This is a genomic window from Veillonella criceti (assembly GCF_900460315.1).
GTDB lineage: Bacteria > Bacillota > Negativicutes > Veillonellales > Veillonellaceae > Veillonella_A > Veillonella_A criceti.
In genome coordinates, this window is sequence record NZ_UHIO01000001.1 from 115,344 (window position 1) to 173,014 (window position 57,671).

A 57,671-nucleotide genomic window follows, 5' to 3' on the forward strand; every position below is an offset into this window, starting at 1 on the left:
TATGAAATTGTTCGCGGTGCCATTGATGCAGCAAAAGCATTTCCTAAGATAACAATAGTTTTAGTTGGCGATGAAGTGCGAATTCGCCAAGTATTAGAAGAATTTGGACAAGAGAATAACCCTCAGTTGATTATTCATCACGCTAGTGAAGTCATTGAAATGAGTGAGCATCCTGGCACAGCTGTGCGTAAGAAGAAAGATGCCTCTGTTATTGTAGCTACGCGTTTGGTGAAACAGAAAGTGTGTGACGCCGTTATTGCACCTGGCAGTACCGGTGCTGCTGTAGCAGCGGCCTTGTTTGGCCTTGGACGCATCAAAGGTATTGATCGACCAATGATTGCTACGCCAATTCCTACACCACAAGGGGTGACGGTCATGTTAGACTCTGGTGCTAATGCAAATTGTAAACCTAAGCATTTGGTACAAGGGGCTATTATGGGGTCGGAATATGCACGCCTTATGTTTGGTAAGGAGAATCCGACGGTAGGTTTACTAAATATTGGTGAGGAATCAACTAAGGGTAATGATTTATGTCTAACTACCTATCCTTTGTTAGAACAGCTTCAAACAATTCCTTTTAAAGGGAATGTAGAAGGCCGTGATATTCCTAAGGGGACGGTAGATGTAGTGGTGTGTGATGGCTTCACTGGCAATGTAGTGTTAAAGTTTGCTGAAGGCATGGTAGGCGTTATGACACAGCTTGTCAAAGAAGGTATCAAAAATGGTGGCATTTTTGCAAAAATTGGAGCTGCGTTAATTTATCCTGTATTTAAAAAGATACGAAAACGTCTTGATCATACAGAGAATGGCGGCGCTCCACTATTGGGTGTTAATGGTGTATTTTTAATTTCCCACGGCAGTTCTAAAGCTAAAGAAATTTTAACGGCGATTAAAATTGCTGGCGATTTAGTGGATCGTAAAATTATTCAAAACATTCAACATAGTATAGAAGAAGAAGGAGCTATCAAATATGACGATGTGGACTAAGCCAGTCGGTATTATTGGTACAGGCAGTTTTGTGCCAGATAATATTGTGACTAACGCTGATCTAGAAAAAATCGTAGACACGAATGATCAATGGATTCGTGAGCGCACCGGCATTGAAGAACGACGTATTGCGCCAGAAGGAATGAATGCGTCTGATATGGCTACGGAAGCAGCCCGTCGAGCTATGGCAAGTGCAGGCTTGACGGCCGAAGATATTGATTGTATTATTGTAGCGACTTTAACTGGCGATATGAGTATTCCTTCCACGGCTTGTTTGGTGCAGGCTAACTTGGGAGCGACGAATGCAGCGGCTTTTGATTTAGGTGCTGCTTGCTCTGGATTTGTATATGGCTTAATTACAGCGGGGAGCTATGTAAGTAACCAGTTGTTTAAACATGTACTTGTTATCGGCGTTGAAGTAATGTCCCGCGTTATTAATTGGCAAGACAGAGGTACCTGCGTCCTATTCGGTGATGGCGCTGGAGCTGCTGTGGTATCAACCGTTCCTGAAGGATATGGTATGCTAGGCATGGATATGGGCGCCAGTGGCGCTGGTGGTATGTCCTTATGTATTCCGTCCAGTGGTACGGCAATGATTCAAAATGATAAACGGATTGAAGAAGGGCTAACCTATATTCATATGGATGGCGCTGAAGTATATAAATTTGCGGTAAAAACTATGGGGCGTACAGCTCTTAAAGCATTAGAACGAGCTGGTCTAAAGTTAGAAGATTTGGATCGCTTCATTCCACACCAAGCAAATAAACGAATTATTGACTCGGCTGCTCATCGCTTAAAAATGCCAGAAGAAAAAGTATTTATTAATTTACCAAAATATGGTAATACATCGGCGGCGTCCATTGGTATTGCTTTGGATGAAGCGGTGCGGTCTGGCTTTATACAACGAGATCATACAGTCGCCTTTGCTGGCTTTGGGGCTGGCTTGACTTGGGCAGGCTTGGTAATGAAATGGTACTAAGGAGGAACAACCATCATGATTAAGACTGATATTTGTGATTTATTAGGGATTGAGTATCCTATATTCCAAGGTGGTATGGCTTGGCTTGGTACCGCTGAACTTGCTGCGGCTGTATCTGAAGGTGGCGGCCTCGGTATTATTGGGGCTGGTCATATGCCACCAGATGTATTTCGTAATGAAATTCATAAATTAAAAGAACGTACAAGTAAACCATTTGGTTGTAATATTATGTTAATGTCCCCATTTGTAAAAGAAGTTATGCAAGTGGTATTGGAAGAACGAGTACCGGTTATTACAACTGGGGCTGGTAATCCAAGTACATATGTGCCGGCTTTGAAAGAAATTGGTACTAAAGTTATTCCGGTAGTAGCCTCTGTTTTATTAGCGAAACGTTTGCTTCGTGGCGGTATTGATGCTGTGGTAGCTGAAGGTACTGAATCTGGCGGACATGTAGGGGAAATTACTACTATGTGTTTAATCCCTCAGATTGCTGATGCTGTTAATGTACCGGTTATTGCGGCTGGTGGTATTGCTGATGGCCGTGGGGCAGCCGCTGCTTTTGCTTTAGGTGCTAGTGCGGTACAGATGGGTAGTCGCTTTGTATTATCTGAAGAATGTATTGCTCATCCTAACTATAAGGAAGCGGTTCTTAAAGCAAAAGATCGTTCCACAGTAATGACTGGCCTTACAACAGGTCACCCAGTTCGTATTTTAGAAAATTTATTATCCCATCAATACCAAGAATTAGAATTTAGTGGGGCACCAAAAGAAAAATTAGAAGAACTTGGTGCAGGTGCACTTCGTAAAGCAGCTATTGAAGGGGACGTTAAAAATGGCTCTGTTATGATTGGTCAGATTTCTGGTATGTTACAAGATGTAAAACCATGTGCCCAAATCATTAAAGATATTATGAGCGAAACTGAAACCGTAATCGGTGGCTTACAGAAAATCATTAAATAATACAGGAGGCGTTACTAGTGAAAACAGCATTTGTATTTCCTGGCCAGGGTTCTCAAAAAGTAGGTATGCTTCAAGACTTATACAATGAATATGATATTGTAAAACAACGCTTTGCTGAAGCTGATGAAGCATTAGGCTATTCTATTTCTAAATTATGTTTTGAAGGTCCTGATACTGAATTAGTTAAGACAGCTAATACACAACCAGCTATTTTGACAGCTAGTGTAGCATGTTATGAAGTACTTAAAGAAAAAGGCTTTACTCCTGATATTGTAGGTGGTCATAGCCTAGGTGAATATAGTGCTTTAGTGGCAGCCGGTGTGCTTGATTTTAAAGATGCCGTATATGTAGTTCATAAACGTGGTGAATTTATGCAAGACGCTGTGCCATTAGGCGAAGGTGCTATGGCGGCTATTTTGGCATTACCTCGTGAAGAAGTAGTGGCTATTTGTGAAAAAGTAAATAATGAAGTAGGTTCTGTACAGGCGGTTAACTTTAACTGCCCAGGACAAATCGTTATTGCTGGGGCTACCGCAGCTGTAGAAAAAGCAGCGGAAGAAATGAAAGCCGCTGGCGCTAAACGAGCTGTTATGTTGCCAGTGAGTGCGCCTTTCCATAGTCGTTTGATGGAACCAGCAGCAGCTCGTTTAAAAGACGAATTAGATAAAATTACTGTTAAGAACGCAGAAATTCCAGTTGTTGTTAATGTAACTGGTAAAATTTTAACGGATGCTACTGCCATTAAAGAATCTTTAGTAGTGCAAGCAGCCCATCCAGTACTTTGGGAAGATTGTGTGGCCACTATGATTAATGAAGGCGTTGGGGCTTTTGTTGAAGTGGGTCCAGGCAAAGTATTGACAGGCTTTACGAAGAAAATTAATAAGGAAATGCAATTAGCGAATGTAGAAGATGTAGATTCCTTAGCAAAAACGCTTGAATTTTTACAGGGGGTTCGATAAAATGCATTTAACAGATAAAGTTGCGTTAGTAACTGGTGCATCCCGTGGTATTGGCCGTGCCATTGCTATTCTTATGGCTAAACAGGGGGCAGATGTAATTGTTAACTATAGTGGTAGCGAAGGCGCTGCTCAAGAAACGGTAGATGCCATTTTAGCACTTGGCCGCAAAGCAATTAAAGTAAAAGCTAATGTAGGCAATGCTGAAGAAGTGGCCGCTATGGTAGACGAAGCCCATACTGCATTTGGTCGTATCGATATTTTGGTTAATAATGCAGGTATCACTCGTGATGGTTTGCTTATGCGTATGAAAGATAGCGACTGGGATGATGTGATGAACATCAATCTAAAAGGCGTGTATTTAGTTACTAAAGCTGTTTCTAAAATCATGATGAAACAGCGGAGTGGCAAAATTGTTAATATGACATCTGTTGTTGGTGTAACTGGCAATGCTGGTCAAGCTAACTATAGCGCTTCTAAAGCAGGCGTAATTGGCTTTACTAAAACTTGTGCTAAAGAATTAGCTTCCCGTGGTATTACGGTGAATGCTATTGCACCAGGTTTTATTCACACCGATATGACCGATGTTTTACCTGATAAAGTGAAAGAAGCTATGGTTCACAATATTCCAGTAGGACGTATGGCTGAACCAGAAGAAGTAGCCGTTGTAGCTACCTTCTTGGCAAGTGATATGGCAAGCTATATTACTGGACAAGTCATTAATGTTGATGGCGGCATGGTAATGTAGGTACATATATAGCAAACAATAGTGAAAGGAGGTGAAATCACAATGACCACGTTTGATAAAGTAAAAGCGATCGTTGTGGAACAGTTAGGCGTTGACGAAGCTGAAGTTAAGATTGATTCTACATTCATTGACGACTTAGGAGCTGACTCCTTAGACATCGTTGAATTGATCATGGCTTTCGAAGAAGAATTCAATGTTGAAATTCCTGATGATGTAGCTGAAAAAATTAAAACAGTGAAAGATACGGTAGAATACATCGATTCTATCAAAGAAGCGTAAGACTTGTGCACCGTTAGGGGGCTTGGCGCCCCCTAGTCGGTATACGTAACAGGAGGAATTTATAGTGAAGCTCCCTGAACTTCGCATCGGAAATCTGGTGGCAAAGGTGCCCATTATTCAAGGTGGCATGGCAATCAGATTGTCTACAGCACGTCTTGCAGCGGCTGTAGCTAATGAAGGTGGCATTGGTCTCATTGCGGCCTCCGGTATGCCATTTGATGAATTACGTTATGAAATTAAATTAGCTCGAAAATTATCACCTACGGGTATTATTGGTATAAATGCAATGGTAGCAGCCTCTGGTTTTGCTGGCCTCGTGCGAACTGCTATTGAAGAAGGTATTGACCTTGTTGTGGCAGGCGCCGGTTTTTCTCGTGATATGTTTGGTATGGGGAAAGAATCAGGTACGCCCATTGTACCGATTGTGTCCTCTGGAAAACTCGCTCGTATTTCCGAAGGATTAGGTGCGGCAGCTGTCATCGTTGAAGGCAGTGAAGCTGGCGGTCATTTAGGTACGAATCGCTCATCTCGTGAAATTGTACCTGAAGTTGTAAAAGCCGTTAAAAATATTCCTGTAATTGGCGCGGGCGGCGTGTTAGACGGGAAAGATATTGTAGAAATGATTAAATTAGGGGCAAATGGTGTTCAAATGGGCAGTCGATTTGCAGCTAGTGTAGAATGCAATGCATCAGACGAATTGAAGAAAATGTACGTACGTACAACTAAAGCGGAAGATGTAGTGTTGATAGAAAGTCCAGTGGGTCTACCAGGACAGGCAATCCGTAATAAATTTGCCACCACTGTATTGGATGGTACTGTACCACCACCAACGGAATGTGATCGTTGTTTAAAACATTGCTCTCATAGATTTTGTCTAATTAAAGCATTGGAACGAGCACAGCAAGGAGATGTGGAAACTGGTTTAGTATTCTCCGGCAATAATATGCGCAAAGTAGATGAGATTTTGCCAGTTAAAGAAATTTTCAGTCGATTATTGAATGAAGTTTCTACTATTGATTAATGTATTTCAATGCATAGTTTACATGTGAGGTGAAATAATTGGAAAAACGTGTTGTTATTACTGGTTTAGGGGCTATAACGCCTGTAGGCACTGGTAAAGAGGCTTTTTATGAAGCGTTATTAGCAGGTAAATCTGGTATCGGTCCGATTACGCATTTTGATGCTTCTGAATATGCTACCCGCATTGCTGGTGAAGTGAAGGATTTTGATATTACTGAATATGGTGTAGAGAAGAAAGAGTCCCGTCGTATGGACCGTTCCTCTCAATTTGCAATCGCAGCAGCAGTTCTTGCTTTACGCGATTCTAAACTTGATTTGGATGAAGAAGATCGTGACCGTTGCGGTACTGTAGTAGGTACTGGTATCGGAGGGATTGATTCTATCCACGATGTATATGTAACGTTATTTGATAAAGGACCTAATCGTGTAAGTCCATTTGCAGTACCTATGATGATTGCTAACATGGTATCTGGTCGTGTATCTATTGAACTTGGCCTTCGTGGTCCAGCGATTACAGATATTACAGCTTGTGCTTCTGGCACTAATTCCATCGGGGATGCGTTCCGCATTGTAGCTCGTGGTGATGCTGATATTATGTTTGCTGGCGGTACTGAAGCAGCCATTTCTCCAGCAGCTGTAGCTGGTTTTGCAGCGATGAAAGCAATGTCTACACGCAATGATGAACCTGAAAAAGCATCACGCCCATTTGATGCAGACCGTGATGGTTTTGTAATGGGTGAAGGCGCTGGTATTGTAGTTCTTGAAGAATTAGAACATGCAAAAGCTCGTGGTGCACACATTTACGCTGAAGTTATTGGTTATGGTAGCAATGGTGATGCTTATCACATTACGGCACCAGCACCAGGTGGTTTACAAGCTCGTAAATGTATGGAACTTGCAATTAAAGATGCTGGCATTGACCCTAGTGAAATTAACTATATTAATGCTCATGGTACATCGACAGGCCTTAATGATAAAAATGAAACTTTGGCTATTAAAGAATTATTTGGTGAACATGCTAATACCTTAGCTATTAACTCCACTAAATCTATGACTGGCCATTTGTTAGGTGCTGCCGGGGCTATTGAAGCCATCGTAATGGCTATGGCTATTGAAACTGGCAAAATTCACCCAACAATTAACTTAACGAACCCAGATCCAGAACTTGATTTGGATTATGTAAAAGAAGGGGCTCGTGAGTTAAAAGTTAATTGTGCTCTTTCCAATTCCTTTGGTTTTGGTGGTCACAATGCGACGTTACTTGTTCGTCGTTACGAGGACTAATTGAGCGGCCGTAAGACTCATAAGACAATCTCGCACCAAGCTCGCGAAGCAGCGCTTCGAGAGCTTGTGGCGCGTTTGCGTATTCCTTTGACAGATATTAATTTGCTCGACAGAGCGTTTACGCATACGTCTTATGCAAATGAAAATAGAGCAGCTCGCGTTAAGCATAATGAGCGTCTTGAGTTTTTAGGAGATGCTGTATTAGACTTAATCATTGGCGAGTATCTGTTTACTACATATCCTCAAATGACTGAGGGTGAACTGACAAAGATAAAGGCTGCTACTGTATGTGAAACATCTTTAGCTACATGTAGCGCTAAGCTAAATTTTGGTAACTATTTATTATTAGGCCGAGGGGAAGCTACTTCTGGTGGTCGTGAAAGAGCTTCTATTTTAGCAGATACCTTTGAAGCTGTTATTGGTGCATTATATGTCAACACTTCCTATGAAGTGGCAGCGCAGTTCGTATTGAGTCATTTGAAAGGATATCTTGAAAAAGCCAAAGCTGGTAAGCTAGGTAAAGACTATAAAACTATGTTGCAAGAATATGTGCAACAAGATGGGGAAAAGCAAATTGTTTATACCTTATTGAGTGAGTCTGGACCTGACCATGATAAAATTTTCTGTATGGAAGTACGGATTGAAGGCACAGCCTATGGATCAGGAACTGGCAAGAGCAAGAAGGAAGCAGAACAAAATGCAGCACAGGTTACGTTGGACTATTTAATAGGTAAACGAGCTTGTCAGTTATAATTAGGTGTATGTAAATAGAGGAGCGGCTAATCCGCTCCTTTTTCGTATAGAAAGTGAGTATTCCTATGGCAGTACAGGATAAATTAAAGACTGAAATAACTAATACAAAATGCACCATGCAGTGCCATAAAAAATATGGGCTTATTCCTTTTTATATTCCCCATGCAGGTTGTCCTCAGCAGTGTGTGTTTTGTAATCAACATCGCATTGCCAGTGATGGCGTCCGTGCTACTGCTGTAGATGTGAAGACCACAATTGCTGAATATGTAGGCACTCAGCGTAATGAGAAATATTGGGAAGTGGCCTTTTATGGGGGGAGTTTTTCGGCTTTGCCAAGAGAAGTTCAAATCTCTTTACTCACTCCTGCGTATGAAGCATTACAGGCTGGACAAATCGATGGCATACGTTGTTCTACACGGCCTGATGCCTTAAGTGAAGAGGCTATTGATGTATTAGTCGCTTATGGTGTTGACACCGTAGAAGTTGGTGTACAGTCGATGAATGAGGCCATATTAACTAGGGCAAAGCGTGGTCATACGGCTACAGATGTGGTAGTAGCGGTACGACGTTTACAGAAGCGTGGTCTTACCGTAGGTATACAATTACTACCTGGTTTGCCTGGTGAAACGTGGCTTACATTAGTGCATACAGCGGTAGCAGTAGGCCGTTTACAACCGGATTTTGTGCGCATTTATCCTGTGCTTGTCATTGAGGATACGGAGCTGGCTGATGATGTGGCTAGAGGTCTTTATATACCTTTGACAGTAACGCAAGCTGTTAAATATAGTGCTTTTTTAAAAACTTATTTTGAAGATCGACACATTGAAGTGATTCGTACAGGTTTGCAAAGTACACCAGAATTAGATGCGGGTAAAGGTTTGGTGGGAGGACCTTATGAACCGGCTATGGGAGAACTGGTGGTTAATTACCAGTGGCAACAAAAATTAGAATATATATTGCAGTCTCATCGAGAGGCTCAAATATCCACCAATACATGTCATAGAGTATCAGCTACAGTCATATATCCACGCACACTTACTTCAAAATTGCGTGGTGAAAAACAACGGAATATGGAATACTTTGCCGCTGCATATAGTGAATATGATTGGCATTGGTGTCAGTGGGGGTCTAGAGCGGCTAAAGAGTATGACATATTGTCTATTTGTGGTGATGGAATTACAGAGAATGTGTGTTTGATTATCGATAATATTAGGTACACTGTGATATAATAAAAGGTACGTTATTATAAGCAATTTTGGGTTCACGGAAAGGTGGTTCGCATGCAGCTCTTACGATTAGAGTTAAAGGGGTTTAAGTCCTTTGCTGATAAAACAATTGTAAAATTTTCACCAGGCATGACAGCCATTGTCGGGCCTAATGGAAGTGGTAAAAGCAACATTACTGATGCTATGCGTTGGGTCTTAGGTGAATCAAATGTACGCCAATTACGTGGGCAAAAAGCAGAAGATATTATTTTCGCGGGCACAGAAAAACGTCGCCCCATGAGTACGGCAGAAGTGACTCTAGTTTTTGATAATAGTGATAAGCGTTTGCATCCTGATTTAGCTGAAGTGGCTTTGACTCGTCGTATTTATCGCAGTGGTGAAAGCGAATTCTATATTAATAAGAAAGCTTGTCGTTTAAAAGATATACAGGCTTTGTTAGCGGATACAGGATTGGGCCGTGACTCCATGGCGATTATTGGTCAGAATCGTGTGGACGCTATTTTAAATAGTAAACCAGAAGAACGACGTTTAATTTTTGAAGAAGTAGCAGGGATTGCTCGTTTCAAAATGAATAAAGAAGAATCGTTGCGTCGTATGGGACAAACAGACCGTAATATGGAACGGGTTGCTGATTTGATGGCTAATTTGGAAGAACAAATAGGGCCTTTACAAGAAAAAGCAACAAAAACTGAAACTCATGGTAAGTTGAGTCAGCGTAAGCGCCTGTATGATGGTGCGTTGGCATTTCATGATTTTAAGGTAGCGGATCGCTTATTCACTAAGCAAGAAAATGAAAAAATAGCATTAGAGCAAGAAGATATCGAAATACAGACTGAATTAGCTAAGGTAGCTAGTTCAGAGCAACGTTTAAAACTTCATAATGATGAACAACAACTAGCACTGCGTACTGCTGAAGAAGCCGTGGCGCAGGCACAGCGTGAAGAGGAACGGTTGCAGGGCGAAACGAACTTAGTAGAAGAGCAACTTCGCTCAGCTACAAAAGAGGTGCAAGAATTACAATATCGTCTGCATGAAATGGAAGCGACGATTGCTGGTGATGGGCAGAAAGTCTTAGTTCATGAAAAGCTTGTGGCAGATAGTGAAATAGAATTAGCCAAGCAAGTTGAATTAGTGACGCAAACAGAACGGGACTATGAGTTGGCTAGGACTCAGTTGCAAGCGACACAAGCAGCCTTTCAAGCCGTGCAAAAGGAAGCGGCCAGCCGCCATGAAGAACAATTAAATTTAGTAGGTCAAGTTGAAAAACATCGTTCTGAATTACTACGTGTGGAGGATGAGTTACAGTCAGCTCGTCATTTAGTACAGACACTCACTAAAGAAGTAGCTGAAGTGGCGACGGAAGAAGAAACCGCTTTAACAAAAGTATCGCAGTTAGAGTTGAGTAAAGCAGAGCAAGAGGCAATCCGTACGGCGCAACAGACGACCTTAAGCGAGTTACGTCGTAGCCGACAAGCACTGGAAAAAGCTTGTCAGATGGCACATCGTGAAGATCAGCGGTTAGAGGGCCGGTTGCAAGTATTATCGCAATGGACTGAACAGCATGAAGGTTATACAGAAGGGACCCGTAATGCATTACAAGCTAATGAAGGTTGGCGTAGTGAATTACATGGTGCTATTGGTGATTTATTTGCGGTAGAACCAAAATTTGTAACTGCGTTAGATATTGCCTTAGGTGGTAGTATTAATCATGTCGTAGCTAGTACATCGCGAGCAGCTGCAGATTGTATTGCGTATTTGAAACGAACGCAAGGGGGTCGCGTTACATTTTTACCGCTTGAAACGGTGAAGGGGCAACCACTTCAAACGCCGGCATTAGCCGAGTCTGGCGTATTAGGCCGTGCTGTTGATTGTATTACTTTTGAGGAAACGTATAGAGGTATCTTTACTTACTTATTAGGGCGAACCTTAGTCGTAGATACTATGGATCGAGCTATTGCGTTGCAGAAGAAGTATAAGCAACAACTGCGTATTGTTACCTTAGGAGGCGAACAATTTCAACCAGGTGGTTCTTTATCTGGTGGGGTGACTAAACGACGTAAAGCCTCTGTTATGGCACGTAAGGAAGAGTTGAGTACGCTTATGACCCAGCGTCAGGCTTTACAAAGTCAACTTGCCATTAATCAACGTAATTTACAAGAGCAAGAGGGACAAATAGAAGCTTTACTGGCTACTATGGACGAACAAAAAGATAGTTGGGATGAATTACATACGTTACTATTAACGACACGGACATTGTGTCAAGCTGCAAGCGAACGAAAACAGCGTAAAGAGCACTTACTAGCTGATAATATAGTGAAAGTATCTGACTTAGAAGAGTTGCATAAAGCACTCAGTCAGGATTTAGCTCAACAAGAAGCTAGTTTAGAGTCTTTGCAGGGGCAACAGGGTGCTCATAGTGAAGGAACAGTCACTTTAGAACAATTAGAAAGGCATCAGAAAGCGCAAGAACAAGCGAATATGGCTTGGAACGAAGCCCGTTTACAGTATGAACAAAGTCGTCAACAGCAGCTGTTTCGTCAAAATCAAATTGCTGAATGGAAAGCATCTATTGAAGCGAATACCTTAAAAATGGAACCGCTTCAAATGCAGTTAACGCGTCAAATTGAGTTAGCCAATATAACATTACCACAACAATTAGCGAGCCTAAGAGATTCGTGTGTGGTGCAAACGGCTAAAGCGAAAGTTTTGCAAAAAGAACGACAAGATTTGTATGAATTGCATAATACGCAGAAACAGGATTTAGAAAACTTAGCTAGTCAGCGCAGTGCGTTGGACATACGGCAAAAGCGTATTCAACAGCGGTTGTTACAAATGGAAGGGCAGTTAGCTAAGTATGAAATGAATAGTAATCAAGCTATTGCAAAGTTAGGTGAACTCGGTTTTACTAAAGAGGAAGCACAAGATATTCATTTGGATGGAGCTGTTGCTGATTGGCGACTAGAACAAGGACACTTGCAGAGCCAAATAGAAGCGTTGGGCCCTATTAATCCGGAAGCTGTTGTTGAATATGAAGAGGCTCTTAAAAAGCAAAAGTTCTATGAAGAACAACGGTCTGATTTGGAGTTAGCTAAACAACAATTAGAGTCGGTTATTGCCGAAATTGATAAAGCCATGTCTACGCAACTGAGTGAAGTATTGGAAATTGTTGGTGATCGATTCCAGACTGTTTTCAGTCAATTATTTAGTGGTGGCACGGCGCAGATTGTATTAACTGATGCGGAGCACATTTTAACAAGTGGTATAGATTTCTATATACAGCCACCAGGGAAAAAGCGGCAACAGTTGACCCTCTTGTCTGGTGGTGAACGTGCGCTAACCGTTATTGCGTTACTTTTTTCATTCTTAGACTATAGACCGGCGCCATTTTGTGTGCTTGATGAAGTGGATGCGGCATTGGATGAAGCCAATGTAGAACGTTTTGGCAGTTATTTACAGCGTTTAGGGGCGGATACACAGTTTATTGTTGTATCTCATCGTAAACGAACTATGGAAGCGGCTTTAGTATTACAAGGTGTTACCATGGTGGAACGAGGCGTTTCACGACTCTTAACAGTGGCCTTTGATGATATAGAGGAGGATATGTAATGGGATTTTGGAATCGTACGAAGCAGATGTTGGGCATTAGTAATGCCTTAGAAAATACAAAAAAGAAATTTACGGAAGCTATTGAAACTGTAGTTATTGGCTATGCTAAGATTGATGATGATTTTTTAGATGACTTAGAAGTAGCTATGATTACGGCTGATTTAGGCAGTAAAACGACGGAGTTATTGATGAAAGAAATTCGTCGTGGCGTTACAGAAGGTAAAATCAATCATACCAATGAAGTTATGGGGTATATTGAAGAGTATGTAACTAAGATTTTAGAAGATCAAGAAGAAACCTTAGAAATGCATTCTCCAGAAGTTATTTTAGTTGTTGGCGTTAATGGTGTAGGGAAGACAACAACAATTGCTAAATTGGCTCATTATTATAAAGAGGCGGGTAAAAAAGTTGTATTAGCAGCGGCCGATACATTCCGGGCAGCCGCTTCAGAGCAGTTATCAATTTGGGCAGAGCGGGCTGATGTGCCCATTGTTAAACATCAAGAAGGGGCTGACCCAGCAGCTGTAGTGTACGATGCGTTGGCATCCGCTAAAGCTCGAAATGCAGATATTGTTATTATTGATACAGCAGGGCGTTTACATACAAAGACAAACTTGATGGAAGAATTGAAAAAAATCGGTCGTGTGGCTGATCGTCAAGTGCCAGGGGCTCCTCATCAGACATTATTAATTTTAGATGGTACGACAGGGCAAAATGCAGTGAGCCAAGCAAAATTATTTGGCCAAGCTGTGCCAATTACAGGCATTATTGTTACAAAATTAGATGGTACCGCCAAGGGGGGCGTGGTGATTTCAATTAAGGAAGAATTGGGAGTTCCTGTTCGTTGGATTGGTATTGGCGAAAAAATTGATGACTTACAACCGTTCAACGCAAAGGAATTTGCCAATGCATTGTTTGATAAAGGAATGAGTAAGCATGAAAAATGAGATGAGTAGAGAAGAATTAGTGGCGTATGCTAAAGCGGAAAACCGTGCTAATAAGTATGGGGCTCCTACAGCTGCGATTGAAACATTAGGAGATTTATTAGCCTATGTAGGCAACGAGATGTATCGACCAGTAACGCGCCTCATGTTAGCTAATTGGGCTGAATTGAATGAACGAATTGACCATTTCTCAGACGAGGAATGGGCGTTTGCTAGTGATGTAGCTTCAAAAGTAGGCTTAGATAAACGTGTGGTAGCCTTGCTGATTGAAGTCTTGGAAGGGGCGGATACGCCTAAACAAGTAGAGGATAGCCAGCGTACTGAATTAAATGAAGAAGAACGTAAAGTATTGCAACAACATATTGAACGGGTTCGTGAAGAAGAAGCGGCACAGGCGGCAGCTGAAGCGAATCGATTACTAGCTGAAGAAGGTAAATAATATGGCACATCCAAGTATTCATCGTAATTACGAAGGACCTATGAATCCTTTTAAGGTAGAAGCACCCTTTCAGCCTATGGGAGATCAACCAGCTGCCATTGCTTCTTTAGTGCAGGGTATAGACAATGGTGATTGGGCCCAAGTATTATTGGGCGCTACGGGGACTGGTAAAACATATACTATGGCAAAACTTATTGAAGGGGTACAGAAACCAACCTTAGTGATTGCGCATAATAAAACATTGGCTGCTCAGTTAGCTAGTGAGTTTAAAAGTTTCTTTCCTAATAATGCGGTAGAATATTTTGTGTCTTATTATGATTTCTATCAACCTGAGGCGTATATTGCATCCACTGATACATATATTGAAAAGGATGCGTCGATTAATGATGAAATCGATAAGTTGCGACATTCGGCTACCATGAGTTTATTTGAGCGACGTGATGTGATTATTGTAGCATCTGTCAGTTGTATTTATGGTTTAGGAGACCCTGAAGACTATAGTGATTTAGTGGTTTCTTTGCGATTAGGTCAAGAAAAAAGTCGCGATGAAATTTTGAAAAAATTAGTGGATATTCAATATACCCGCAATGATATGAATTTCACACGCGGTACCTTTCGTGTTCATGGTGATACAATTGAAGTATTTCCTGCGGCCTATAGTGAACGGGTGGTACGTATAGAGCTGTTTGGGGATGAAATTGATCGTTTGTCAGAAGTAGATGCCTTAACAGGTGAAGTCATTGTAGACCGCAAACATGTCGCTATTTATCCAGCCTCTCACTATGTAACGACGCGTGAAAAATTACAAGTAGCTATTGAGCGAATTGAAACAGAATTAGATGAACAATTAAAGTTGTTAAAATCTAAAGATCGTTTGTTGGAAGCACAGCGTTTGGAACAGCGCACTCGTTACGATATTGAAATGATGCAGGAGATGGGCTATTGTTCGGGTATTGAAAATTACTCACGCTTGCTATCAAATCGGAAGCCAGGCGAAGCGCCCTATACTTTAATTGATTATTTTCCAGATGATTTTTTGATTCTCGTTGATGAGTCTCATGTAACGATGCCACAGGTTCGGGCTATGTATAATGGTGATAGGGCGCGTAAAGAAAATTTAATAGAATACGGTTTTCGCTTGCCATCGGCTTTAGATAATCGACCTTTGAAATTTGAAGAATTTCAAGAGCGAATTAATCAGATTGTCTATGTATCGGCTACACCAGGCCCTTATGAAATGGAAGTACAAACGAATGTAGCCGAACAAATTATTCGGCCTACAGGATTATTAGATCCTGTTATTGAAGTACGTCCAATAAAAGGGCAGATGGATGATTTATTAGGCGAAATTAAGTTACGAACTGCTAATAATGAACGTGTATTAGTCACGACTTTGACTAAAAAAATGGCGGAAGATTTAACAGAATTTCTTAAAGAAGTAGGCGTTCGGGTACGTTATTTGCATTCTGATATTGCGACGATTGAACGAGCTGATATTATTCGTGATTTACGAGCAGGTGTTTTTGACGTATTAGTAGGGATTAATTTGCTTCGTGAAGGCCTTGACATGCCAGAGGTATCGCTAGTTGCGATTTTAGATGCTGATAAAGAAGGATTTTTACGCAGTGATACATCCTTAATTCAGACCATTGGGCGCGCGGCTCGTAATGAGCATGGGCGCGTTATTATGTATGCCGATCGCATTACTGGTTCTATGGAACGCGCTATTAGCGAAACGGAACGGCGTCGTGAAGTACAACAAGCGTATAATACAGCGCATAATATTACGCCAAAATCAATTCGTAAAGAAGTTAAAGAGTTGATTGAATTGACTAAATTAGAGGAGGATGTGGATAGTCGTTCTACGAGTAATCAATCAGGGGATTCTGGTAAGAAGGGAAAACAGGCTATTCATACAAGTAAGTCTTCTAAAACAGTGACTAAAGAAACTGTTAAAAAAGGGCGCCCTACTGGTAAGCTTACTTTACCAAATGTGGCTGAGGTAACGACAACTTATGGTAACGCCGATGATAAGGCTGTACCAAAGGTAACGGTAGAAGATATATTTAATGAAATTGAAGAAACGACGCGTCTTATGAAAGCCGCCGCTAAGCAATTAGAATTTGAAAAAGCGGCTACATTGCGAGATAAGCTAGGGGTCTTGCGTCAACAATTGTCTGATTTACAAGATGCTCATGAGATAAAGCCAAAGCGTCGCAGATAATAGATACAACGTTCTTTTAACCAGGAGGTTATGGTGAAAGAAGAAATCATAGTAAAAGGAGCAAGGCAACACAATTTAAAAAACATTGATGTGGCCTTGCCAAGAGATAAATTTATTGTAATTACAGGGCTAAGTGGGTCAGGTAAATCTTCGCTTGCCTTTGATACGATATATGCAGAAGGGCAACGACGTTATGTAGAGTCGTTGTCCGCTTATGCACGTCAGTTTTTAGGGCAAATGGATAAGCCAGATGTAGACTATATAGAAGGGCTATCACCAGCTATTTCCATTGATCAAAAGACGACGAGTCGTAATCCGCGCTCTACAGTGGGGACAGTGACTGAAATTTATGATTATTTACGATTATTGTTTGCTCGAGTCGGGCGAGCATATTGTCCTGAATGTGGCAAGCCCATTTCACAACAATCTGTTGAACAAATGACAGATGATGTGATGACCTTACCAGAACGGACTAAAATCTTAGTGATGGCGCCTTTATTGCGGGGAAAAAAAGGGGAACATAAACAATTATTAGAACGTTTGCGCAAAGAGGGGTTTACCCGTGTTCAGATAGATGGTGAAATTCGCACCTTAGATGAAGACATTCAATTGGCAAAAACGAAGAAGCATGATTTAGAAATTGTCATTGATCGGTTGGTAGTAAAAGACGGTATCGAGAGTCGTTTAGCCGATTCTATGGAGACGGCGGCCAAGTGGGGTGAAGGACTGGTTGTAGTGCAAGAAGTAGAGGGACCTACGCATATGTATAGTCAACATTTTGCCTGTCCTGATTGTCATATTTCACTGCCTGCTATTGAACCACGTATGTTTTCTTTTAATAGCCCTTTTGGTGCGTGTCCAGCTTGCTCTGGTATTGGTAGCACTATGGAAGTGGATGAAGATCGAGTTATTCCTGATGGTAATATATCCTTTGCTGAGGGGGCGGTAGTGCCTTTAAGTTCCAATCCGAATGCTTGGTTTATGCGTCAATTAGAAGGCTTATTAAAAGAATATGGGTATGATTTAAATGCCACCTTTAATGAACTACCTAAAAAAGTACAAGACCTAGTGATGAATGGCAGTACGGATAAGGTGACTTTTGAATATGAGAATATGCGTGGTGAAGTCAAGACCTTTCATACAGAATATGAAGGTATTTTGCCTATGGTAAAACGACGTCACAGTGAGGCGTTAAATGATACACAGCGAGAGGCGTTTGAAGAATTTATGTCCATTAAGCCTTGTAAAACCTGTGGTGGTGCTCGCTTAAAACCAGAGGCATTAGCTGTTCGTATAGGACCGAAGAATATTCACGAAGTCACTGAAATGACGATTAGTGAAGCGGTGGATTTTTTCCATACGGTACCTTTGACAGAGCGAGAACAATTTATTGGTAATCAGATCTTAAAGGAAATTAATGCGCGTTTAATGTTCCTCAATAATGTGGGGTTAGATTATTTGACGATGAGCCGTAATGCAGGTACCTTATCGGGGGGTGAAGCACAGCGTATTCGCTTGGCCACACAGATTGGTTCTGGTTTAGTGGGCGTTCTTTATATTCTTGATGAACCATCCATTGGATTACATCAACGTGATAATGATCGATTAATTGCCACCCTTAAAGGACTACGCGATTTGGGGAATACCTTATTAGTCGTAGAACATGATGAAGATACTATGTTAGCCGCTGATTATTTGGTTGATATTGGACCTGGGGCTGGTGAACATGGTGGTCAGATTATTGCGCAAGGCACTGCGCAGGAAGTAATGGCCAATGAACACTCTATTACAGGACAATATTTAAGTGGCCGTAAATTTATTGCTTTACCTGAAAAACGGCGTAAATCGAATGGCAATTATTTAGAAATTCGTGGGGCCTCGGAGAATAATTTAAAGACTATTAATGTGAAATTTCCGTTAGGTGTATTTACTGTAGTAACGGGCGTAAGTGGTTCTGGTAAATCTACATTAATTAATGAAATCCTTTATAAAGGATTAGCGAATCACTTGTATCGCACCTATCATAAAGTGGGGGCTCATAAAGAAATACGTGGTACAGAGCACGTTGACAAGATTATTAACATTGATCAAAGTCCAATTGGTCGTACACCACGATCAAATCCAGCGACCTATACAGGTGTATTTGATTCAATTCGCGAGTTGTATAGTCAAACGCCTGAAGCAAAGATGCGCGGTTATAAACAAGGCCGTTTTAGTTTCAATGTCCGTGGAGGCCGTTGTGAAGCCTGTCGTGGTGATGGCATTATTAAAATTGAAATGCACTTTTTACCAGATGTATATGTACCTTGCGAAGTTTGTAAAGGGGCACGTTATAATCGTGAAACCTTAGAAGTCAAATATAAGGGGAAGACAATTGCAGAAGTGCTGGATATGGTTGTGGATGAAGCGGTTGAATTCTTTAAAGCCATTCCTAAAATTCATCGTAAACTAGTAACCTTACAGGAAGTAGGGCTTGGCTATATTCGACTTGGTCAGCCAGCGACTACCTTATCTGGCGGGGAAGCACAGCGCGTAAAATTAGCTACAGAATTAGCACGTCGTAGTACTGGTAAAACTTTATATATTCTTGACGAACCAACTACAGGGCTTCATGCAGAAGATATACGCAAACTATTAGATGTATTACAGAAATTAGTTGATGGCGGTGACACGGTAGTTGTTATTGAACATAATTTAGATGTTATTAAGACGGCCGATCATATCATTGATTTAGGCCCTGAAGGTGGTGTTCGTGGTGGTACAATTATTGGTACCGGTACGCCTGAACAAATTTGTAAATTAGAGGCTAGTTATACAGGTAAATTTTTAGCCCCTGTATTGGCTAAGACAAAGAAATTTATGACTGCCACTAAGTTGGCTGATGGTAACACTAAGGCAGGTAACTAATGGTTACAGAAGAAGTATTGGAGAAAATTAGTCATTTACCAACAACCCCAGGGGTATATTTATGGCGTGATCAATATAAGCGTATTATTTATGTAGGTAAAGCGATTAATTTACGGAATCGTGTTCGGTCGTATGTGCGGCAAGATAGCAATCGGGCTCCTAAAGTGGCCGCTATGATGCGTCGTGCTGTAGATGTAGAAGTCATCCAGACTAAGACTGAAATGGAAGCGCTTATTTTAGAAAATACGCTGATTAAAGAGCATCATCCGAAATATAATATTATGTTGCGTGATGATAAAACGTATCCATATGTAAAAGTGACTATGCAAGAAGCTTATCCAAGAGTACTCATGGTGCGTCGTATGATCCGTGATGGGGCTAAATATTTTGGCCCTTTTACAGATGTGACAGCCGTACATCAAACGTTAAAATTGTTTCGCCGTCATTTTCCTTTGCGCACATGTCAAAATATGAAGGTGCCACGACCTTGTTTACAGTACCATATGGGCTATTGTGAAGCACCTTGCCAAGGTTGGGTTAGTCCCGAACAATATAGACGCTATATTGAACAGATTGTACAAGTATTAGAAGGTAAGCCAATTCCACTTTTAAATCAATTAAAGGCACAAATGGAGGCGGCCGCAGAGGATTTAAATTTTGAAAAAGCGGCTGAATTGCGCGATCAATTACAGGCCTTAGATAAACTTCGTGAAAAACAGCGTATGGTAACTCAACGTGGTGACATTGATGTGGTTGGTATTGCCATGGAAGGGCTTATGGCTTGTGTGCAGGTTTTCTTTATTAGACAAGGTCGTTTGTTAGGTCGGGAAAACTTCTTCATTAAAAATGAAGGGGATGATGAAGTGACGATTATGACAGACTTTGTGAAACAATATTATAGTGGGGCTTCCTTTGTACCTAAAGAAGTGTTGTTACCTTATGACACAACGGAACGTGAATTGTTTGCCACTTGGTTTTCTGAAATGAAGGGACAAGTTGTAGAAGTATCAGTGCCACAACGAGGTTATAAGCACGATTTAATTAAAATGGCCGCTGAAAATGCACAAAACTTTTTAGCTGAGCGTCGTCGTCAGTGGCAATATGATATAGATAAAAGCGGTGGTGCTGTTAAGAAATTAGCAGAAGTTTTAGATTTACCCCGATTACCTGAGCGTATGGAATGTTTTGATATTTCCCATACGCAAGGGAGTGAAACGGTGGCGTCTATGGTCGTTTTTGAAGATGGTAAGCCAGCAAAGAAAGAGTACCGTCGTTTCAAATTAAAAACGGTACAGGGAAAGCCAGATGATTTTAAGTCGATGGCTGAAATCATGGAACGACGCTATGGTAATGAAACTGATTGGCCTATGCCTGATTTGATTATTATCGATGGTGGCAAAGGGCAACTGAATGCGGCTTTACCACTGATTAGGGCTGTTGGTGTTACTGATGTGCCCGTTATTTCATTAGCTAAACGGATTGAAGAGGTATTTGTGGAAGGTCAGTCAGAAAGTATTATTTTGTCACATCATTCACCAGAACTTCAATTGTTACAACAGATTCGTGATGAAGCACATCGTTTTGCAATTACCTATCATCGAAAATTACGAGGCAAACGTAATTTAGAATCAATCTTAGACCATATTGAAGGGATTGGCCCTAAGCGACGCAAAGCATTGTGGCAAGCTTTTGGACAGTTAGAAAGGCTCAAACAGGCAACTGTTGATGAGATCGCTGCTGTGCCGGGGATGAATCAAAAAACGGCGGAAGCAGTGTATCGTTTTTTCCGATTGTCGAAAGATGAAAAGCGTGCTACTATTGAGAGAGGTGCTCTACAGAAGGTAGAGTCTTAAGTTAATAAGTGCCAGCAATGGGACTCGGTAATAGGGGAGGTATTTTATTTTGAATGGTAAGTTATCATTAAGTTCGGCGATTGTAATTGGATCTATGCTGTTTGGTATGTTTTTTGGGGCAGGGAATCTTATTTTTCCAGTCCACATGGGACAAGAAGCTGGGGCTGACGTCTGGCCAGCCACTATTGGTTTTTTGATTACAGCTATTGGTTTACCTTTTTTAGGTGTCGTCGCTATCGGTATCTCTCGCAGTAGTGGTTTATTTGATTTAGCATCCCGTATTCATCCAACCTATGCTAAATTATTTACGGTATTATTATATTTGACAATTGGCCCTGCTTTCGCATTGCCACGTACAGCTACTGTATCCTATCAAATAGGGTTAGCCCCTTATATTGGTGAGGAGTTACAAATGATGGCATTAGCAGGTTTTACATTTATATTCTTTGTATTAGGTTTATTTTTTTCTATGAATCCAGGGAAACTAATGACCTATATTGGTAAAATATTAAATCCTTTATTTTTAGTATTTTTAGCCATCTTATTAGTTGTAGCATTAATTTCACCAATGGGGGCTATTAGTTCAGCGCCTGTTAGTGGTGATTATACAACAATGCCTTTCTTTAAAGGGTTTACTGAGGGGTATAATACAATGGATGCCTTGGCGGCGTTAGCTTTTGGGATTATTGTTATTCGAGCTATGCAAGAAGTAGGTGTTAAAGAACCGAAAGATATTGCTATTGGCATGGTTAAGGCCGGCATTGTTACTGTTATTTTGATGGTTGTTATTTATGCATTCTTGGCCTATGTAGGTGCTTCTAGTTTAGGTGTGCTACCACTATCGGCTAATGGTGGTATTGCCTTAGCTCAGATTGCTCATTATTATTTTGGGTCAATTGGGGCAGTTTTGTTAGCTATTATTGTTACATTAGCTTGTTTAAAAACTGCAGTAGGTTTAATTTGTGCTTGTTCTGAAACATTTGTAGAATTATTTCCTAATTCTATTAGCTACAAGAAATATGCCTATACATTTGCTATCGTGTCATTCTTAATTGGTAATGTAGGTTTAACACAAATTATTTCGTTAGCCATTCCTATTTTAATGCTCTTATATCCATTGACTATTACGATTATTTTATTGACCTTTTTGTCACCTTTATTTAAGGGACGACAAGCAGTGTATTTAAGCACAACTGTTTTTGCATTGCTCGCTGCGATTGGTGATGCTTTAAATACATTACCTGCCTTTTTAGGTCAAAATGATTTGGTGCAAAGTGTGTTACTATTATATAAAGCCTTGCCTTTCTTTGAATTGGGGATGGGCTGGATTGTACCTTCAGGGATAGGTTTTATCTTGGGTTTAATCTATATTGCTATTAAAAAATCTGAAAGAATAGCTTAATAATATAAGTATTTGTTGGCTAATAGACGAATAGAATGGGAAACGCTTGAATTAGGAGGAATAGACGTATGAATATATGTGTAACTGGTGGGGCTGGATTTATTGGGTCTCATTTGGTCGACAAACTGATTGAACAAGGTCATACGGTATTAGTTATTGATAATTTAAGCACTGGTTGTCGTGAATTTGTTAATCCTAAGGCACAATTTGTGGAAATGGATATCCGTGACAGTGAACTGTTAACAGTATTGGCTAAATTCAAACCTGAATATGTATTTCATGAAGCAGCACAAACTATGGTACCTGTTTCTATGCATGATCCTGCATTTGATTGCGATGTTAATCTAATGGGACTTATTAATGTGTTGAATACATGTTATAAAATAAATGTGAAGAAGATTATTATGCCTTCTTCTGCTGCTGTATATGGTGATTTAGATACATTGCCTTTAACTGAAGCCATGGTAGGTCATCCATCATCGTTTTATGGATTGACTAAGTTGACTACGGAAAGTTACTTACGTCTTTACTATGAAGCGTTTGGTTTACCTTATATTTGTTTTCGGTATGCCAATGTATATGGGCCACGTCAAGGTAACGGTGGTGAAGGTGGTGTAATCAGTATTTTCTGTGAGCGTCTTCAAAAACAACAAGATATTACAATTTTTGGTGATGGTGAACAAACACGAGACTTTGTTTATGTAGATGATGTAGTAGCAGCGAATCTAAACGCATTAGAAGTACCTGATTTAGTGGGGGTAATTAATGTAAGTACAGAAGTAAGTACTTCTTTAAATGAATTAGTGGCTCAATTTAAGAATATTGTAGGTCATGACTTTGTAGTCCATTATGAAAGCGAACGTGCTGGTGATATAAAACATTCCTTGTTAAGTACAAAAAAAATGATGGCTGAGTTAAATTACTCGCCTAAAATTAATTTGACAACAGGCCTAGCAAACACGTATCATTATTTCGATAGCAAATTATAGACATTGTGTACATAATTTAAAAAAGTTCACTACAATAAAAGATGAAATAATAAGTACGAGAGTAGTTATTTTAAGGAGATTGACATGGAAACAAAGAAACAAGAAGAGAAGAAGATGCAGTATATTATTTGTCGTGTATGTGGTTACATTGAAACGGCTGATAAGGCAGACCAACCTTGCCCTGCTTGCGGTTTTCCAAAAACTGTTTGGACTGAATATACACCACGTAAATTAAATCCAACGCGTAAACGTTTATTAGACTTACATTTACATCCAATTGCTGTACACTTTCCTATTGCTGGCTCTGCTTTGACGGTAGGCTTGCCAATCTTGGGTTTATTAGTACCATATTCCTTAAGTTATCGCTTGTTTGACTTTGCTATGATGGTATGTTTAGTAATGCCTTTATTAGTTCTTGTAGGTGCTATTTCTGGATATATTGGTGGGAAACTTCGTTACAAAACAACAACAGCTCCTGTATTGAAATTTAAAATTTACTTGAGTATTGTATACTTTATACTGACAGTTATTCAGGCTTATGTAGCTTATGCTTATACGGTACATGCAGGAAATGCTTTAATCATTGCTGTATTAGGTGTATTGGCTTCCGTGTCTGCTGCTATTTTGGGTAAAAAAGGGTCTCATTTATTTGCAGGCTTATTTGGTCCTTATGTACAAGGCTAAGACTAATTTATGGTATAATAGTAGTACACTAAGGTAAGTTTTTTAACGTGTTTTTAAAGCATCTTAAGTTACTTACAGAGAAGCTATGCTAGTTTCTACTATGTCTCAAGTAATTGAGGTTGTATTATTAAGTTTCATAAGATATATTAACAACTTATTGAAGTGTCTTGTTTCTGCGTTAGGTTAATGCGAAGCAAGGCACTTTTTATCCGTTTAAGGAGTAATTATGCAAATCAATCGAGCTGTATTGCAAATATTAGATTTTTCATCATCGTTAGCTGTATATTCTGAAAATGAATTGAATATGGGGGAGGAAGCCTTACAAGATTATGTAAGTGCTCATGTAACTAAAGGTATTAAAGATCCAGGGTTACGTACAGGCTATTTAAATGAAACGAGTCAGTTAGGCCAATTAATCAAACAATATAGTGAAGGCGTAACCGATTTAGTTTCATTAGGTAAAGACTTGGGTGAACGAGTATTTAATTTTATGAAGCAGGCAACAGATCCTGTTATTATTGATATGATTATTTGTGAAGCGGCCGAGAATCACCGCTATCTCTGCCTTTTACTATGTCAGGCACATGATGCTTATACACATCAATTGTTTAATGAAGAAGATGGCACTTTGACTACTGAATTGATACCTAACCGTGCTGTTCTACCAAGTCCTACGCAAAAATTACGCTCTTTTTGTGCTATTAATTTAGATGATTTTTCAGTTCGTTTATTTGAGCCTAAAGGAGAATATGATGGTGAGGTTGTATATATTTTAGGGGATAAGGTGTTACAAATTGGCACAAATCCTTCCTCGCGTGATACTGTATCCAAAGTACGGCGCATTGTAGATAAGGTAGCGAAAGCTCATGAGGGGGATGGCGTGGAGGAATTAGTAAAAGTACGGTCTATGATTTCTAAAAATGCAGAAGTTTCAGATACGCTTAATCCTGAAACGATTGTGGAGGCTGTATTTGCTAATCAACCACAACAAAAGGAGGCGGCTAAAAAGGCGTTAGCTGAACAAGATATGTTACGACCATTACCGGTGAATCGTGAGTTTGCTAGTAAAGTAGGGGAGAAGCATAAAATTAAGACTGATACAGGGATTGAGATTAGTTTTCCTGTAGAGTATATGCAGAATAGTGAATTTATTGAAATTGTTACGAATCCAGATGGGACGTTACGTATTGAATTAAAGAATATTAACAAAATTTTAAATAAATGATTACCATTAAAATGAAGATTAATTAGGTTATCAATTAATTTTTATAATAAAATATAGTAGTTTTTGGGATAATTGTAGTAAAATATAAAAGGAACGATACGTGTGAGTAAGAAAGACCATAAAAAAACAAATGTAATGCGTATGTTGGATACGCAAAAAATCAGTTATGAAGTACTTGCTTATGAATGGGAAGAAGGTCGTGGTGCTGGTGTACATGTAGCCGAAGAGTTACATTTACCAGAAGCACAAGTGTTTAAGACATTAGTCGGTCGTGGTAATGTTACAGGACCGGTCGTCTTTTGTATTCCTGTAGCAGCTGAATTAGATTTAAAACAGGCCGCTCGTGTGAGTGGCAATAAGTCAGTAGAACTTATTGCAGTCAAAGATTTATTAGGACTCACTGGCTATTTACGAGGTGGTTGTTCACCAGTGGGAATGAAGAAATTATTTCCCACTTATTTTGATGCTACAATGGCTAATTTTAATGAAATCTATGTAAGTGCTGGTTTACGAGGGATGCAAATTAAAGTAAATCCTCAGGATTTACAAGCGGTGGTAGCCGCACATTTTGAACCATTAACTATGAAATAATTTAAACATGAAGCGCGTAGAGGGCGTTTTAATTTTTATTTTATAGTAAGGTGGTAAGGTATAGGGATAGATTATAACAGAAGTATTATACGATTATACAGGGATGTATTAAGTCGTATTATAAGGAGTTTATATGGGTAAAAAATATTATGCCGTAAAAGAGGGGAGAGTACGGGGGATCTTTGATTCATGGGCTGCTTGTGAGAGACAAGTTAAAGGATATGGTGGTGCTATTTATAAATCGTTTACTTCACGTCAAGAGGCTGAGGAGTTTATAGCTGATGAAGTAGCTCCGATTAAAGGTATGTCTATGGCTGAATATTTGGAAACGGCTAAGGCTTCACAGCGTCGCTCGACACGTCGCAAAAAGGTTGTTCCCACAACACCGGCACCAGTAGTAACGGCGGAATCAATTTTGGCTAACTTGGGACCGGACTGCATGTTGGCTTATATTGATGGGAGTTACGATAAAGTTCGCAATACTGTAGGCGCTGGTGGTGTTATGTTTTATGAAGGGCAAGAAGAAACGTTTTCTTTTGGCACTGATAAAGAGATGTATACAGCCTATTGGAATGTAGCAGGAGAATTATTAGGGGCGATGCATGTTATAAAGACTGCCATTGCAAAGCAAATGGAAGAAGTGCATATTTATTATGATTATATGGGCATAGAAATGTGGGCTACGGGCCGCTGGAAAGCAAATAATCCCTTAACGAAAGCGTATGCAGAATTTACGTTTAATAGCCGACGTCAAATTAAAACTGTATTCCATAAAGTAGCGGCGCATACAGGTGTTGTATATAATGAAAAGGCTGATGAATTAGCTAAGGCAGGAACGACAAAATTGATTGATATATGAAAATAATGTATAATTCATTACTCATTAACTATTGCGTCTCTGTTGGGAGCACGGTACAATAAGAGAAGTGAATTAAAGGAGGGGTCAGAATGAAAAAAATCATCCTGCCATCAGGTTTTACATTTGATTATACTAATTTATTTACTGCTTGGGGTGTCACTGAAGCAGATGTACATACGTATTTTGACTTAATTGCTAATGCTGTAAAAGCAGCTACCCGTGTTCGTTTAACAGGTGTTGTTGAAGGGCATTTGTCGAAAGATGGAGCACCAGAAGCTGTTTTATTTCCTCAATTACCATATATTGAAGATACTCATTTAAATAATGAAGCCGTATTGCAACGGTTAATTAATCTAGGGCAACATGCGAAAGAATCTGTAGATGCTGTAGTTAGCTTTGGCATTGGTGGATCATATTTAGGTGGTAAAGTTTTATTTGATGTTCATTGCGGTGAATTTTGGAATCAAAAAACGGTAGCAGAACGCGATGGGTATCCGCAGTTGTATTTTAGTGGTAATAATGTGGATCCTTTGCGTACTAATGAATTGATTGCTACCTTAAAACGGAGTGCGAGTCAAAAAGGCGCTGATTTTACTGTGATGCTCATTTTGATTTCTAAATCAGGATCAACCATTGAACCAATGTCTAATTTTATGGTTGTACAAGAAGCCTTATTGGCGGCAGGTATTAACGTAGAAGTTGTAGCTGTTACAGATCCTAGAGATGATGAAAAAGAAACATTGCTTCATAAATTAGCAGTGCAACAAGGGTGGCCTATTTTTGCTGTACCTGACGGTGTAGGTGGTCGTTTCTCCGTATTCACCGAAGTAGGGCTTATTATTGGCGCTGTTATTGGCTTTGATATTCGTGCCTTTTTAGAAGGGGCCCGCGATATGGACAAAGCTTGTCAAAGTGGTGATATGCTGAAAAACCCAGCCTTATTAAATGCTATTTTAAAATATATAGGCTCTGAAAAATATGGACGAATTATAGAGATTATGATGCCGTATGGAGATTCTTTGAAATCATTGGCTGAATGGTATGTTCAATTACTAGCTGAATCATTAGGGAAAAAACAAAGCAAAGGCAAAGGGCGTTATGGTCGTACACCTGTTGTTGCGGTGGGAACAACTGATATGCATGCACAAACGCAAGAGCATCAAGAAGGCCGCCTTAATAAAATTGTAACCTTTGTAAAGGTAAAGGATTGGGAAACGAAAGCTATCGTGCCACATACGTATGATGAATATAAAACACTCAAAGCATTTAGTGGTTTGGACTTAGGGGCTATTTTAAATACAGCATTAGAGGCTAATAGTGAAGCGTTAACGGGTGATGAACGTTTTAATATTACCTTTGAATTGCCAACAGTATCAGCTTACCATCTAGGTGAGTTTATGTTTATGTTGTGTTGGTCTATTTTCTATGAAGGGCAACTAGCTGGTGTAGATGCCTTTGATCAACCGGGTGTAGAAGTGTATAAAAAGCTATTGGGACCAAAATTGGCAGAACAGCAAGGTGAGTAATCGAGTTTCACTAATTTATGCAGTGGGCGTAATCAAGAACTCATCGATATTGTTGTAGGAGGCGTTGTTATGAATATTTTAGTCACTGGCGGAGCCGGCTATATTGGTAGTCATACAGTGAGAGCGTTACAAAAAGCGGGGCATACGCCTGTGGTATTAGATAATTTGTCGCGAGGACATGTAGAATCTTTACCAGCTGGCGTCGAATTTATTAATATGGATATTGCAGATCCTGCATTGGTTAATTTGTTAAAAGAAAAACAAATTGATGGAGTTATGCACTTTGCAGCTCATTCTCAAGTCGGGGAATCTATGGTTAATCCTATGATTTATTATGAGAATAATGTGGTAGGCTCTTTCCGTCTTATTGAATCGGTTCGGCAAGCGGGTGTTAAATATTTTGTATTTTCTTCTACCGCTGCTGTCTATGGTGAACCTGAAGAGGTACCGATTAAAGAAGATGCTCGATTAGCACCTACTAATGTATATGGTCGTACGAAATTAATGATAGAACAAATGCTTCAAGATTACAGTAATATTTATGGTTTACGTTATGTTGCCTTACGTTACTTTAATGCGGCTGGCGCAGATAATAGTGGTGAAATTGGTGAAGATCATACACCAGAAACACATTTAATTCCACTGATTTTAGAAGCCGCTTTAGGCAAACGACCTAATATTACTATTTTTGGTACCGATTATGACACGGCTGATGGCACTTGTGTTCGTGACTATATTCATGTCAATGATTTAGCTTCCGCTCATATATTGAGTATGGAATATTTGCGTGATGGTGGTGAGTCCAATTACTTTAATCTAGGCTCAGGTAATGGCTTTAGTGTTAAGGAAATCGTAGATACGACTAAGGCTGTAACTGGGATTGATTTTTCTGTTGCTATTGGGGAACGGCGCGCTGGCGACCCTGGAACTTTGATTGCTTCTTCTGAAAAGGCGCAAACAATACTCGGTTGGAAACCGGTGCATAGTGATGTAATGCAAGTAATTAAAGATGCTTGGCAATGGCATCAAGGTCATCCCAATGGTTATAAAGCATAAAAAGGATAGTGAATAGTATGAATAGACTGTCTCTACAAGATTTGCGAAATTTATTGATTAAGAAAGGTCGCCTCTTGTATGGGGCGGTCTTTTTATTTTGCCTCGTTTGTTTTTATGGGATTATGACATCCCAATGGCAACGGGTGTCAGAACTTAGTGAGGATACAGAAGAACCTCAGGTGGGAAATACGGCTGACATACGCACTTATGCCTATGGTGCTAATAAAGGAACTCGTGGTGGAGCTGTTACGGCCAAAGGCAATCAGGTATCAAAATCTAGCGATGTTAGTAAAGCTAAAAGCAGTAAAACTAAAGGCACTGAAGTGGCAGAGTATGTTACACCTATTGTAGGATTAACACAAGCTTTACGAGGCTATCCTTTTGATGATCCTTTTTTACATGCTTTACGCAGTGAAGATATGGCTGTTATTTCTTTAGACGAGAAGGGGGATAATACCTTGGACCGTAAGGCCTCAAGCAATGCTCTTGGTCAAGGGCGTAGGCCAACAAATGGAGTAAATTTTAATGTTAATCGCCGTAGTAGCTCGTATAATTTAACGGGTAGTGGAAATAATGGCAATCAGTATGTAAGCGCAAAAGCGACTCCGCCAAATAGGCTACAAGGGTTACATTTAACAGGAATTATAAGCGGGTCAAGTAATTTAGCGATGATACAGTCTAGTGAAGGAGAGAGTTGTTATGGTGTAGGCGAAGGGCCACAAGGTATTATTGTGCAAACGATTACAAAGGGGGCTGTGCTAGTCAATGATGGACAGAATAGTTGTTGGTTATATGTAGAATAATTTGGAAAGGGTATGGGGTGTAAATGAAACAGGGTTGTAGGGTAGTTAATAGATCGAGTCAGTATGTAACGTCAATAGTAATGAAAAAAACAAAGCTGGGATGGAGCTTTTATAAGTTAGTAAAAGCGTGCTTATTAGGCCTATGCTTTTTGCAGTTTTATCTATGCGGTGAATCAGTGTCAGCCCTATCTATGACAGTTAATAATGGAAACTTAGCTAGTCTAGTACAATCCATTGCACGTAGTGAAGGTTTGGCAATTACTGGCACTGAGACTCTCACTGGCAATGTGTCTATTCGTCTTAATGAACCTAATGGCGTAGCGGCTTTACAACGGTTAGCACGGCTGAAACATTTTACTTTATATGAAGAAGAGGGACTATGGATTGTAGATGGTCAGGGAATGGGCGATAAAGAATCTAGGGTAGCTACCGTCATTTCACCAAAACATGTATCAGCGCTTACATTGAGTGATGCCTTGAAAGCTATTGTACCGGAGAAAAATATACGAGTTGTAAAAGGTGCAAATCAAGTTATGCTATATAGTACGCCTGCGGAGCTTAGACAAGTACATGATGTATTACCTACCTTAGACGTACAGCCAAAACAAATACGATTAGAAGTAGCGGTTGTAGCTTTTGAACGTTCGTATTTAAAAGAAACAGGCATTCAATGGTCTTGGCAAAGTATAACTGGCCATGGTGAGGATACGACAAATTCTTATGGTGCCATTCGTTTTGGTAGAGCACCATCAGGGACCCCTTATACATTTTGGTTTAAACCAGAATTAAGTGCTCAGGAAACGACGGATAAAACTGTGTTGATCGCGCGACCTTCGATTATGGCCTTGAATGGTGAAGAAGCTAAAATTTTAATTGGTGATCGTATTCCCGTTTTAGAAGAAGTGAAAGATGGCACTGAAAGTAGAACGACAACTCGTTATGAAGAAGCGGGGATTCGATTAACGTGTACACCGTATGTAACAGAAGATAAAGGAATTGAAGCAACGATTCATGCGGAAGTGAGTAGCCCTGCTTTAGTGTCTGAAATGAAAGCCTACCGCATTACAACGCGTGAGGCTCATACAAAAGTGCATTTACAATCTGGGGATGTCTTGGTAATTGGTGGCTTAATGGATAATCGGGAGGGCAAGCAATTTTCTAAAATTCCAATTTTAGGTGATATTCCTTTATTAGGAAAATTATTTCAACATGCTCGACGTACTAAAGATAGTGTAGAACTATGTATTTTTGTAAAAGCGGAAGCAATAGAGGACCCAATCACGTCGTCTCTGTGATATAATAAAATTATATGTAAATGAACGGAGGCATAAGGATGGAACGAATCCGCGTAATTGGATTAGGTAAATCATTTGGTGTTCGCCAAGTTTTTACTAATGTATCCTTTGAAATAAAACATGGGGAACGAGTGGGTTTAGTAGGCCCTAATGGAGCTGGTAAATCTACGTTGATGAAATGTATGCTAGGCATTGAAGAGGCTGATGAAGGGCAAATTGTAAAAGATAGTGCTACTACGATTGGGTATTTACAACAGGATATTAATTTAGGTGACGAGAGCCTAGCTATTGAAATTCAAAAAGCCTTTGCTGATGTACAGCAGTGGGAAGCACAATTATTAGAGGTATCTAAGCAATTAGAAAATAATCCTCATGATGAAGGCTTGCTTAAACGTTTGGCTCATATTCAAGACCGTTTAGATTGGCTAGGTGGTTATGATTATGAAGCACAAAGTCGACGAATTGCTTATGGACTAGGCTTTTCAGACGAAGACTTAACAAAATCAGTGTCAGAATTTTCTGGTGGTCAAAAAACACGTATTAATTTGGCTAAAGCGCTAGTACGGCGGCCAGATTTTTTATTTTTAGATGAACCAACGAACCATTTAGACATGGACATGTTAGAATGGTTGGAAAATTATTTAAGCGCCTACGGTGGTGGCATTTTAATTATTAGTCATGACCGTTATTTTCTTGATAGGGTAACGACACGAATTGTAGAATTAGAGCATCATAAAGCAACTACGTATCGAGGTAATTATAGTCGTTATGTAGAGCAGCGGGCCGCTCAGCGTAAGGCTCAACAGTCAGCTTATGAGAAACAACAAGAATATATTCGCAAAACAGAAGAATATATTGATAAATATCGAGCTGGTATTAAATCTAAAATGGCGCGTGGCCGTCAATCTCAATTAAATCGATTAGAACGTTTAGAGGCACCAGAAAGTTCAGAACAATTAACGTTTAAGTTTCCAAAAGCTGAATTTAGTGCTGACAAAGTATTGACGGTAGAGGAATTATTTTTATCGTATGGAACTAAAGATATTGTAGACGATGTATCTTTTATGATTCGACGTGGCGAAGCGGTGGCTCTTATCGGTCCTAATGGTGCAGGGAAGTCTACTTTATTAAAAGCAATCACTGGTGAATTGACGCCTGAGGCAGGGTTTATTGATATTGGCAGTCGTGTATCGATAGGTTATTTTTCGCAGGAACATGAAGAATTACATCCGCAGTGGACGGCTGTAGAAGAAGTGATGAGTCAGTTCAATTATAGTGAAGAAAAGGCTCGTAATGTGTTAGGCATGTTTTTGTTTCGTGGTGATGATGTATTTAAACAAGTACGTGATTTATCAGGAGGTGAAAGGGCCCGCTTGAGTTTGCTTAAATTATTCTTGCAAGGTGATAATTTTTTAATTCTTGACGAACCAACAAACCATTTAGATATCCCAACTCGTGAGGTAGTAGAAGAAGCCCTTATGGGATTTACTGGCACTTTATTAGTCGTATCCCATGATCGATATTTCTTAGATAAAGTGGCTAAACGTACTCTTGTATTGCAACCAGAGGGTATTGAGGAGTTCCAAGGAAATTATACTTATTATAAAGAAAAGTTAGAAGAACAAGCACAATTAGCTGAGCAAGAAGCATTAAATAATATTCATTTGCGTGAAACTACGCAAGATGCTATGGAGTTTGCGGCGTCTAAGGCATCAAAAGAAAACAATTCTGACAATGGTGAACCTAAGAAGTTAAATGCATATATGCAAGCTAAGCAATTAGAAGAAACGGAAACGGAAATTGCCCGTTTAGAGGCTACCTTGAAGATGTATGAAGTACAACTGCAAAATCCAGTTCTTCAAGCAGATAGTGAAGCCTTGGCGGATACAGCCGCTCATATGGAAGAGGTAAATACGAAATTAGCTGTCTTATATGAAAAATGGGAGCAATTGGCACAATGAAAGGACGATTTGCACCCAGTCCAACAGGATATATTCATTTAGGCAATGTGTGGATTGCCATGCTAGCTTGGCTTGTTGTAAAGCAACAAGGTGGTACTTTTGTATTGCGCATGGAAGATATTGATACCCAGCGAGCTAAACGATCTTTAGGTGAAGCTTTGTTAGATGATTTAGAGTGGCTAGGTCTTACTTGGGATGAAGGGCCTCGTATGGGAGGACCTGCTGGTACCTACTGGCAAAGTGAGCGCTATGATAGTTATGAAAAGCAATTAAATAAATGGCAAGCGAATGGATTGATTTATCCTTGTTATTGTAATCGTGCTCGTTTACAAAGTATTGCTTCGGCTCCTCATGGGCATGAAGGAATTGCTCACTATGATGGACATTGTCGAAATTTAAGTCCTCTTATGAGGGCTGAATTAAGTCAATATAAAGAGCCTTCTTGGCGTATGAAAGTCTCAAAACGTAGTTATGAATTCATGGATCGTTGGCAAGGCGTACAGCATGAAGAATTATGGCCTGCGGAAGATGATTTTATTGTAAAACGTGCTGATGGTATGTTTGCTTATAATTTAGCTGTTGTCATGGATGATATAGCGATGGGAATAACGGATGTAGTTCGGGGCTATGATTTGTTACCAGCTGTGGCCTCTCAGTTGTGGTTATATGAATGTTTAGGTGAGTCCGCTCCTAATTATGGCCATGCCCCCTTGGTCGTGGATCAAGAAGGTCATCGTTTATCAAAAAGGCAACAAAGTATTACTTTGCGAGACCTACGAGCCATTGGCTATAGTGCCTCCATGATATTAGGTCGTTTAGCCCTAGCGGCTGGGCTTGTTTCAAGAAAACAAACGGGGCGTTTTGAAAGCCTTACTTGGTCTGATTTACTAGTTGGAAATATTGAGAATATATCTCTAAAACAGAAAGAAATCAAATTGACAAATTTCGATATTGTGATATAATATATTTCAGAGAGTTGAGGTGATGTTATGACACCTAAGGACGCACTTACTAAGAAAGTATGGGCTGTGCTGGGCGCAACAAGTCGTAAAGAAAAGTTTGGCTATAAAATTTATGCTTGTCTACGTGATCATGGTTATACCGTGTATCCAGTCAATCCGAATGTAGCTGAAATTGATGGCGCTACGTGTTATCCTTCGTTAAGTGACTTACCAGAAGTGCCAGAAGTGGTAGATTTTGTAGTACCTGAGAAAATAGGTTTAGAGGCCTTAGATGAATGTAAAACATTACACATTCCGACTGTGTGGTTGCAGCCAGGGGCTGATAAACCCACCGTGGTGGCGAAAGCTAAGGAGCTAGGATTAGATGTTATTGAAGACTGTGTTTTAGTCCAAATACGTCCGGAAAATCATTAATGTAAGTTCATAAATTTAAGATAGATATTGGTAATAAAAGAATTTTAGGAGGATATGTTAAATGGCAAATATTGCAGAATTAACAACAACAAATTTTAAAGAAACGATTACTTCCAAAGAAGTAGCGATTGTAGATTTTTGGGCACCATGGTGCGGTTATTGTGTACGCATGATGCCAGTATTTGAAGCTTTAGCTGAAGAAATGGGTGATAAGGTAGCCTTTGCTAAAGTAAATACAGATGAAGTGGTTGAGTTAGCTAAAGAATACCAAATAGAAGTATTACCTACTTTTGCTATTATTAAAAATGGTGAAGTGGTAGATCGTAAAATTGGTTATATTCCACAAAATGAATTAAAAGCAGCGATTGAAGCTCATTTATAATAAACTAAATACACTGAAAAGCCTGATTTTGGAAATACTTTCCAAAATCAGGCTTTTTTATTTTCAGCATTGTAAGGCTAATTTTTGTCCTATAACCCCTAATTTTTCTTGTTGAAATTATTCTTGTAATTCTTTTTGCCGAGCTTTTAAGGCTTTATCTAAAGATAAGGCTTTTTTACAATCTAAATAACTGCGAGCGAAGATGTGAGGAATGGATACGCCGATGGCGATACAAATAACCGTCATAAGACCTGTAATACCACTGCGTAGAGCAAAGAGTAGATTATCAGGGGTTAATGAATTAATCGTTAATAAGCCAAATAAGAAACGGTATAGTAATACACCTGGAATTAATGGGATAACTGATGGAATGGATAAAATTAGTGGTGCTGTACGTAATAATTTGTAAAACCGTAAGGCCAATAAAGCAATAATAGCCGCCGCTACAAAGCTAGCACCTACTAAGGTAAAACCAAAGTTAACAATTAATATATTTCGTGTAATTACACTGATAATACCACCAAATGCAATAATCCATAACAATCGATAGGGTGTATTAAAGATGATAGAGAAACAAACTGCACCGATAGTGGCCGCAATAGCTTGTATAGGAGAAACAACTGCTGGTGTAATACTTAAGTGGGTAAAGGTGGAGACATGGTCGAAATATAGAGCCATTGCAATTCCTACAGACATACTACTTACGATGAGTAAAGTATGCATGGCGCGTGTCATACCTGAAACGATATGATTATTAATCATATCGTCAACAGCATTAATCAGAGGAATGCCAGGGATTAAAAAGAGCGTACAACTAATCATGGCATAAATAATTTCAAAAGATCCTAAGGTAATATTTAGTAAATAGGCTGCTGACGTAGCTGAAAAGGCTGAGGCTACGATACCAAAATAAAAATTAATTTTGAAGTGGTGACAAAGATAACGCACTAAGAAGCCCACTACAGCACAAATAGAAGTTATAATTGCGGAGAAGAGGGAACCACCAAATAAAATAGTAAAAGCACCACAAGCAAGACCAGCCGCTACCGCTAAAATAGGGGTAGAATATTTTGGGGGTGCTTGGGCAATTGTTTTTAAATGATCTTCAAATTCATCTAAGGTGTAATTATGTTCAATGGCTTTCCAAGTTAGTTTTGACAATGTGGATAAAATTGTCATATTAACGCCGTGAATCGGTGTTTTACGAAAAGCTGTATAAGAATGCTTTTCATCATTAATGTTTAGCATTAATGTCATATAGGCTATGTGGATATGTACATACTCTTGAGGAATCCCCATATACGTGGCGGCGCGAATCATATCACGTTGTAAGTGATTGGTATTCGCGCCGTTTTCCATGAGTAATTGACCAAAATCTAATAAAAGATCCATTTTTCGGCGAATGGCAACAAAAGGTTCATTCATAATTTGGTAATTGGAAGGTCCGCAGTTTTCTATTTGATGATGTCGATGATGTGGGTGTCTGTGATGGTTGTGTGTAGGGGTTGCAGTAGAACCATGTACGGAGGTACCCATATGTGTTTTATCGGTTTTTCGAGTCATACAACAATCCTTTCTATAATTTGTAAGAGTTTCTTTTTCTTTAGTATAACATATGGATGGCTGAGTTTTTCATGAGGGTGGTGAAAAATGGTAAAAGGGGGGCTAAGTGGGGCGTGGTTATTGATCACTAGGTTGTCAGAGGAGATTATAACGAACATACGGTTTTTAAAAAGAAACAAAAAAACGTTTAAAATGGATGAAAAAATGAATTTAAAAATTTTTTCTGCATTTTTTATTAAATTTCGCATATTTTATTGTTATTAAGTGGGGGAATGTGGTAGAATTTACCATATAGTGGTAAATAAGATAGGGAACGTGTAAAAGGAGGTGAGACAATGATGTTCATGGGTGAGTATTCACATACGATTGATACAAAGGGACGCTTGATTATCCCTGCAAAATTGCGTGAGCAATTAGGTGATTCATGTATTATGACCAAGAGCCTCGATAATTGTCTCGCTATTTATACGTATGAAGTCTTTGAAGCCAAAGCTACTCAATTAGCGGCCCAATCTAATGGTAAAGCCAGTGTACGTGGGTTAAAACGGTCTATTTTTGCGAATGCTAATGAATTAGAATTTGACAAACAAGGACGTATTTTAGTACCTGCTACTTTACGAAATTATGCATTTTTGAAAAAAGAAGCCGTAGTTATCGGTGCTGGTGATCATGTAGAAATTTGGAGCCGTGAACACTGGGACGCTTATTCAGCCGATATGGATGCGAATATGGAAGCTTTAACGGAAAATATGGAAGGCTTAATTTTCTAGTTTTGTGTTCATGTTTTAGCGTGTATAAGCAGTAATTAATTATTTTGTAGTTAATGTAGTCAGCAGTAAGCTGTATATTAGAATTGTGAAGGGAGGCCCTATGGAATTTCATCATGTGAGCGTGTTGCTTGATGAAACTGTCAATGCGGTTATCACTGACCCTCATGGGGTCTACGTGGATTGTACGCTTGGTGGTGCTGGTCATGCACACGCATTAGGTGAGAAGCTAGCTGAGGATGGTTTACTTATTGGACTCGATCAAGATGAAGTAGCATTAGCTACGGCAACGAAACGATTACAAGATTTATCCTGTCAAGTTATGACAATTCCTACCAACTTTCGCTATTTAAAACGGGCCCTTACGGAACGAGGGATAACGGCTGTTGATGGTTTTATTTTTGATTTAGGTGTGTCTAGTTATCAATTAGATACGGCAGAACGTGGTTTTTCTTATATGCAAGATGGACCGCTTGATATGCGTATGGATCAACAAGGTGAGTTAACGGCAGCTACCGTAGTCAATACGTATAGTGAAGAGGCATTACACCAAATTATTCGTGATTATGGTGAAGAACGGTGGGCTAAGCGAATTGCACAATTTATAGTAGCCGCTCGTAGTGAGAATCCTATTAAAACAACGAGTGAGTTAACGACTATTATTAAACAAGCTATTCCGGCAGGAGCTCGTCGTGAAGGGCCTCATCCGGCTAAGCGGACGTTTCAAGCCATTCGTATAGAAGTAAATCAGGAGTTAGCTATTTTGCAAGAGAGTTTTAAAGATGCTGTTGATTTATTAAAATCCGGTGGACGTATAGGTGTCATTACCTTCCATTCATTGGAAGATCGCATTACGAAACAGACATTTAAAGAGTTAAGTACAGGTTGTATTTGTCCACCAGAATTGCCAGTGTGTGTGTGTCATCATACGGCTAGTGTCAAGGCTAAGAATAAAGCGATAGAGCCTAGTGTAGAAGAAGTCGAAGCCAATCCGAGGTCACGCAGTGCTAAATTGCGCGTGGCTCAAAAGGTATAGATAGATTGTGGGGGTTGATTGTATGTTAGCGAGAAAGACCGTTGGTGTGAGAGTGGTAGAACCAACAGCGAGACCCTATATACCAACGCAAGGGCGTAGAGCGAAGCGAGTTGGTGTATTTAGTAATGTATCGCCAGAAATGAAGCAAATTTTGCTATTGGTTGGTTTGCTTTGTGCTGTTGCTTTTTGTTTAGTGAGTGCTCAATCTGTGAAAGCAGGGGTGGGTTATCAACTAGTAGATATGCAAAGAGAAGTGGTTCAACTTTCGAGAGATAATGATGAATTGAATTTAGAAGTGGCTGAATTAAAATCGCCGACTCGAATTCAACAAATTGCGCAAGATAAATTGGGAATGGTTTTGCCCGATGCTTTTGTGTACAATAGCAAAGGTACTACTGTAGAACGCGATGTGAAGGTAACAGAACACATCATGGATTAACTACGGTATGAGGCAGCTCCGTAGGTGAGCTGCTTTCCTTGTTTGAAGTGGAGGTATTAACGTGAAAACAGTACAAGATATTATACAGGTGATTAAAGGGGTAACTGTTACGGGCCCTGCTGATGTGGCTGTTTCACATATAACAGCAGATTCGCGTGAGGTAAAAGCAGGTAGTTTATTTATTTGTTTGACCGGTGCGCATGTGAATGGCCATGACTATATAGAAAAGGCAATTGCTGGTGGCGCGGTAGCAGTATTAGTATCACAACCTGTGACTGTACCTGCTGGTATTGCTGTTTTAACAGTAGCAGATACGCGTGTAGCTATGCAGCAATGCGTACCATTTTTTTATGATTATCCTGGTTGTAAAATGCGTATGATTGGTGTAACGGGGACAAATGGTAAAACGACAACGACCCATATTATTGGTCATATTTTGCGCGCCCAAGGTCATAAGGTAGGCATTATTGGCACTGTGCATGTTATGATTGGGGATAAAACCTATCCCATTCATAATACGACCCCAGATGTGGTAGATTTACAGCATATTTTGGCTAACATGGTAGCCGAAGGCGTTACTCATTGCATTATGGAAGTATCCTCGCATGCATTAGCCTTAGGACGCGTGGCCGGTGTTGAATATGATACAGCCGTATTTACTAATTTAACCCAAGATCATTTAGATTTTCATAAGACCTTTGAAAATTATTTAGCGGCTAAATGCAAACTGTTTGAACAAGTGAGTGCCCCTAATCAACATAAAAGTAACAAGGGCGCCGTTATTAACATTGATGACCCTTATGGACATCGTGTAGAAGCTAATAATTCAGCCCCTTTAATTACTTATGGGACTAAGGGTGTTGGTACGCTTGAAGGAGAAAATTTAACAATTACTTCTAAAACGTCAGCCTATGATGTAGTTTATAAAGGTAACACATATCCGATTCATATGCGTATTACTGGATTGTTTAATGTGTATAATACATTAGCTGCTATTGGTGCTTGTTTATTTGAAGGCGTTTCAATGGAAGCGATTATTAAAGCATTAAGTGATTTTACAGCGGTGCCAGGACGTTTTGAACTCATTGAAGAAGGTCAACCATTTGCTGTAGTTGTGGATTACGCACATACACCTGATGGATTAGAAAATATTTTAGAAACAGCTCAAAAAATTGTGGAGAATAAAATTTTAGTTGTATTTGGTTGTGGCGGTGACCGTGATGCGACTAAACGTCCTATTATGGGCCGCATCGCTGCTCAGTATGGTGACAAAATATTTGTTACGTCTGATAATCCACGGACAGAGGATCCAAATCAAATTGTAGCGCAAGTCGCTGAAGGTGTGAAAGAAGGCTTACGAACTAATTCAAGTTATGAAGTGATTGTTGATCGTCGTACCGCTATTCATGCAGCAATTCAACAGGCGGCACCTGGTGATGTAGTGATTATTGCAGGCAAGGGCCATGAAGATTATCAGATTTTAAAAGATAAAACAATTCATTTTGATGATAGAGAAGTAGCGCGTGAAGCGTTGAAGGAGAGATAAGTATGGCACAATTTACGCTCCAGGAGGTGTTAACTGTTACAGGTGGTACCTATGCTGGTGAATCTACGAAACAAGTAGTGTTTACAAATGTATCGACCGATACGCGCACTATTGAAGAAGGCTCGTTATTTGTAGCCTTAACGGGGGATACCTTTGATGGTCATGATTTCTTATCACAGGCCATGTCAAAAGGAGCGTTAGGTGCTTTAGTCAGTAAGGGACGGGCTGAAGCAGGGCTGATTTGTATTGAAGTAGAGTCTCCTTTGTTGGCGTATCAACAATTAGCTAACTATCATCGTCGTCGTTTTGATATTCCTGTAGTAGCTGTAACAGGCTCATCGGGTAAGACAACAACCAAAGAGATGATTGGCGCTGTATTGAGTGCTAAGTTTAATGTGTTGAAAACAGAAAAGAATTTTAATAATGAAATCGGTTTGCCTAAAACATTGTTACAATTAACTGAAAATCATGAAGCTTGTGTAGTAGAAATGGGCATGCGTGGTCTTGGACAAATTGATGAATTAGCACGTATTGCTGAACCGACAGTAGGTGTGATTACTAATGTAGGGAATAGCCATATTGAATTATTAGGTTCGCGTGAAAATATTGGCAAAGCTAAAAGCGAATTAATACGCCATATTCCACCAGAAGGAACGGCTATTTTAAATGAAGATGATGATTTAGTGCGTCCAATGGCGAGTTTAACGGAAGGGAAAACCATTTTTTATGGCATTAAAGAAAATGTCACTGTATCGGGTTTTCAATTGCGGTATAAAAAGGATGGTATAAAATTTACTTGTCGTTGTTTTGATGAAGTATTTGATATATTTTTGCCTATGATTGGTGACCATAATGTATACGATGCCTTAGCAGCTATTGCTGTAGGACGTGCTTTAGGAGTACCATCACAGAAAATTGCAAAAGCCTTAGGGAATTTTAAAGGTATTCCTATGCGCCAAGAAATTGTTTCTTTTGGCGATATGGTAGTGCTTAATGATGCATATAATGCTAATCCTGCCTCTATGGCTGAATCCATTAAAGCGTTGGGACAACTTGATGGGAAACGTAAAATTGCTATGCTAGGTGATATGTTGGAATTAGGGGCTTATTCAGAAGCTAATCATCGTGAAATTGGTCGTTTGTTGGTCGATGAAGGGTATGATCAAGTATATACTTTTGGTGAAGCCGCCAAATATATTGCACGTGAAGCAAAAGCATCAGGTATTCGCGTAGCAAAGATTTGTGATAGCCATTTAGACATAGTCAATGCATATTGGGACGAACGTGCAAAAGGTGATGTGATTTTAGTTAAAGGGTCACGAGGCTTACGCATGGAGCGTGTTGTTACTGAATTAACAGACAGAGAGTCTTTGAAATAAGGACGATTGTTTATAAATTAAAAATTTTGATTAATATTTTTCAAAAAGGTCGAAATCTATTTGCATTACAGCCATAGATGTACTACCATAGATAGCGGCCTTTCTTTTTAAGAGTCCTTGAGACTTTGGGGCTAGGTTAGTTACAAAGCTTCCCATGGGAGGCTTATACTTGATTTAAGGAGCGATTGTTCGAATGACCATGCAATTATTATTTGCGTTTATTACATCTTTAGTAATAACGTTAGTATTAGGAAAAATAGGAATCCCTTTATTACGTCGCTTACATGCGCAGCAGAGTATTCGTGAAGATGGGCCACAGGCGCACTTAGCAAAAGCAGGTACACCAACTATGGGCGGTCTTTTTATGTTAGCGGCTATGGTGATTAGTGTATTGATCTTTTCACCATTTCATATGGCCACATGGGTACTGTTATTTTTAACATTAGGGCATGGTTTATTAGGCTTTTTAGATGATTTCATTAAGTCGGTTAAAAAAAGAAATTTAGGATTAACAGCCAAACAGAAGTTTTTGGGACAAATTATTATGTCTGCTATTTTTTGTTATATTGCGACTGAGATTTTAGTAGTTCCCACTACTGTGTGGATACCATTAACAGATATTACAGTTGATTTAGGTTGGTTTTATTATGTATTGGTATTTATAATTATTGTAGGGACTACGAATGCAGTTAATTTGACAGATGGTCTTGATGGATTGGCAGCAGGCACATCAGCAGCTGCGGCTATTGCTTATACTGTTATTGGTATGCTAGCCTTTCAAAATAGCGTGGCTTTCTTTGGTATTGTTTTATGTGGCGCTGTTCTAGGCTTTTTATATTTTAATGCGAATCCGGCTAAAGTATTTATGGGTGATACAGGCTCTTTAGCATTAGGTGGCGCCTTTGCAGGTATGGCTATTTTAACCAAAACTGAATTATTGCTTATTATTATTGGTGGTATTTTTGTTATGGAAGCGATGTCTGTTATTATCCAAGTGGCGTCTTTTAAAACACGTGGTGTTCGTGTATTTAAAATGAGTCCTATTCACCATCATTTTGAATTATCTGGCTGGAGTGAGCAAAAAGTTGTATCGCGCTTTTGGCTGGGCAGTTGTGTCTTTGCAGTTATTGGTTTATTAATGTATACATTACGATAGGTAGGCGTTATTATGGAGTACAAGGGAAAACGAATTTTAGTACTGGGAGCAGGGCGTAGTGGTATTGGCGCTGCCCATGTACTCGGCCTATTAGGGGCTCAAGTAGTGTTAAACGATTATAAAGCGGTAACGTTGACCACCGCTGAAGAGGCATTATTAGCTCAAGGGGATGTAACAATCATTACAGGTCGTCAAGATGTGGATTTATTAGAGGACATAGACCGCATTGTGGTGTCGCCTGGTATAGCCTTAACAATTCCTATTTTAGTGGAAGCTAAACAACGTGGTTTAGATATTGTTGGTGAAGTAGAAGTAGCGTATGATATTTCTAAAGCGCCTATTTTAGGAGTAACGGGAACTAATGGGAAAACAACAACTACCACATTATTAGCTGAGGTCATGGAACAGACAGGTAAGCCCATAAAGGTGGGAGGGAATATTGGTACTTCTTTAAGTGAAGCTGCGTATGATATAACAGCTGATGGTTATTTAGTGGCAGAAGTATCAAGTTATCAATTAGAAACGGTAAAAACCTTTAAACCACTAGGAGCTATGGTTTTAAATATTACACCTGATCATTTGCAACGGCATAAAACTATGGAAGCCTATCAAGCGGCCAAAGAAAATATTTTTGTCAATCAAACGGCCAGTGATCGAATTGTTCTTAATTTAGATGATCCGTTAGTTGCCACAATGAAAGAGCGGGCACCGGGGAAAGTACTTTGCATCAGTCAGAACCATAGTGTGATTGATGGAGCGTATTTTAAAGATAATAAGTGTTGGGTTGTACGACAAGGCGTGGCTGAAGTGGTTATTGGTACTGATGAAATTCAGTTGCCAGGTCGTCATAATATTGAAAATATATTGGCTGTGATTGCGTTAGCCTATGACTTAGGTGTTTCAGCTTTACAATTGCACCATGTGATTGCTCAATTCAAAGGCGTAGCGCATCGGCTAGAGCCAGTAGCCACTATTGATGGTGCAAAATATTTTAATGACTCGAAGGCAACGAATACAGATTCAGCTGTTAAGGCTTTGGAAGCCTTTTCAGAGCCTATTATTCTATTAGCTGGCGGTCATGATAAAATGACTGATTTAACCGAGTTTATGACGCTAGTAAAGAAACAAGTAAAGGATTTAATTCTCATGGGTGAAGCGGCGCAACGTTTTGAAGAAGCGGCTCATCAGGCCGGTGTAGCTAATGTGTATAGGGTGCGTTCTATGGCTGAAGCTGTTGCAAAAGCGCATGAATTAGCTGAATTAGGCGATGTAGTTTTATTATCACCAGCTTGCTCCAGTTTTGACTGGTATCACTGTTTTGAAGAACGAGGCGATGACTTTAAGAATGAAGTACACGCTTTACAAATGTTAGTGGCATCTAAAGCAGAGAAGAAAGGATCGTTGTTATGAAGCGTATCATTATTTCTGGTGGTGGCACAGGTGGCCATATTTACCCCGCCATTACTATTTATAAAGAGATTGCTGCCATGACTGACGCTGAGTTTCTTTATATTGGTACAGAGAAAGGCTTAGAAGCTACCTTAGTGCCTAAAGAGGGGATTCCTTTTAAAACGTTACCTGTTGAAGGGTTGAACCGCAATCTATCTGTTCGTGCCTTGGTTACTTTGGGTAAGACATTAGGTTCATTAGTTAAAGCGAATCGTATCATTTCTGAATTTAAACCTGACATAGTTATTGGGACAGGTGGTTATGTCTGTGGACCTATTTTATTAGCAGCAGCGCTGCGTCATGTTCCGACTTTGATTCAAGAACAAAATACAATTGGCGGTATTACTAACAAAATTTTAAGTCGTTTTGTCGATGTGGTAGCTGTTGGTTTTGAAGAGGCACAAAAAGCTTTTGTCAAAGCCAAACGGATTGTGTATACAGGAAATCCTGTTCGTCCAGAAGTATTAGTTGATACTCGAGAAGAAGGCCGTTCATTTTTTAATTTACAAAATGATGAATTTGCTGTTTTGATTGCTGGCGGTTCTCGTGGTGCTCGTAGTATTAATACGGCGATGATTGAGGTTCATAAACATTTCAAAGATAAAAAAGGGATTAAATTGATTCATGTAACAGGTACTGGTGAGTATGAGCGGGTATTAGACGCTTTAGGTATTAAGGATGGCCAGGCTTATAGTGAAACGTCCGTAATTTTGCCGTATTTGCATGAAATGCCGAAGGCTTTGGCGGCGGCTGATTTAGCTGTTTTCCGCGCTGGTGCTGTTGGCTTAGCTGAATTGACGGTGCGCGGAATCCCTTCTATATTAATACCGTACCCTTATGCGGCAGAAGATCATCAAACTTATAATGCTCGGGCGCTAGTCAGTGCTGGGGCAGCTCGCATGATTGTAGATAAGATGCTACAAGGGAATGATTTAATTGGGGAAATTGAATATTTTATGCAAAATCCAGCGGAACGAGCCCGCATGTCGGTAGCAGCTAAAGCATTAGGTAAGCCACAAGCGGCGCATGACATAGCTCAATTAGCCCTAGACATTGCAAAATAAATTATAAGGAGCGATTACACTATGTTAGATGGTATTCATAAAATACATCTCATTGGCATTGCTGGTTCTGGTATGCGAGCAATAGCTAATATTTTAATTAGTCAAGGTTTTGACGTATCTGGCTCTGATATTCAAGAGTCAGCCGTGACGGAACGATTTAGAAAAATGGGAGCTACTATTCATATTGGCCATAATGCTGACTATGTAAATGGCGTTGATGCTGTTGTCCGTTCGACTGCAATCCATGCAGACAATCCCGAATTGATGGCAGCTAAGGAACAGGGGATTCCAATCCTACATCGCTCTGATATTGTAAAGGCTGTGCTAGACATTACTAAAGGGATTGCTGTTGCCGGTGCTCATGGTAAAACAACGACGACCTCCATGTTAGGCCAAATTTTTGTAGAGGCCGGTCTTGATCCTACGGTTATTATTGGCGGTGAAGTAGATTATCTTGGTGGTAGTAGCCAATGGGGGCGTGGTGAGTATAGCATTGCCGAAGCTGATGAGAGTGATGGTTCATTTTTAAAATTGAATCCTCATGCAATTGTCATCACGAACATAGAAAATGATCATATGGATCATTATGGCACAATGGAAAACTTATTAAATGCTTTTGCTGAATTTGTAGGTAAATTGCCGACACAGGGAACAGCTGTGGTTTGTGGTGATAATGCGAATATCCAAACAATCATGAACAAAGTGGACCGTCAATTTATTACGTATGGCTTGCAACCAGATAATGAATATACAGTGCAAAATATTCATTATGAAAAAGGCATTTTAGTCTATGATGCATTTCATAATGGTGAAAAGATTGTAACAGTACGTTTAAAAGTCCCAGGTACTCATAATGCACTTAATTCCTTAGGGGCGTTGGTAATGGCTGTTGGTTGCGGTATTCCTGTTGAAACCGTGGTGGCAGGCTTAGCTAAATTCACAGGGGCTAAACGACGTTTTGAAACAAAAGGTCATTGTCATGATATTTGGGTAGTAGATGATTATGCACATCATCCAACGGAAATTGCAGCTACCTTAGGAGCGGCTAAAGCCCTCGAATCGCATCGTGTAGTTTGTATATTTCAACCGCATCGTTTTACACGTACCAATTTGTTGCTAAAAGAATTTGGTAGTGCTTTCAAACAGGCTGATGTTCTTTTTATTACTGATATTTATAGTGCTGGTGAAGAGCCGATTGCTGGTATTGATGGGCAGTCTATTCCTAGGATGGTAGAAACTACTACAGGGCAGACCGTTCATTATATTGCCAATGTAGATGATGTGCCAAGTGTGGTAAAAGAAGTATTACAGCCTAATGATTTAGTTATTACTATGGGGGCCGGTAATATTAGTCAATATGGTCCCAAATTATTAGCTGCATTAGAAGAGGAATAATCATGAAGGATAAACAAATTATTGTATTAATGGGTGGTCCATCAAAAGAAGCAGACGTTTCACGGCGTACTGGTAAGGCTATTGCTGAAGCCCTATGCAGTATTGGTTATAAAGCAGTCACATTAGAACTGGTACCAGAGCAAGTGTTGCAAGATATTAAAGCCCATAAAGGGGATATTGTGTTTAATGCATTGCATGGTAAGTTTGGGGAAGATGGGGCCGTACAAGGGTTACTTGAAATGGCAGGGATTCCTTATACGGGTTCTGGTATTATGGCACAAGCAGTGGGAATGAATAAAAAAATTAGTAAAGATGTATTTGTAGGCGCTCATATTCCGACTGCACGGGCAGTATCTTATAATAGTCAGGAAGATAGTGAAGCTACAATTGTAGAACATATTAAAGCTAATTTTACCTATCCAGTAGTATTGAAACCAGCGACCCAAGGTTCTAGTATTGGCGTTGTAATTGTACATGAAGAGGCCGAATTAGCTAAAGCTGTACAAGAAGCCTTGGTGTATGATCATATTTTAGTGGTTGAGCAATTTTTAGATGGTGGTGAATTTACAGTATCCGTATTAGATGGTAAAGCTTTACCAGTTATTGAAATTCGTCCTCATTCTGGTGAATATGATTATACGTCTAAGTATACGACGGGGGCGACTGATTATTTAGTACCGGCCCCTATTGATGTAGCATTGACAGCTAAGATGCAAACTATCGGTGAAACTGTATATAAGGAACTTCAGTGTAGCGGTGTTATCCGTGTTGATATTATGACGAATCAAGCTGGGGAGCCATTTGTGTTGGAATATAATACCGTGCCAGGTATGACAGCTACGTCTTTAGTGCCTAAGGCAGCTAATGCAGTAGGAATGGATTTTCCTACCTTGTGTGAAAAGATTTTATTATCCGCTGGTTTAGGTAAGTTTTAATTAATTGCGGAGATAGTATGATGAACGGAGATACTCGTCAATATTCATCTAGTTTTAACCAATCATCTCGTCGAGAAGGGCGCGATTCATATTGGGCGACAGATACAGAAAGACCAGACGTAGTAAAACCCAATCCGCAGACACGCTTTGTACCGCCTCAGTCGGCTGAGTCATCACGACAATTATATGATTTTGATCAACCGCATGAGACTCAATTTGCTGAGTATGGGAACTCTGCTGGTGGAGATAATTCACAACGACCGCCAGAGCCACCGCGACATCCTCATGCATGGCGTCGTCGCGTTGTATGGTGTGGTGGTATTTTACTACTTCTTTGGGCTTTATTATTTATGTTGCCAATTCCTTTTGGAACGATTCAAGTAACTGGCAGTGATAAGGTAACTGTTTCTGATGTAATGGCAGCCGGCAATATTCGTTATCCTATTAATTTGTTACAAATTAATACCAGTCAGTTGGAAGAACGATTACAACATGATTTGCGCGTAGAGACAGCTAAAACGACCTATGTTTTACCGTTGACTTTGCAAGTTACTATTACTGAACGGCAACCAGCCGCTGTAGTAGCTACACAGTTTGGTTTTGCTACGCTAGATGCATCAGGGCGTGTTATTAATATGGGCTCTGCCATTGAAGATACAGCGGCACCGATTATTTCAGGTATTAAATTGGGCAATGTATTGCTAGGTGATTTAATTGAAGTGCCGGTTATAAAAGGAGCCCTTACTTATTTGAGTTCTTTAAGTGCAGAAGGTAGAAGTAGTATAGCGGAGATTAATGTAGGGGATACACAACAATTAATCGCTTATACAGTAGATGGTTTGCCACTACATTTAGGCGATATAACTGAATTAGATAAAAAGGGGCCTTTGTCAGAAAATATGCTGCGCGATGTAAAGGCTCGTGGAGTGGCAGCACAATATTTAGATGTCAATGTAAAGGCGCCATTTATTAAGACGCCTTAATATGAAAAATGGAAGAGGAAGCATGTTAAAGCAAGGTCGTTGGGCGATAGCCGCTGTAAGCATGTTATTAGGCGTCATGTTAGTTGGTCAATATAAAATGACGCAAAGTATTGCAGAAAGCAATATTCATTTACAGCGCACTGGAGATTTAGCACGTGAACTGACGGCAGCCGAAAAAGAACGGGATGAGCTCCGTCAGCAATTAGAAGCAATACAAAAAAATGATGCTACGGCAAGTACCGTTAGTGACATCAATTTATTAAAGCAACGGGCAGGTCTGACTGATGTTACTGGACCTGGCGTAGTGATTACTATTAATGATAGTAAAATTCCCGTAAAAGACAATGAAAATCCTAACCTCTATTTAATCCATGATGAAGATTTATTACGGGTTCTTAACGAATTGCGGGCTGGTGGTGCTGAAGCAATTTCAGTGAATGATCAACGTTTAGTAGGAACATCTGAAATTCGTTGTGCAGGACCAACGGTTATGGTCAATGGTAAAGTGTTTGCACCACCTTTTGTAATCAAAGCAATTGGTGATCCTAAAACGTTGTCAGCTGCATTAACTATGCGTGGTGGTGTTGTAGAATCTTTGAAATATTGGGGGATTGAATTAAAAATTCAAAAAGAAGATAATATTGTGGTACCTGCATTTACTGGTACTTTTAAGGAAGAACATGTAAAGGCCATTAAGCAAGGAGGCGATAATTAATCATGATGTATTTATTTATCGTCGGCGGTTTAATTTTGGGAATTCTCATTGGTGTACTTTCGCCATTAGAAATTCCGCCTATATATGCGAAATATACGTCAGTAGCTTTGTTGGCTGCGTTAGATAGTGTCTTTGGTGGTACACGAGCTGCGTTAGAACGTATTTTTAATTTATCTATATTTTTAACAGGTTTCTTTTCAAATTCTTTATTAGCGGCTTTGTTAGTATTTTTAGGCAATTTTGTTGGTATCGACCTCTATTATGTAGCCTTAATCAGTTTTGGTTTACGTCTATTCCAAAACACCGCTGCTATACGCCGATTACTTTTGTCAAGACGTACAAAATAAGGTATACTTTTATTTAAAGAGTGGAAAAAATAAAAAAAATAGTGTAAAATGAAATGAAACTAGTTATAATAATATTGAATATAATCACTTAGTTTGAAATAAAGGGCATATAAATCTTACGGGCAACAGGAGGAGGAACGTAAATGTCGGAATTCGCAAGTATTAAAGTTATTGGTGTTGGCGGCGGCGGAAGCAATGCCGTAAATCGCATGATTGACAGTGGCCTTCAAGGTGTAGAATTCTTGGTAGCCAATACAGAAACACAAGCATTAGATAATTCAAAAGCAACAACAAAAATCCAATTAGGTGAAAAATTGACTAAAGGTCTTGGTGCAGGGGCTAATCCACAGGTTGGGGAAGAAGCTGCTCAAGAAAGTCGTGAAGAAATTGCAAAAGCCCTTCAAGGTTCCGACATGGTATTTGTTACTGCTGGTATGGGTGGTGGCACTGGTACTGGTGCAGCTCCAATCGTGGCAGAATGCGCTCGTGAAATGGGTGCCTTAACAGTAGGTGTTGTAACAAAACCATTCACATTTGAAGGTAAACGTCGTAAAAATCAAGCAGATAAAGGCATTGAAATGTTGACTAGCAAAGTAGATACCATTATCGTGATTCCAAACGATAAATTATTGCAAGTGGTGGACAAAAAAACGCCATTGAACGAAGCGTTCCGTACAGCTGATGATGTACTTCGTCAAGGTATTAAAGGTATTTCTGATTTGATTACCGTTCCAGGTCTTATCAACCTTGACTTTGCTGACGTAAAAACAATTATGACGAATCAAGGAGAAGCCTTGATGGGCATCGGTATTGGCGAAGGTGAAAACCGTGCTGTAGATGCTGCTAAAATGGCAATTAATAGCCCATTATTGGAAACATCCATTGAAGGGGCTAAAGGCATTCTCTTGAATATTACTGGTAGCAATGATTTAAGCTTATTCGAAATTAATGAAGCAGCTGAAATCATTTCCGAAGCAGCGGATCCAGAAGCAAATATTATTTTTGGTTCCGTTATAGATGAAAACCTTGGAGATAGAGTACAAATTACTGTTGTAGCTACTGGCTTCGGGGCACAGCCTAAAACAGGGGTAACAAAATCTCCATTTGGAACAGTAGGTCCTGAAATTCCTACGTTTATGAAACGCTAATTTAAATAATTAGTTTGTATTGAAATAGAGGAGGTACCTTTATGAACAAAAAATTACTCGTAGCGACTTTAGCTACTACCATGTTGACTGGCGCTGCATTTGCAGCATCTGTACCTGTGACTGACATTAACGAAGGTCAAAGCAAAATTGGTGTTGAATATAGCTTCAATCAAAGCGTAACTGATGAAAGTGGTCACGCAGATGGTTTTGGTGCTAATTTACAAACCGCATTAAGTGACAAATTGGCGTTACAATATGGATATAGCAAAGTAAACCTTGATGATCAAAGTGATTTAAAAGATCATCAATTAGCAGCGGTTTATGAAATTCATCCAAATGTAAACGTCTACGGTGCTGGTACTTACATCAAAGCTGACGGTGATCATGAAACTGGCATGCAGGCAGGTGTAATTGGTCATGTGCCATTAACTGATAAAATTAATGGTTATGCTAAAGTAGGTTTTGGTAATGATATTAAAAATACATACCAAATCGGTGCTGCCTATACATTGAATGAAGATTTAGATCTTAATGTATATTATCAATATGATAAATACAGTGTAGATGGAGATCGTGGTACTGTAAAAGGTTTACATGCTGGCGTAGGTTACAATTTCTAATTGTATAATAGGTCGATAGTTATTAGTAATTTGTAATGACTAACGAATAAAAACTAATCCATGATAGTGGTATTTCCTACTATCATGGATTTTTTATATTGAAAGAATATAAGTGTATAGGGTATAAAATAGACTCCATAGTGTATACAATATTCTTTTCAAAAATAGAGCACTTTTGGCCGTTTTTCTTGTATTTACTCTTGTAAGGTACACTTATTTTAGTTATTATTAAGTAAGGAATTATTAACTAAGATGGGATGGTGTTATGAATGACTATGAGTATGGCTGCCACACATGCACGTGGTAAAAAAGCAAAAGATAATATTTTTGTCATGAATGCGAGAGCACAAGAGGATGCAAGAAAAAATGGTAAAGAAAATGTGTTAAATGGTACCTTGGGCTCTATTATGGATGAAGAAGGGAATATTGTGTTCTTAAAAGCAGTAGAACATGAATATTTACATTTGCCACGGAATGAATATACCGCATATGCACCGATTGCAGGGTTGCCTGAGTTTTTAGAAGCTGCACAAAAAGAGTGTTTCGGTGAATCTCGACCAGATGCTTTTATTTCTGCAGTAGCAACAGCTGGTGGTACAGGGGGTATCCATCATTTGGTTCATAATTATACGAACCCAGAAGATACGGTATTGACTGCCGATTGGTACTGGGGGGCGTATGAACAAATTTGTGGCGATAATCACCGTCATTTAGAAACCTATCCATTATTTGATGAAAAATTGCATTTTAATTTTGATGCGTTTAAAGCAAAAGCTTTAGAAGTTGCTGAAAAACAAGAAAATGTAGTATTGATTTTTAATACGCCAGGTAATAATCCAACAGGTTTTAGCTTGACTGATGAAGATTGGGATAAAGTAATTGCTTTTGCTAAAGAATTAGTTAACAATGGTAAAAATAAAGTGGTTATTGCTTGTGACGTAGCCTATATTGACTACTCTGGAGAAAAACAGACTGTACGTCGCTTCTTTAAAAAGTTTGGTCAATTACCTAAAGAAATTTTAGTCGTTGCTTGCTATAGTTTGTCTAAAGGATTTACTATGTATGGGCAACGTGTAGGGGCTATGATTGGTATTACTTCTGATGAATCAGTTAATAATGAATTTACAGAAATTAATGCATTAACTTCTCGTGCTACATGGTCTAATATTTGTCGACCTGCTATGCGCACGATGGCGAATATTGTAAATGATCCGGCTAAATTAGCGGCGCATGAAAAAGAGCGGTCTGAATATTGTGAATTAGTACAAGAACGGGCTCATATCTTCACTGAGGAAGCGAAAGAAGTAGGTGTCCCTTGTTTGCCATATTGTGGTGGGTTCTTCTTGACAATCCCAACGGAACATAGTAAGGAAATTGTAGAAGAATTGACGAAAGAGCATGTATATGTTATTGCTTTAAAACATGGTATTCGCATTGCAGCTTGTAGTATTCCTAAACGTCAAATGCATGGGTTAGCTAAGATTGTGTATGAAGTGATGCATCGTTTAGGTCATTTATAATATAATTAAAGAGAGTCAGCTAGAGAGGCTCTTTGCTAAGACGATTGGTGTTAGCCTTACTATCTAATGATTCATGGGGGATAGAAAAATCCGGTAAACTGACGGTGAGCTACAGGACCCAAAGTTGTACGAACTTCTGGGAATAGCGTAAGTTAGTTTACCGGATTTGTTTTCTTATGGTGTTTGTTAGTATGTTCCATAACATACGATATTAGTGCGTTTAATTGTATATCAGTGTGCTTGTTTTTTAGCTTTTGCTAATTCTTTGGCCGGGGTAATAGTACCTGTTTCTTCATCTACGAATTGAACACGGTCTAATTGTGATTGTACTTGACCACGAATAAAATCGAGGTAAATTCGATATAATTCTTTCTTTTCTACTAATTCAGCCTCTGTTAAAGTTTGTCCTGACTTCTTTTTATGCGCTAATTCATTAATACGTGCTAACACATCATTAATTTTCATAAGTTCCTCCCAAGTAGTATATATAGTTATTATATCATATTGGTCAAAAAGGCTCTATGGTGTAAGTTTGATGTTTTTCTAAAGTTAGTGATATAATTGTAAGCAGTGTGATATATGTTAGAGTAGGTATTCAATAATTGCATTAGGAGTACTTGGTAATGCGTGTAACTAAGGCCATTAAGGCGGAACAAATTGAGATTTTAGAAACTGTATATAAAGATGCTAAACCAGCGCTACATTATAATAGTCCTTTTGAATTATTAGTGGCGGTCGTTTTATCGGCCCAATGTACCGATGAACGGGTCAATATTATTACGGGTCGTTTATTTCCCACGTATAGTGACCCTGCTGATATGCTGGCATTAGGCACAGCTAAACTAGAAGTATTAATTCGAGATTGCGGTTTATATCGAGCTAAGGCGGCTAATTTAATTAAAACTTGTGATATTTTAGTGCATACATATGGTGGCGAGGTACCGGCTGATTTTGATAAATTAGTACAACTGCCAGGGGTAGGACGTAAAACGGCTAATGTATTGGTGTCAGTTTTATTTGATATTCCTGCGATTGCCGTAGATACTCATGTATTTCGTGTATCGAATCGATTAGGCTTAGCTCGTGGAAAAACACCAGAAGCGGTAGAGGAAAAATTAAAAAAGGCAATTCCTATGGAAAAATGGAGTGCTGCTCATCATTGGTTAATTTGGCATGGTCGCAAAGTATGTAAGGCTCGTAAACCTTTATGTGGTGAATGTCCATTGGCTCATGTATGTCCATCAGCTGGTAAGGAGGCATAAAATTGAAAGAATCAATGCAAACTATTATTAAGAAATTTAACGCGTTAGGGATTACTAGTAGCGCTATGGTCACAGAATTATTACGATTCCGTGTATTAGATCAAATGTTGCAAGGGAGCCCAGAAGTACGTCAGTGGGGTATTACTGGTGAAAAACTATATGAGTTGGCTCAACAAAGTACAGTAGAGACATTTGGCCCTATACCTTATGATCAAACGGGTTTTGAACAAGTATATGGCCCATCCTTTGCTGTAGAAGTAATGGATTTTATTACAGAAACTGGTTATATAGAAGGTCTAGCTAGTGGTGAACAATGGCGTTTACCCTTTAAAGAAATCATTGAAGAACATAAGACATCGGAAGGCATTATTTTATTTGCTTTTATTGAAGAATATGCTGGCCTTGCTGAGGAGATTTTGCAAACGCTACCAACAGAACGTTTATTACTCTATACACCATCAGAAACTTGTTACAATCTATTTAAACAGTTATATCCATTAGCTCCTGTTATCAATGAGTGGCCAGAAGATGTTATTTTTGATCACATTGTAGCCGCCTCTACTGGTTTATTCCGTGCTCCCGTGCAAATTATGGAAGAATTAGCCACACGAGTAGGTAATATTACAGAGTTAGGTACAGCTCATTATTTCATTCCTATTAGTGCGATTCAAGACCAAGTGGGCATGAATCGAATGGCCGTGCAATATATGCTATTGCAAAAACGTTTGCAGGCTGTTCGTGAATGGGCTCCATTAGGTACTTATGAATTTGTATATACTAATTATGATGTTAAAAAGGTGGCCCTTGAAATCCGTGAAGTTATGGAGGATGGTTGGCGCAGCACGCCATTTATAGCGTTACCTCATGAAGTATTGGCGTCAATGGATACATTTTCATTAGTGCAGTATGGTTTATCTTTATGTGGTGTAGAGCCAGCTATGAAGGCTCAGTTACCTACATTAGGGGAAGATGCGTTTACTTCTGCAGATCCTAAAATTCCTTTATATGTACAGAAAATTTTTAGTGCTTATGAGGCTACTCGTTTAGTGCTAGAACGAGATGGTTTAACAGTGCAACTAAAATTAGTTCCTCAAGCAGGGCGCCCTAGTGGGGACGCTTTGGATGAAAAGGCGTATGCGGAATTAGTAGAACAAACAGAGCTTGATAGTCAGTCAAATGTGTACTGGTTATTTACCAATCCACAAGCAGCGTATATATGGTATACTTATTTCCGGAGTGAAAGAGGTCAGGAAATTCTTACTAAATTAGCGCAAATGGTATTGACGCCAGCTGCTTTATTACAATTAATGGGGAGTGTGCGTCGCGCTGTTATTAAAGAAGAGGCTTTAAGTGAGTTGGCTAGCCAATTTGAAGTAGCTCGTGAAGCTCGCAAAATGGCACTGGAAAAAGCCGATGCTGATTGGCAAGCTGCTATTGAAACGATGGCGGCAGAGATTGTACCAGCTAAAGAAGTAACGAATTGACAGGATTGAAGAATTGGGATAAAGTAAAGAAATAGATAAGGAGGAGGAAACTATGGCTGTAGTAAACTTTGAAATTTATAAAGTACTTGGTACTTTATCTGAAAATAAAGATGGTTGGAAAAAGCAATTAACTTGTACAAGTTGGGGCCGTTATAATCCTAAGTTTGATCTTCGTTCTTGGGATAGTGAATATAATGGCATGACGAAAGGGATTACCTTATCGTTGGAAGAAATTGTAGCCCTTCGTGATTTACTCAATGAAGTGGATTTGGAAACTGCTTATGAAGAATCCGTAGCGGAACGTCAGGTAGCTAAAGCCGCAGAAAAGGCTGCTGAAAAAGAGAGCGCTGACGAATAAGAAAAATTTTATCATTTTCAATCGAATAAGTTGCATTAAGTGATTGACCATGATATAATCAATAAGCATAGTTTTGGACAGTGGAAAGAGGTGTATAGAATGAAAGAAGGAATTCATCCTAATTATGGTGAAGCTACCGTAACTTGCGGTTGTGGCAATACGTTTAAAACTGGTTCTGTTAAAAACGACCTTCGTGTAGACGTATGTTCCAAATGTCATCCGTTCTTCACAGGACAGCAACGTACTGCTCAGGCTCGCGGTCGTATCGAACAATTCAACAAGCGTTACGGTAAATAATTACTGTAGTCTAGCTATACAAATAATACGGCAGAGCTTCGGCTCTGCCTATATTTGTTTGAGAGAGGAGACGCTTTGGAAACGAAACGAGTTAAGAAATTTGTTGGTGGTCAGGCGGTCATAGAAGGTGTTATGATGCGCGGCCCTAAGTATACAGCTACTGCGGTGCGTGAACCAAGTGGCCAAATTGTAGTAGATAGGACTACAACTAGCTCAATAAGTGAACGGTATCCTATATTAAAAAAGCCTTTATTACGAGGTTGTGTGGCTCTTTATGAGTCCTTATTAATCGGCATGAAGGCCCTTTCTTTTTCCGCTAAAGCAGCTGGTGAAGAAGAAGAGACCATGTCGAATAAAGAAATTGCTATGACAATGGTATTTTCTACTGTATTAGCAATTGGTTTGTTTTTAGCATTACCAACCTACGCTGCTAAATGGATTCCTGGTGTAGGGGATAATCATTTTGTATTAAATTTAATAGAAGGGGCAATTCGCCTAATTCTATTTTTACTGTATATATGGGTCATTGGTCAGACTAAAGATATTCGACGTGTATTTCAATATCATGGGGCTGAACATAAGACAATTCATACGTATGAAAATGATATGCCGTTAACTGTTGAAAATGTGCGTAAACATTCTCGCTTACATGCGCGGTGTGGCACTAATTTTTTACTTATTGTAATGGTGACGAGTATATTTGTATTTGCTTTTTTAGGCTGGCCTAGCTTATGGGAACGCATTATTTCAAGGGTTGTATTAATGCCGGTAGTGGCTGGCATTGCTTATGAGATGATTCGCTTAGCAGGACGCAGTGATAATGCGTTGGTGAAACTCTTAATTACACCTGGTTTATGGTTGCAGTATATGACAACGCGCGAACCAGAAGATGAT

At 39.5% G+C, this 57,671-nt stretch carries 53 protein-coding genes (2 of these 53 cut by a window edge); 51 read left to right on the forward strand and 2 right to left on the reverse strand.

Features of this window, described 5'->3' with window-relative positions:
* From plsX to trxA, 30 genes are all read left to right on the forward strand, one after another.
* Positions 1-987: the 3' portion of a phosphate acyltransferase PlsX gene (gene plsX, locus DYE54_RS00550; RefSeq protein ID WP_115309400.1), read on the forward strand. Its footprint begins 42 nt before the window's first position; only the last 987 of its 1,029 coding nucleotides appear in the window; its start codon lies beyond the left edge, outside the window; it ends in the stop codon at positions 985-987.
* On the forward strand, positions 971-1,966 hold the full coding sequence (locus DYE54_RS00555; RefSeq protein ID WP_115309401.1) for a beta-ketoacyl-ACP synthase III: 996 nt from the start codon (positions 971-973) through the stop codon (positions 1,964-1,966). Before plsX ends, DYE54_RS00555 begins: the two co-directional genes overlap by 17 nt.
* 15 nt (positions 1,967-1,981) lie before the next feature.
* On the forward strand, positions 1,982-2,926 hold the full coding sequence (gene fabK / locus DYE54_RS00560) for an enoyl-[acyl-carrier-protein] reductase FabK (RefSeq protein WP_115309402.1): 945 nt from the start codon (positions 1,982-1,984) through the stop codon (positions 2,924-2,926).
* Between the two features lie 17 nt (positions 2,927-2,943).
* A complete protein-coding gene (fabD, locus tag DYE54_RS00565) occupies positions 2,944-3,885 on the forward strand; it encodes an ACP S-malonyltransferase (protein WP_115309403.1) in 942 nt (313 codons plus the stop codon).
* A gap of 1 nt (position 3,886) precedes the next feature.
* Positions 3,887-4,630, forward strand: a complete 744-nt coding sequence (fabG, locus tag DYE54_RS00570; protein ID WP_115309404.1) for a 3-oxoacyl-[acyl-carrier-protein] reductase — start codon at positions 3,887-3,889, stop codon at positions 4,628-4,630.
* Between the two features lie 42 nt (positions 4,631-4,672).
* Positions 4,673-4,909: an acyl carrier protein gene (locus DYE54_RS00575; RefSeq protein WP_006554975.1), complete on the forward strand. Its 237-nt coding sequence runs from the start codon at positions 4,673-4,675 to the stop codon at positions 4,907-4,909.
* A 64-nt stretch (positions 4,910-4,973) separates the two neighbouring features.
* Positions 4,974-5,930, forward strand: coding sequence for an NAD(P)H-dependent flavin oxidoreductase (locus DYE54_RS00580; RefSeq protein WP_115309405.1), 957 nt, complete (start codon positions 4,974-4,976; stop codon positions 5,928-5,930).
* 38 nt (positions 5,931-5,968) lie between these two features.
* Positions 5,969-7,213, forward strand: a complete 1,245-nt coding sequence (gene fabF / locus DYE54_RS00585) for a beta-ketoacyl-ACP synthase II (protein WP_115309406.1) — start codon at positions 5,969-5,971, stop codon at positions 7,211-7,213.
* Complete coding sequence (gene rnc / locus DYE54_RS00590) at positions 7,214-7,966, forward strand: ribonuclease III (protein ID WP_115309407.1); 753 nt, start codon at positions 7,214-7,216, stop codon at positions 7,964-7,966. It begins immediately after the preceding gene.
* A gap of 65 nt (positions 7,967-8,031) precedes the next feature.
* Positions 8,032-9,195 (forward strand): elongator complex protein 3, encoded by a 1,164-nt coding sequence (locus tag DYE54_RS00595; RefSeq protein ID WP_340148293.1) that lies wholly within the window; start codon positions 8,032-8,034, stop codon positions 9,193-9,195.
* A gap of 51 nt (positions 9,196-9,246) precedes the next feature.
* Positions 9,247-12,798 carry a chromosome segregation protein SMC gene (gene smc / locus DYE54_RS00600; protein ID WP_115309408.1) on the forward strand — a complete coding sequence of 1,184 codons (3,552 nt, stop codon included), beginning with the start codon at positions 9,247-9,249 and terminating at the stop codon, positions 12,796-12,798.
* Positions 12,798-13,745, forward strand: a complete 948-nt coding sequence (gene ftsY / locus DYE54_RS00605) for a signal recognition particle-docking protein FtsY (protein ID WP_115309409.1) — start codon at positions 12,798-12,800, stop codon at positions 13,743-13,745. The genes smc and ftsY overlap by 1 nt, the downstream gene beginning before the upstream one ends.
* A complete protein-coding gene (locus tag DYE54_RS00610; RefSeq protein WP_115309410.1) occupies positions 13,735-14,181 on the forward strand; it encodes a hypothetical protein in 447 nt (148 codons plus the stop codon). Before ftsY ends, DYE54_RS00610 begins: the two co-directional genes overlap by 11 nt.
* A gap of 1 nt (position 14,182) precedes the next feature.
* Positions 14,183-16,405 (forward strand): excinuclease ABC subunit UvrB, encoded by a 2,223-nt coding sequence (uvrB, locus tag DYE54_RS00615; protein WP_115309411.1) that lies wholly within the window; start codon positions 14,183-14,185, stop codon positions 16,403-16,405.
* A gap of 33 nt (positions 16,406-16,438) precedes the next feature.
* Entirely contained in the window at positions 16,439-19,312 is a 2,874-nt protein-coding gene (gene uvrA / locus DYE54_RS00620; protein WP_115309412.1) for an excinuclease ABC subunit UvrA, read from the forward strand.
* Entirely contained in the window at positions 19,312-21,165 is a 1,854-nt protein-coding gene (gene uvrC, locus DYE54_RS00625; protein ID WP_115309413.1) for an excinuclease ABC subunit UvrC, read from the forward strand. Before uvrA ends, uvrC begins: the two co-directional genes overlap by 1 nt.
* 49 nt (positions 21,166-21,214) lie before the next feature.
* The gene (gene brnQ / locus DYE54_RS00630; protein ID WP_115309414.1) at positions 21,215-22,567 is read left to right on the forward strand and encodes a branched-chain amino acid transport system II carrier protein; all 1,353 of its coding nucleotides are present in this window, start codon (positions 21,215-21,217) and stop codon (positions 22,565-22,567) included.
* Positions 22,568-22,635: 68 nt separating this feature from the next.
* Positions 22,636-23,556 carry an NAD-dependent epimerase/dehydratase family protein gene (locus DYE54_RS00635; protein ID WP_115309415.1) on the forward strand — a complete coding sequence of 307 codons (921 nt, stop codon included), beginning with the start codon at positions 22,636-22,638 and terminating at the stop codon, positions 23,554-23,556.
* An 84-nt stretch (positions 23,557-23,640) separates the two neighbouring features.
* Complete coding sequence (locus tag DYE54_RS00640; protein ID WP_115309416.1) at positions 23,641-24,240, forward strand: rubredoxin-like domain-containing protein; 600 nt, start codon at positions 23,641-23,643, stop codon at positions 24,238-24,240.
* A 226-nt stretch (positions 24,241-24,466) separates the two neighbouring features.
* Positions 24,467-25,465, forward strand: a complete 999-nt coding sequence (locus DYE54_RS00645) for a nucleoid-associated protein (RefSeq protein WP_115309417.1) — start codon at positions 24,467-24,469, stop codon at positions 25,463-25,465.
* Between the two features lie 102 nt (positions 25,466-25,567).
* On the forward strand, positions 25,568-26,056 hold the full coding sequence (ybaK, locus tag DYE54_RS00650; RefSeq protein WP_115309418.1) for a Cys-tRNA(Pro) deacylase: 489 nt from the start codon (positions 25,568-25,570) through the stop codon (positions 26,054-26,056).
* Positions 26,057-26,189: 133 nt separating this feature from the next.
* The gene (locus tag DYE54_RS00655) at positions 26,190-26,915 is read left to right on the forward strand and encodes a ribonuclease H1 domain-containing protein (protein WP_115309419.1); all 726 of its coding nucleotides are present in this window, start codon (positions 26,190-26,192) and stop codon (positions 26,913-26,915) included.
* An 89-nt stretch (positions 26,916-27,004) separates the two neighbouring features.
* Positions 27,005-28,441, forward strand: coding sequence for a glucose-6-phosphate isomerase (locus DYE54_RS00660; protein WP_115309420.1), 1,437 nt, complete (start codon positions 27,005-27,007; stop codon positions 28,439-28,441).
* Between the two features lie 69 nt (positions 28,442-28,510).
* On the forward strand, positions 28,511-29,497 hold the full coding sequence (galE, locus tag DYE54_RS00665) for a UDP-glucose 4-epimerase GalE (protein ID WP_115309421.1): 987 nt from the start codon (positions 28,511-28,513) through the stop codon (positions 29,495-29,497).
* Positions 29,498-29,514: 17 nt separating this feature from the next.
* Positions 29,515-30,300 carry a hypothetical protein gene (locus tag DYE54_RS00670; RefSeq protein WP_115309422.1) on the forward strand — a complete coding sequence of 262 codons (786 nt, stop codon included), beginning with the start codon at positions 29,515-29,517 and terminating at the stop codon, positions 30,298-30,300.
* A 176-nt stretch (positions 30,301-30,476) separates the two neighbouring features.
* Entirely contained in the window at positions 30,477-31,595 is a 1,119-nt protein-coding gene (locus tag DYE54_RS00675) for a type II secretion system protein GspD (RefSeq protein WP_172460536.1), read from the forward strand.
* Between the two features lie 38 nt (positions 31,596-31,633).
* Complete coding sequence (locus tag DYE54_RS00680; RefSeq protein ID WP_115309424.1) at positions 31,634-33,556, forward strand: ABC-F family ATP-binding cassette domain-containing protein; 1,923 nt, start codon at positions 31,634-31,636, stop codon at positions 33,554-33,556.
* The gene (gluQRS, locus tag DYE54_RS00685) at positions 33,553-34,518 is read left to right on the forward strand and encodes a tRNA glutamyl-Q(34) synthetase GluQRS (protein WP_115309425.1); all 966 of its coding nucleotides are present in this window, start codon (positions 33,553-33,555) and stop codon (positions 34,516-34,518) included. Before DYE54_RS00680 ends, gluQRS begins: the two co-directional genes overlap by 4 nt.
* A 27-nt stretch (positions 34,519-34,545) precedes the next feature.
* Positions 34,546-34,932 (forward strand): CoA-binding protein, encoded by a 387-nt coding sequence (locus DYE54_RS00690; RefSeq protein WP_115309426.1) that lies wholly within the window; start codon positions 34,546-34,548, stop codon positions 34,930-34,932.
* 61 nt (positions 34,933-34,993) lie between these two features.
* Positions 34,994-35,314 (forward strand): thioredoxin, encoded by a 321-nt coding sequence (gene trxA / locus DYE54_RS00695; RefSeq protein ID WP_115309427.1) that lies wholly within the window; start codon positions 34,994-34,996, stop codon positions 35,312-35,314.
* A gap of 117 nt (positions 35,315-35,431) precedes the next feature.
* Here trxA and DYE54_RS00700 read toward each other — a convergent pair whose 3' ends face one another.
* Positions 35,432-36,877, reverse strand: a complete 1,446-nt coding sequence (locus DYE54_RS00700) for a threonine/serine exporter family protein (protein WP_115309428.1) — start codon at positions 36,875-36,877, stop codon at positions 35,432-35,434.
* Between the two features lie 338 nt (positions 36,878-37,215).
* On the opposite strand from DYE54_RS00700, the gene mraZ reads away from it, so the two are divergent.
* The 16 genes from mraZ to DYE54_RS00780 all read left to right on the forward strand — a co-directional run bounded on the left by mraZ (position 37,216) and on the right by DYE54_RS00780 (position 53,376).
* Complete coding sequence (mraZ, locus tag DYE54_RS00705; protein WP_115311056.1) at positions 37,216-37,647, forward strand: division/cell wall cluster transcriptional repressor MraZ; 432 nt, start codon at positions 37,216-37,218, stop codon at positions 37,645-37,647.
* A gap of 100 nt (positions 37,648-37,747) precedes the next feature.
* Positions 37,748-38,680 (forward strand): 16S rRNA (cytosine(1402)-N(4))-methyltransferase RsmH, encoded by a 933-nt coding sequence (rsmH, locus tag DYE54_RS00710; protein ID WP_115309429.1) that lies wholly within the window; start codon positions 37,748-37,750, stop codon positions 38,678-38,680.
* A gap of 22 nt (positions 38,681-38,702) precedes the next feature.
* Entirely contained in the window at positions 38,703-39,119 is a 417-nt protein-coding gene (gene ftsL / locus DYE54_RS00715) for a cell division protein FtsL (RefSeq protein WP_115309430.1), read from the forward strand.
* Positions 39,120-39,180: 61 nt separating this feature from the next.
* A complete protein-coding gene (locus tag DYE54_RS00720) occupies positions 39,181-40,665 on the forward strand; it encodes a UDP-N-acetylmuramoyl-L-alanyl-D-glutamate--2,6-diaminopimelate ligase (protein WP_115309431.1) in 1,485 nt (494 codons plus the stop codon).
* Between the two features lie 2 nt (positions 40,666-40,667).
* Positions 40,668-42,044 carry a UDP-N-acetylmuramoyl-tripeptide--D-alanyl-D-alanine ligase gene (locus DYE54_RS00725; protein ID WP_115309432.1) on the forward strand — a complete coding sequence of 459 codons (1,377 nt, stop codon included), beginning with the start codon at positions 40,668-40,670 and terminating at the stop codon, positions 42,042-42,044.
* A gap of 193 nt (positions 42,045-42,237) precedes the next feature.
* Complete coding sequence (gene mraY, locus DYE54_RS00730; protein ID WP_115309433.1) at positions 42,238-43,200, forward strand: phospho-N-acetylmuramoyl-pentapeptide-transferase; 963 nt, start codon at positions 42,238-42,240, stop codon at positions 43,198-43,200.
* A 12-nt stretch (positions 43,201-43,212) separates the two neighbouring features.
* The gene (murD, locus tag DYE54_RS00735; RefSeq protein WP_115309434.1) at positions 43,213-44,610 is read left to right on the forward strand and encodes a UDP-N-acetylmuramoyl-L-alanine--D-glutamate ligase; all 1,398 of its coding nucleotides are present in this window, start codon (positions 43,213-43,215) and stop codon (positions 44,608-44,610) included.
* Positions 44,607-45,713: an undecaprenyldiphospho-muramoylpentapeptide beta-N-acetylglucosaminyltransferase gene (murG, locus tag DYE54_RS00740; protein WP_115309435.1), complete on the forward strand. Its 1,107-nt coding sequence runs from the start codon at positions 44,607-44,609 to the stop codon at positions 45,711-45,713. Before murD ends, murG begins: the two co-directional genes overlap by 4 nt.
* 21 nt (positions 45,714-45,734) lie before the next feature.
* Positions 45,735-47,108: a UDP-N-acetylmuramate--L-alanine ligase gene (gene murC / locus DYE54_RS00745; protein ID WP_115309436.1), complete on the forward strand. Its 1,374-nt coding sequence runs from the start codon at positions 45,735-45,737 to the stop codon at positions 47,106-47,108.
* A gap of 2 nt (positions 47,109-47,110) precedes the next feature.
* A complete protein-coding gene (locus DYE54_RS00750; RefSeq protein WP_115309437.1) occupies positions 47,111-48,043 on the forward strand; it encodes a D-alanine--D-alanine ligase in 933 nt (310 codons plus the stop codon).
* 17 nt (positions 48,044-48,060) lie between these two features.
* Positions 48,061-49,026 carry a cell division protein FtsQ/DivIB gene (locus DYE54_RS00755; protein WP_115309438.1) on the forward strand — a complete coding sequence of 322 codons (966 nt, stop codon included), beginning with the start codon at positions 48,061-48,063 and terminating at the stop codon, positions 49,024-49,026.
* 1 nt (position 49,027) lies between these two features.
* Positions 49,028-49,741, forward strand: a complete 714-nt coding sequence (locus DYE54_RS00760; RefSeq protein ID WP_245935672.1) for a DUF881 domain-containing protein — start codon at positions 49,028-49,030, stop codon at positions 49,739-49,741.
* 2 nt (positions 49,742-49,743) lie between these two features.
* On the forward strand, positions 49,744-50,088 hold the full coding sequence (locus DYE54_RS00765; RefSeq protein ID WP_218564747.1) for a small basic family protein: 345 nt from the start codon (positions 49,744-49,746) through the stop codon (positions 50,086-50,088).
* Between the two features lie 143 nt (positions 50,089-50,231).
* Positions 50,232-51,236: a cell division protein FtsZ gene (gene ftsZ, locus DYE54_RS00770; protein WP_115309440.1), complete on the forward strand. Its 1,005-nt coding sequence runs from the start codon at positions 50,232-50,234 to the stop codon at positions 51,234-51,236.
* Between the two features lie 41 nt (positions 51,237-51,277).
* Positions 51,278-51,856 (forward strand): porin, encoded by a 579-nt coding sequence (locus DYE54_RS00775; protein WP_115309441.1) that lies wholly within the window; start codon positions 51,278-51,280, stop codon positions 51,854-51,856.
* Between the two features lie 269 nt (positions 51,857-52,125).
* The gene (locus tag DYE54_RS00780; protein ID WP_115309442.1) at positions 52,126-53,376 is read left to right on the forward strand and encodes a pyridoxal phosphate-dependent aminotransferase; all 1,251 of its coding nucleotides are present in this window, start codon (positions 52,126-52,128) and stop codon (positions 53,374-53,376) included.
* Between the two features lie 231 nt (positions 53,377-53,607).
* On the opposite strand, the gene DYE54_RS00785 is transcribed toward DYE54_RS00780, so the two are convergent.
* Positions 53,608-53,841, reverse strand: a complete 234-nt coding sequence (locus tag DYE54_RS00785; RefSeq protein WP_115309443.1) for a DUF896 domain-containing protein — start codon at positions 53,839-53,841, stop codon at positions 53,608-53,610.
* 158 nt (positions 53,842-53,999) lie between these two features.
* Between DYE54_RS00785 and nth the strand changes: the two genes are divergently transcribed.
* From nth to DYE54_RS00810, 5 genes are all read left to right on the forward strand, one after another.
* Positions 54,000-54,638: an endonuclease III gene (nth, locus tag DYE54_RS00790; RefSeq protein WP_115309444.1), complete on the forward strand. Its 639-nt coding sequence runs from the start codon at positions 54,000-54,002 to the stop codon at positions 54,636-54,638.
* 2 nt (positions 54,639-54,640) lie between these two features.
* Positions 54,641-56,122: a hypothetical protein gene (locus DYE54_RS00795; protein ID WP_115309445.1), complete on the forward strand. Its 1,482-nt coding sequence runs from the start codon at positions 54,641-54,643 to the stop codon at positions 56,120-56,122.
* Between the two features lie 52 nt (positions 56,123-56,174).
* On the forward strand, positions 56,175-56,480 hold the full coding sequence (locus DYE54_RS00800; RefSeq protein ID WP_115309446.1) for a YdbC family protein: 306 nt from the start codon (positions 56,175-56,177) through the stop codon (positions 56,478-56,480).
* A gap of 99 nt (positions 56,481-56,579) precedes the next feature.
* Positions 56,580-56,777 (forward strand): 50S ribosomal protein L31, encoded by a 198-nt coding sequence (rpmE, locus tag DYE54_RS00805; protein ID WP_115309447.1) that lies wholly within the window; start codon positions 56,580-56,582, stop codon positions 56,775-56,777.
* Between the two features lie 132 nt (positions 56,778-56,909).
* Positions 56,910-57,671 carry the 5' portion of a DUF1385 domain-containing protein gene (locus tag DYE54_RS00810; protein ID WP_422822096.1) on the forward strand. The gene runs 69 nt beyond the window's last position, so only the first 762 of its 831 coding nucleotides appear in the window; it begins with the start codon at positions 56,910-56,912; its stop codon lies off the right edge, out of view.

Coding starts and splice junctions, on each gene's coding strand:
- DYE54_RS00785 (WP_115309443.1), bottom strand. CDS start 53,841: ATGAAAATTAATGATGTGTTAGCACGTATTAATGAATTAGCGCATAAA.
- fabG (WP_115309404.1), top strand. CDS start 3,887: ATGCATTTAACAGATAAAGTTGCGTTAGTAACTGGTGCATCCCGTGGT.
- mraY (WP_115309433.1), top strand. CDS start 42,238: ATGACCATGCAATTATTATTTGCGTTTATTACATCTTTAGTAATAACG.
- murC (WP_115309436.1), top strand. CDS start 45,735: ATGTTAGATGGTATTCATAAAATACATCTCATTGGCATTGCTGGTTCT.
- nth (WP_115309444.1), top strand. CDS start 54,000: ATGCGTGTAACTAAGGCCATTAAGGCGGAACAAATTGAGATTTTAGAA.
- DYE54_RS00635 (WP_115309415.1), top strand. CDS start 22,636: ATGAATATATGTGTAACTGGTGGGGCTGGATTTATTGGGTCTCATTTG.
- ftsL (WP_115309430.1), top strand. CDS start 38,703: ATGTTAGCGAGAAAGACCGTTGGTGTGAGAGTGGTAGAACCAACAGCG.
- DYE54_RS00655 (WP_115309419.1), top strand. CDS start 26,190: ATGGGTAAAAAATATTATGCCGTAAAAGAGGGGAGAGTACGGGGGATC.
- mraZ (WP_115311056.1), top strand. CDS start 37,216: ATGTTCATGGGTGAGTATTCACATACGATTGATACAAAGGGACGCTTG.
- DYE54_RS00575 (WP_006554975.1), top strand. CDS start 4,673: ATGACCACGTTTGATAAAGTAAAAGCGATCGTTGTGGAACAGTTAGGC.
- murG (WP_115309435.1), top strand. CDS start 44,607: ATGAAGCGTATCATTATTTCTGGTGGTGGCACAGGTGGCCATATTTAC.
- DYE54_RS00775 (WP_115309441.1), top strand. CDS start 51,278: ATGAACAAAAAATTACTCGTAGCGACTTTAGCTACTACCATGTTGACT.
- DYE54_RS00680 (WP_115309424.1), top strand. CDS start 31,634: ATGGAACGAATCCGCGTAATTGGATTAGGTAAATCATTTGGTGTTCGC.
- DYE54_RS00640 (WP_115309416.1), top strand. CDS start 23,641: ATGGAAACAAAGAAACAAGAAGAGAAGAAGATGCAGTATATTATTTGT.
- DYE54_RS00595 (WP_340148293.1), top strand. CDS start 8,032: ATGGCAGTACAGGATAAATTAAAGACTGAAATAACTAATACAAAATGC.
- rsmH (WP_115309429.1), top strand. CDS start 37,748: ATGGAATTTCATCATGTGAGCGTGTTGCTTGATGAAACTGTCAATGCG.
- uvrC (WP_115309413.1), top strand. CDS start 19,312: ATGGTTACAGAAGAAGTATTGGAGAAAATTAGTCATTTACCAACAACC.
- galE (WP_115309421.1), top strand. CDS start 28,511: ATGAATATTTTAGTCACTGGCGGAGCCGGCTATATTGGTAGTCATACA.
- ftsZ (WP_115309440.1), top strand. CDS start 50,232: ATGTCGGAATTCGCAAGTATTAAAGTTATTGGTGTTGGCGGCGGCGGA.
- uvrB (WP_115309411.1), top strand. CDS start 14,183: ATGGCACATCCAAGTATTCATCGTAATTACGAAGGACCTATGAATCCT.
- DYE54_RS00670 (WP_115309422.1), top strand. CDS start 29,515: ATGAATAGACTGTCTCTACAAGATTTGCGAAATTTATTGATTAAGAAA.
- DYE54_RS00660 (WP_115309420.1), top strand. CDS start 27,005: ATGAAAAAAATCATCCTGCCATCAGGTTTTACATTTGATTATACTAAT.
- DYE54_RS00610 (WP_115309410.1), top strand. CDS start 13,735: ATGAAAAATGAGATGAGTAGAGAAGAATTAGTGGCGTATGCTAAAGCG.
- rpmE (WP_115309447.1), top strand. CDS start 56,580: ATGAAAGAAGGAATTCATCCTAATTATGGTGAAGCTACCGTAACTTGC.
- DYE54_RS00725 (WP_115309432.1), top strand. CDS start 40,668: ATGGCACAATTTACGCTCCAGGAGGTGTTAACTGTTACAGGTGGTACC.
- DYE54_RS00800 (WP_115309446.1), top strand. CDS start 56,175: ATGGCTGTAGTAAACTTTGAAATTTATAAAGTACTTGGTACTTTATCT.
- DYE54_RS00555 (WP_115309401.1), top strand. CDS start 971: ATGACGATGTGGACTAAGCCAGTCGGTATTATTGGTACAGGCAGTTTT.
- DYE54_RS00690 (WP_115309426.1), top strand. CDS start 34,546: ATGACACCTAAGGACGCACTTACTAAGAAAGTATGGGCTGTGCTGGGC.
- fabK (WP_115309402.1), top strand. CDS start 1,982: ATGATTAAGACTGATATTTGTGATTTATTAGGGATTGAGTATCCTATA.
- DYE54_RS00760 (WP_245935672.1), top strand. CDS start 49,028: ATGAAAAATGGAAGAGGAAGCATGTTAAAGCAAGGTCGTTGGGCGATA.
- murD (WP_115309434.1), top strand. CDS start 43,213: ATGGAGTACAAGGGAAAACGAATTTTAGTACTGGGAGCAGGGCGTAGT.
- ftsY (WP_115309409.1), top strand. CDS start 12,798: ATGGGATTTTGGAATCGTACGAAGCAGATGTTGGGCATTAGTAATGCC.
- DYE54_RS00765 (WP_218564747.1), top strand. CDS start 49,744: ATGATGTATTTATTTATCGTCGGCGGTTTAATTTTGGGAATTCTCATT.
- DYE54_RS00750 (WP_115309437.1), top strand. CDS start 47,111: ATGAAGGATAAACAAATTATTGTATTAATGGGTGGTCCATCAAAAGAA.
- DYE54_RS00645 (WP_115309417.1), top strand. CDS start 24,467: ATGCAAATCAATCGAGCTGTATTGCAAATATTAGATTTTTCATCATCG.
- gluQRS (WP_115309425.1), top strand. CDS start 33,553: ATGAAAGGACGATTTGCACCCAGTCCAACAGGATATATTCATTTAGGC.
- DYE54_RS00700 (WP_115309428.1), bottom strand. CDS start 36,877: ATGACTCGAAAAACCGATAAAACACATATGGGTACCTCCGTACATGGT.
- DYE54_RS00755 (WP_115309438.1), top strand. CDS start 48,061: ATGATGAACGGAGATACTCGTCAATATTCATCTAGTTTTAACCAATCA.
- trxA (WP_115309427.1), top strand. CDS start 34,994: ATGGCAAATATTGCAGAATTAACAACAACAAATTTTAAAGAAACGATT.
- smc (WP_115309408.1), top strand. CDS start 9,247: ATGCAGCTCTTACGATTAGAGTTAAAGGGGTTTAAGTCCTTTGCTGAT.
- DYE54_RS00780 (WP_115309442.1), top strand. CDS start 52,126: ATGACTATGAGTATGGCTGCCACACATGCACGTGGTAAAAAAGCAAAA.